At 43.6% G+C, this 44,558-nt stretch carries 58 protein-coding genes (1 of these 58 only partly in view); 8 read left to right on the top strand and 50 right to left on the bottom strand.

What is annotated here, in order from left to right:
• Positions 1-325: 325 nt before the first annotated feature.
• The 37 genes from NF859_RS04635 to NF859_RS04455 form a co-directional block, all read right to left on the bottom strand.
• On the bottom strand, positions 326-577 hold the full coding sequence (locus NF859_RS04635; RefSeq protein WP_042700002.1) for a 50S ribosomal protein L14e: 252 nt from the start codon (positions 575-577) through the stop codon (positions 326-328).
• Positions 578-597: 20 nt separating this feature from the next.
• Positions 598-1,155 (bottom strand): (d)CMP kinase, encoded by a 558-nt coding sequence (cmk, locus tag NF859_RS04630; RefSeq protein ID WP_004068287.1) that lies wholly within the window; start codon positions 1,153-1,155, stop codon positions 598-600.
• 22 nt (positions 1,156-1,177) lie between these two features.
• Positions 1,178-1,444, bottom strand: coding sequence for a 50S ribosomal protein L34e (locus NF859_RS04625; RefSeq protein WP_004068290.1), 267 nt, complete (start codon positions 1,442-1,444; stop codon positions 1,178-1,180).
• Positions 1,445-1,490: 46 nt separating this feature from the next.
• On the bottom strand, positions 1,491-2,018 hold the full coding sequence (locus NF859_RS04620) for a DUF106 domain-containing protein (protein ID WP_225806952.1): 528 nt from the start codon (positions 2,016-2,018) through the stop codon (positions 1,491-1,493).
• Entirely contained in the window at positions 2,011-2,601 is a 591-nt protein-coding gene (locus tag NF859_RS04615; protein WP_042700011.1) for an adenylate kinase, read from the bottom strand. Before NF859_RS04615 ends, NF859_RS04620 begins: the two co-directional genes overlap by 8 nt.
• Positions 2,602-2,695: 94 nt before the next feature.
• Complete coding sequence (secY, locus tag NF859_RS04610; protein ID WP_225806953.1) at positions 2,696-4,081, bottom strand: preprotein translocase subunit SecY; 1,386 nt, start codon at positions 4,079-4,081, stop codon at positions 2,696-2,698.
• A gap of 38 nt (positions 4,082-4,119) precedes the next feature.
• On the bottom strand, positions 4,120-4,563 hold the full coding sequence (locus tag NF859_RS04605; RefSeq protein ID WP_004068297.1) for an uL15m family ribosomal protein: 444 nt from the start codon (positions 4,561-4,563) through the stop codon (positions 4,120-4,122).
• Positions 4,564-4,573: 10 nt separating this feature from the next.
• A complete protein-coding gene (locus tag NF859_RS04600) occupies positions 4,574-5,038 on the bottom strand; it encodes a 50S ribosomal protein L30 (RefSeq protein ID WP_004068299.1) in 465 nt (154 codons plus the stop codon).
• 11 nt (positions 5,039-5,049) lie between these two features.
• Entirely contained in the window at positions 5,050-5,757 is a 708-nt protein-coding gene (gene rpsE / locus NF859_RS04595) for a 30S ribosomal protein S5 (RefSeq protein WP_252743213.1), read from the bottom strand.
• Positions 5,754-6,359 (bottom strand): 50S ribosomal protein L18, encoded by a 606-nt coding sequence (locus tag NF859_RS04590; protein WP_004068308.1) that lies wholly within the window; start codon positions 6,357-6,359, stop codon positions 5,754-5,756. Before NF859_RS04590 ends, rpsE begins: the two co-directional genes overlap by 4 nt.
• 5 nt (positions 6,360-6,364) lie before the next feature.
• The gene (locus NF859_RS04585) at positions 6,365-6,811 is read right to left on the bottom strand and encodes a 50S ribosomal protein L19e (protein WP_225806956.1); all 447 of its coding nucleotides are present in this window, start codon (positions 6,809-6,811) and stop codon (positions 6,365-6,367) included.
• Positions 6,812-6,816: 5 nt separating this feature from the next.
• Positions 6,817-7,197, bottom strand: coding sequence for a 50S ribosomal protein L32e (locus NF859_RS04580; protein WP_252743212.1), 381 nt, complete (start codon positions 7,195-7,197; stop codon positions 6,817-6,819).
• A gap of 10 nt (positions 7,198-7,207) precedes the next feature.
• Positions 7,208-7,762, bottom strand: coding sequence for a 50S ribosomal protein L6 (locus tag NF859_RS04575; RefSeq protein WP_004068314.1), 555 nt, complete (start codon positions 7,760-7,762; stop codon positions 7,208-7,210).
• A 10-nt stretch (positions 7,763-7,772) separates the two neighbouring features.
• Positions 7,773-8,165, bottom strand: coding sequence for a 30S ribosomal protein S8 (locus NF859_RS04570; protein ID WP_004068317.1), 393 nt, complete (start codon positions 8,163-8,165; stop codon positions 7,773-7,775).
• Positions 8,166-8,176: 11 nt separating this feature from the next.
• A complete protein-coding gene (locus tag NF859_RS04565) occupies positions 8,177-8,347 on the bottom strand; it encodes a 30S ribosomal protein S14 (RefSeq protein WP_004068318.1) in 171 nt (56 codons plus the stop codon).
• Between the two features lie 2 nt (positions 8,348-8,349).
• Positions 8,350-8,901, bottom strand: coding sequence for a 50S ribosomal protein L5 (locus NF859_RS04560; protein ID WP_252743211.1), 552 nt, complete (start codon positions 8,899-8,901; stop codon positions 8,350-8,352).
• 11 nt (positions 8,902-8,912) lie between these two features.
• Complete coding sequence (locus tag NF859_RS04555; RefSeq protein WP_252743210.1) at positions 8,913-9,659, bottom strand: 30S ribosomal protein S4e; 747 nt, start codon at positions 9,657-9,659, stop codon at positions 8,913-8,915.
• Positions 9,660-9,661: 2 nt separating this feature from the next.
• Positions 9,662-10,024 (bottom strand): 50S ribosomal protein L24, encoded by a 363-nt coding sequence (gene rplX, locus NF859_RS04550; RefSeq protein ID WP_004068324.1) that lies wholly within the window; start codon positions 10,022-10,024, stop codon positions 9,662-9,664.
• A 10-nt stretch (positions 10,025-10,034) separates the two neighbouring features.
• Positions 10,035-10,460, bottom strand: coding sequence for a 50S ribosomal protein L14 (locus NF859_RS04545; RefSeq protein WP_252743209.1), 426 nt, complete (start codon positions 10,458-10,460; stop codon positions 10,035-10,037).
• 5 nt (positions 10,461-10,465) lie between these two features.
• Positions 10,466-10,801 (bottom strand): 30S ribosomal protein S17, encoded by a 336-nt coding sequence (locus tag NF859_RS04540; protein WP_004068329.1) that lies wholly within the window; start codon positions 10,799-10,801, stop codon positions 10,466-10,468.
• 5 nt (positions 10,802-10,806) lie between these two features.
• On the bottom strand, positions 10,807-11,175 hold the full coding sequence (locus tag NF859_RS04535; RefSeq protein ID WP_252743208.1) for a ribonuclease P protein component 1: 369 nt from the start codon (positions 11,173-11,175) through the stop codon (positions 10,807-10,809).
• A complete protein-coding gene (gene yciH / locus NF859_RS04530; RefSeq protein WP_238565091.1) occupies positions 11,061-11,327 on the bottom strand; it encodes a stress response translation initiation inhibitor YciH in 267 nt (88 codons plus the stop codon). Before yciH ends, NF859_RS04535 begins: the two co-directional genes overlap by 115 nt.
• 36 nt (positions 11,328-11,363) lie before the next feature.
• Complete coding sequence (rpmC, locus tag NF859_RS04525; RefSeq protein WP_252743207.1) at positions 11,364-11,564, bottom strand: 50S ribosomal protein L29; 201 nt, start codon at positions 11,562-11,564, stop codon at positions 11,364-11,366.
• Positions 11,561-12,184 carry a 30S ribosomal protein S3 gene (locus NF859_RS04520; RefSeq protein ID WP_252743206.1) on the bottom strand — a complete coding sequence of 208 codons (624 nt, stop codon included), beginning with the start codon at positions 12,182-12,184 and terminating at the stop codon, positions 11,561-11,563. The genes rpmC and NF859_RS04520 overlap by 4 nt, the downstream gene beginning before the upstream one ends.
• A gap of 4 nt (positions 12,185-12,188) precedes the next feature.
• Complete coding sequence (gene rplV / locus NF859_RS04515; protein WP_004068339.1) at positions 12,189-12,653, bottom strand: 50S ribosomal protein L22; 465 nt, start codon at positions 12,651-12,653, stop codon at positions 12,189-12,191.
• A gap of 11 nt (positions 12,654-12,664) precedes the next feature.
• A complete protein-coding gene (gene rpsS / locus NF859_RS04510; protein WP_225806963.1) occupies positions 12,665-13,063 on the bottom strand; it encodes a 30S ribosomal protein S19 in 399 nt (132 codons plus the stop codon).
• A 10-nt stretch (positions 13,064-13,073) separates the two neighbouring features.
• Positions 13,074-13,793, bottom strand: coding sequence for a 50S ribosomal protein L2 (locus NF859_RS04505; RefSeq protein WP_252743205.1), 720 nt, complete (start codon positions 13,791-13,793; stop codon positions 13,074-13,076).
• Between the two features lie 11 nt (positions 13,794-13,804).
• Positions 13,805-14,065, bottom strand: coding sequence for a 50S ribosomal protein L23 (locus NF859_RS04500; protein WP_252743204.1), 261 nt, complete (start codon positions 14,063-14,065; stop codon positions 13,805-13,807).
• A 6-nt stretch (positions 14,066-14,071) separates the two neighbouring features.
• The gene (gene rpl4p / locus NF859_RS04495; protein ID WP_004068347.1) at positions 14,072-14,839 is read right to left on the bottom strand and encodes a 50S ribosomal protein L4; all 768 of its coding nucleotides are present in this window, start codon (positions 14,837-14,839) and stop codon (positions 14,072-14,074) included.
• An 11-nt stretch (positions 14,840-14,850) separates the two neighbouring features.
• The gene (locus tag NF859_RS04490) at positions 14,851-15,936 is read right to left on the bottom strand and encodes a 50S ribosomal protein L3 (RefSeq protein WP_252743203.1); all 1,086 of its coding nucleotides are present in this window, start codon (positions 15,934-15,936) and stop codon (positions 14,851-14,853) included.
• A gap of 1 nt (position 15,937) precedes the next feature.
• Positions 15,938-16,714 carry a putative RNA uridine N3 methyltransferase gene (locus NF859_RS04485; protein WP_252743202.1) on the bottom strand — a complete coding sequence of 259 codons (777 nt, stop codon included), beginning with the start codon at positions 16,712-16,714 and terminating at the stop codon, positions 15,938-15,940.
• Positions 16,715-16,837: 123 nt separating this feature from the next.
• A complete protein-coding gene (locus NF859_RS04480; RefSeq protein WP_252743201.1) occupies positions 16,838-17,284 on the bottom strand; it encodes a hydrogenase maturation protease in 447 nt (148 codons plus the stop codon).
• 39 nt (positions 17,285-17,323) lie between these two features.
• Positions 17,324-18,604 carry an NADPH-dependent hydrogenase/sulfhydrogenase 1 subunit alpha gene (hydA, locus tag NF859_RS04475; protein WP_252743223.1) on the bottom strand — a complete coding sequence of 427 codons (1,281 nt, stop codon included), beginning with the start codon at positions 18,602-18,604 and terminating at the stop codon, positions 17,324-17,326.
• Positions 18,604-19,392 (bottom strand): NADPH-dependent hydrogenase/sulfhydrogenase 1 subunit delta, encoded by a 789-nt coding sequence (gene hydD / locus NF859_RS04470; RefSeq protein ID WP_252743200.1) that lies wholly within the window; start codon positions 19,390-19,392, stop codon positions 18,604-18,606. Before hydD ends, hydA begins: the two co-directional genes overlap by 1 nt.
• 10 nt (positions 19,393-19,402) lie before the next feature.
• Positions 19,403-20,293 (bottom strand): NADPH-dependent hydrogenase/sulfhydrogenase 1 subunit gamma, encoded by an 891-nt coding sequence (hydG, locus tag NF859_RS04465; RefSeq protein ID WP_252743199.1) that lies wholly within the window; start codon positions 20,291-20,293, stop codon positions 19,403-19,405.
• Positions 20,290-21,393, bottom strand: a complete 1,104-nt coding sequence (gene hydB, locus NF859_RS04460; RefSeq protein ID WP_252743198.1) for an NADPH-dependent hydrogenase/sulfhydrogenase 1 subunit beta — start codon at positions 21,391-21,393, stop codon at positions 20,290-20,292. The genes hydG and hydB overlap by 4 nt, the downstream gene beginning before the upstream one ends.
• A 267-nt stretch (positions 21,394-21,660) precedes the next feature.
• Complete coding sequence (locus NF859_RS04455) at positions 21,661-22,767, bottom strand: MFS transporter (protein ID WP_252743197.1); 1,107 nt, start codon at positions 22,765-22,767, stop codon at positions 21,661-21,663.
• 84 nt (positions 22,768-22,851) lie between these two features.
• Between NF859_RS04455 and NF859_RS04450 the strand changes: the two genes are divergently transcribed.
• Both NF859_RS04450 and NF859_RS04445 read left to right on the top strand, forming a co-directional pair.
• Complete coding sequence (locus NF859_RS04450; protein ID WP_252743196.1) at positions 22,852-23,775, top strand: serine/threonine-protein kinase RIO2; 924 nt, start codon at positions 22,852-22,854, stop codon at positions 23,773-23,775.
• Positions 23,776-23,778: 3 nt separating this feature from the next.
• Positions 23,779-24,267, top strand: a complete 489-nt coding sequence (locus NF859_RS04445) for a hypothetical protein (RefSeq protein ID WP_252743195.1) — start codon at positions 23,779-23,781, stop codon at positions 24,265-24,267.
• On the opposite strand, the gene lipS2 is transcribed toward NF859_RS04445, so the two are convergent.
• From lipS2 to NF859_RS04380, 13 genes are all read right to left on the bottom strand, one after another.
• Positions 24,253-25,203 (bottom strand): LipS2 family lipoyl synthase, encoded by a 951-nt coding sequence (lipS2, locus tag NF859_RS04440; RefSeq protein ID WP_252743194.1) that lies wholly within the window; start codon positions 25,201-25,203, stop codon positions 24,253-24,255. The two genes, NF859_RS04445 and lipS2, sit on opposite strands and share 15 nt — an antisense overlap.
• Entirely contained in the window at positions 25,200-26,369 is a 1,170-nt protein-coding gene (locus tag NF859_RS04435) for an MFS transporter (RefSeq protein WP_252743193.1), read from the bottom strand. The genes lipS2 and NF859_RS04435 overlap by 4 nt, the downstream gene beginning before the upstream one ends.
• A gap of 10 nt (positions 26,370-26,379) precedes the next feature.
• Positions 26,380-27,297, bottom strand: a complete 918-nt coding sequence (locus tag NF859_RS04430) for an isoaspartyl peptidase/L-asparaginase family protein (RefSeq protein ID WP_252743222.1) — start codon at positions 27,295-27,297, stop codon at positions 26,380-26,382.
• Positions 27,298-27,366: 69 nt separating this feature from the next.
• Positions 27,367-28,281, bottom strand: coding sequence for a phosphate signaling complex PhoU family protein (locus NF859_RS04425; RefSeq protein WP_004068424.1), 915 nt, complete (start codon positions 28,279-28,281; stop codon positions 27,367-27,369).
• A 180-nt stretch (positions 28,282-28,461) separates the two neighbouring features.
• On the bottom strand, positions 28,462-28,650 hold the full coding sequence (locus NF859_RS04420; RefSeq protein ID WP_252743192.1) for a hypothetical protein: 189 nt from the start codon (positions 28,648-28,650) through the stop codon (positions 28,462-28,464).
• A 24-nt stretch (positions 28,651-28,674) separates the two neighbouring features.
• Positions 28,675-28,968, bottom strand: coding sequence for an ArsR/SmtB family transcription factor (locus tag NF859_RS04415; protein ID WP_252743191.1), 294 nt, complete (start codon positions 28,966-28,968; stop codon positions 28,675-28,677).
• Between the two features lie 170 nt (positions 28,969-29,138).
• Positions 29,139-29,507: a DUF4405 domain-containing protein gene (locus tag NF859_RS04410; protein WP_252743190.1), complete on the bottom strand. Its 369-nt coding sequence runs from the start codon at positions 29,505-29,507 to the stop codon at positions 29,139-29,141.
• Positions 29,504-29,644, bottom strand: coding sequence for a hypothetical protein (locus tag NF859_RS04405; protein ID WP_252743189.1), 141 nt, complete (start codon positions 29,642-29,644; stop codon positions 29,504-29,506). The genes NF859_RS04410 and NF859_RS04405 overlap by 4 nt, the downstream gene beginning before the upstream one ends.
• A 119-nt stretch (positions 29,645-29,763) precedes the next feature.
• Positions 29,764-30,645 carry a DUF2202 domain-containing protein gene (locus NF859_RS04400; RefSeq protein WP_252743188.1) on the bottom strand — a complete coding sequence of 294 codons (882 nt, stop codon included), beginning with the start codon at positions 30,643-30,645 and terminating at the stop codon, positions 29,764-29,766.
• 387 nt (positions 30,646-31,032) lie between these two features.
• The gene (locus NF859_RS04395; protein ID WP_252743187.1) at positions 31,033-32,400 is read right to left on the bottom strand and encodes an MATE family efflux transporter; all 1,368 of its coding nucleotides are present in this window, start codon (positions 32,398-32,400) and stop codon (positions 31,033-31,035) included.
• Between the two features lie 34 nt (positions 32,401-32,434).
• Positions 32,435-33,805 carry an MATE family efflux transporter gene (locus NF859_RS04390; RefSeq protein WP_252743186.1) on the bottom strand — a complete coding sequence of 457 codons (1,371 nt, stop codon included), beginning with the start codon at positions 33,803-33,805 and terminating at the stop codon, positions 32,435-32,437.
• 182 nt (positions 33,806-33,987) lie between these two features.
• Positions 33,988-36,369: a phosphoenolpyruvate synthase gene (gene ppsA, locus NF859_RS04385; RefSeq protein WP_252743185.1), complete on the bottom strand. Its 2,382-nt coding sequence runs from the start codon at positions 36,367-36,369 to the stop codon at positions 33,988-33,990.
• A gap of 114 nt (positions 36,370-36,483) precedes the next feature.
• Entirely contained in the window at positions 36,484-38,919 is a 2,436-nt protein-coding gene (locus tag NF859_RS04380) for a glycosyltransferase family 39 protein (protein ID WP_252743184.1), read from the bottom strand.
• Positions 38,920-38,976: 57 nt separating this feature from the next.
• Here NF859_RS04380 and NF859_RS04375 point away from each other — a divergent pair, with 57 nt between their 5' ends.
• The 6 genes from NF859_RS04375 to NF859_RS04350 form a co-directional block, all read left to right on the top strand.
• On the top strand, positions 38,977-40,011 hold the full coding sequence (locus NF859_RS04375; protein ID WP_252743183.1) for an oligosaccharide repeat unit polymerase family protein: 1,035 nt from the start codon (positions 38,977-38,979) through the stop codon (positions 40,009-40,011).
• Positions 40,012-40,048: 37 nt separating this feature from the next.
• A complete protein-coding gene (locus tag NF859_RS04370) occupies positions 40,049-41,191 on the top strand; it encodes a M20 metallopeptidase family protein (protein WP_252743182.1) in 1,143 nt (380 codons plus the stop codon).
• Between the two features lie 210 nt (positions 41,192-41,401).
• Positions 41,402-41,809, top strand: coding sequence for a hypothetical protein (locus NF859_RS04365; protein ID WP_252743181.1), 408 nt, complete (start codon positions 41,402-41,404; stop codon positions 41,807-41,809).
• 78 nt (positions 41,810-41,887) lie between these two features.
• Positions 41,888-42,187, top strand: coding sequence for a DUF424 domain-containing protein (locus NF859_RS04360; protein ID WP_004069885.1), 300 nt, complete (start codon positions 41,888-41,890; stop codon positions 42,185-42,187).
• Positions 42,188-42,305: 118 nt separating this feature from the next.
• Positions 42,306-43,469: a 60S ribosomal export protein NMD3 gene (locus tag NF859_RS04355; RefSeq protein WP_252743180.1), complete on the top strand. Its 1,164-nt coding sequence runs from the start codon at positions 42,306-42,308 to the stop codon at positions 43,467-43,469.
• Positions 43,470-43,510: 41 nt separating this feature from the next.
• Positions 43,511-44,558: the 5' portion of a DUF1464 family protein gene (locus NF859_RS04350; protein WP_252743179.1), read on the top strand. Its footprint extends 20 nt past the window's final position; the window shows 1,048 of its 1,068 coding nt (coding positions 1-1,048); the start codon lies at positions 43,511-43,513; its stop codon lies off the right edge, out of view.

Raw genomic sequence — 44,558 nt, 5'->3', positions numbered from 1 at the left:
GGTTTGGCAGTAGGATCCCCTGTTTTCTGAAAAAGACTACTGTAACCCGAATCCTGCTTGGGGTAATGTGTTATGGTCTGAAAATCCTCCTCAGAGTCAAATACTGTTTAAATAACAGGGGGTGAAACTAAACACGCCCCTTAAACTTTTAGTTCACATCTAATGGTTTTTTTTCTCTCAAAATAAAGTAATTCTCTAAAGACTTCTTTTTTCAAAATCAAGAAAGTATGAAAACTTTTAGAGTGTTAGTAGTAATTCCTAAGAACTCAACACATAAACAAAAAAATATTCAGAGCAATATATAATAAAAAGAAAAACAAAAATTTCACTCTAAACTTATTCCCGCTTTTTCCAAAGCTTGCTTAACAGCCTCGTCGTCGGCGCCTCTCTCAATGTTAACCTTCTCTGGGAGAGGCTCAAGGTGCTTGATGTTCATTCTTCTTCTCTTCACCTTGTTTAATCCAGCGCCGGTAACGAGGACGAAGTTCTTGTCGATTATGTCAACAACAACTACCTTTTGTCCAGCCCTTCTTCCGGCAATAACAACGGCTAGCCTTCCAACATCAATCGCTGGCATTCATCCCACCTCCATCTTTTTTATTTCCCCGTGTCGCCATCGGGGTACAGGTGGTCGATGGCGGCCTTCACAATGGCGAAGACCCCATCGGGACCCCAATTGGCAGTGTTAATAACCAAATCATAAACTGAGAGATCGTTAATGTCAATCCCGTATAGGTTTAAATACCTTTTCCTATTTTGCATTTCCCTCTCGGCAATCTGCATGAATGCCTCCTCAACACTTATGCCCTCTCTCTTTGCTACACGCTGAGCCCTTACTTGAATCGGTGCATCAAGCCATATCTTTAAATCGGCATTTTTTACCATCCATCCAGCCAAACGACCCTCAATAACTACGTTGCATTCTTTTGCCGCTTCTACTTGTCTTCTATCAACTTCCCTGTCTATTTCTGGGTGCATTTCAGCATATTTCTGGAATTCTTGGAGAGACATTCCCATCTCTTTTGCCATTTGTCGAAATATTAAACCGGCATAAACGTGCTTAAAGCCGTAGTGTTTAGCTAGATTCCTGCAGAGAGTTGTGGTGCCACTTCCTGCCAATCCGCTCACTGTGATCACTAGACATCCCTTAGGCATGGTACATCCCTTTCGTCCAAGGTTAGAGTGCAGCCCTTACCTGAGCCTTCATGACTCTGCGCATGCAGCTTGGGCAGAGGTGTGGCATAGGCCTCTCGGGTCTCTTCTTAGTCTTGGGGAGCTTTCTTAACTCACTTGATCTTCCCCTTGGGATTCCGTTTAGTGGTCTTCCGCACATTGCACAGTGTGCTATTTTTGGCTTCTTCTTTTCAAAGTGTATTACAGTCCTTCCACCCGGAGTTCTAACGTACTTTCTTCTCCATGATCTTGACCTGTACATTGGTTTCATATTTCTCACCCCGCTTAGCTTTTTTGTGCAGCATTTTTAAATTTAACTAATATGAGTCCAAGAGCTTTCTTAAAACCTGCCCGACAATCATTGATGTTAGGATGTACCATCCGATATAGCCCAGCTCGTTGGCTTGGAGGGAAGAGTGGTAAAACCTGTGGAACCAGTCAAAGAGGAAAAAGTTGAACGGTGACTTCACGATTGCCGTTTCAACATACCACCTTCTCATCCACCCGAAGAATATGAAGAATATCGGCATTGTAAAGAGCATTGGTTTAAACATTGAGTCTTTCATAACTTCATTTTGAAGCTTTAAAAGTTCCAGCTGCTTTTGTTGAAGCTTTCTTAATTTCTTCTCATCTTTTGCTTTTTGAGCCTCTTTCCACTCCTTCTGAAATTCTCTGCTCATTTTTTGTAGTTTTTTCATTTTTTCTTGGTCTATCAGTATGTGATTGACTAATGTGAAAAAGGCACCAAGTATAATTCCCGAAATTGTTACTACCCACATTGGGTGAGCATTGGTAACTAAAGGACCAAATACTTTGTCAAGTGCCAGGTATATTCCCTCAAGCATCTTCCTCCACCGCCAGATCAAGTATTTTTACCAATTCATTAACGGCCTCTTCCAGACCTTTATCCTCATGATTTTCAATTATCTTTATAAGTGCATTGGAATGCATTGCATAACTTATTGCGGCAGCCCTATTTAAATCCTGATGTCTCTGAATTTGTTCCTCAGTTTCAACATCCCTATCTCTTTTCAGATCTCTTAGTCTTCTCCCAAGTATTTCACTAGGCGTTGCCTCTATTATAACAACAAATCTCGGGTTTATAACCTCAATTACCTCCTTAGGAAAGCCGAGCATATACCCCAAGGGCGTTTTTATTGTAGCATGAGTATCGAGCAGTACGGGTTCTTCTCTAGATATCTCAAGGATTCTCTGAGCGGCTTTAAGCTGCAATTCCCTCTGCACCTTCAAGCTCAGTCTCCTCATTTCGTCTCTGTGAGTAACTAGCTTCGCCTTGACTGCTTCCTCGAACATTATATCCCCAAAGTTAACTACCCTAAATTTCGCTCGAGTCCTTTTCAAGGCCAGTTTTGTGATTGTGCTCTTTCCTACCCCCGGGATTCCCGTAATGACCACCACAAATGGCATATTCTATCACCCTGATCAAAACTCGCACTCCAGAGACTACAAAGAAAAATTGGTTTATAAGGTTTTTTAGAAAATGAATGACAAAAAAAAGAAACTAACTGAAAAACCTGCGCAGTGCTGGGAACATCTCGGTGGCTTGCTCTCTTGCTATTTCTTCATAAAATCTGTATAAGATACCTACTGTAAGCAGTATTCCAGTTCCAGTTCCTAGTGCCCCAAGGAAGTCTGCTAATACCGCAACAACAGCCAAAGTGAATGCTCCCCAGAATGTAACGTAGGGTATGTATCTCTGCAGGACCCTTTCCAAGATTCTTGGGTCCCTTCTAAAGCCAGGTATTTGCAATCCCGCTCTTTGCAGTTGCCTCGCAATGCTCTTTGCATCAAGTCCGGTGAGCTCAACCCATAGGAATCCAAAGAGTAGGGAGAACATTATGGTCAATATGGCATAAACCAAAGCCCTTAGCGGATCGGCTGTAACGCTGAATATGTCTCTAGGTGGTAGGACGTACCTTACAAACCCAGAGACTGCCGCTCCAGTTTCGTCAAAAGTTCCAAGAATTGGATGGCCGAGTCTTTGTAAAAGCCTAGCCCAGAGCTGGATGTTCGCGTAAAGGGCAAATGTGAGTATGATCGGAATGTTGCTGACATACATGAACCTTATTGGATATCTTCCTCTTACAGTTACCCTTCCATAGCTGAGAGGGATCTCCACTCTCATGCTTTCCAAGTAAACAACTATCAAGAAGATAACTATTGTTGCCAAAACACTTACCATGTCTGGAAGACCCCTTCTGTATAACGCTCCAGTAACATCACCTTTAATTATGTGCTGGATAAAGGCTGGAATAGCACCTATTATGGCGGGACCACCTGTTAAGGGGTCTATAGCTTGATTTGTTGTTAATGGGTTAAGAGCTCTAGTAACAATTGTCTGTGAGACTCCCGCAGCAATAAAGAGACTTATACCGCTACCAATTCCCCACTTGCTCACAAGCTCATCCATAATCATTACCATTATTCCACCAAAGGCGAGCTGAAGCATGAGGAGTACCTTGATTGTCAATGTGGGATTTCCAAACGCTCCCGCAAATACGTAAACAGCTGCCTCAAAGAAGCACATGAACACTGCAAATACCTTCTGCAGAGCCTGATAAAATCTCCTGTCTTCGGGGTTTGAAAGGTCTAGCTTTATTATTTCTGAACCGACTAAAAGCTGCATTATAATTCCAGCGGTAACTATGGGTCCTATTCCCAATGTTAATAGACTACCGTTTCTACCCGCTAGAACTACTCTTAAAGTCTGGAAGTAGTCCTGTATTTGGCCGGGAATTCCAAAAAGAGGTATCTGTGCCATAATAAAATACAATAACAATGCGACTCCTGTCCAGGCAAATTTTTCCTTTAAAGGCACATGTCTTTTTGGTCTTTCAATTTCTGGAAATGCATGCTCTATTTTGTAAATTATTTCCCTTGCTCCCATGGATTACACCTCAAATGCAATTATTCAAAAAGAAAAAATCAAGCAAGCAGAGCTTCTCCCCCAGCTTGGATTATTTTCTCCTCAGCCTTGGGGGAGAACGCTCTGGCTTTAATTACAAGTGGTTTTGTGAGTTTCCCGGTTCCAAGCACCTTATCGGCAAACTGAGTGGTATCGACAATAATTCTTCCTTCTTCCTCGTAGGCAATACCAAGCTGCATGAGCTCGTCAAGGTGCTCGTCAATGAATTTGAGGTTCACTGCAGTTATCTCTCTTTGAACTTCCACAGGCCTCTTGAAACCCCTTTTGCCTAAGTGATCAGGAGCATATTTGATGACCCATGTCCATTTTGTCTTCTTCCTCTTTCCTGTTCCAGCCATACCTCTACCGCCCTTGTGTCCTCCACCACGGTGCTTCTTTTTGCATCCCCATCCATGAGTGTGGGAACCGCGAAGCTTTCTCACTTTTTTCTTTCTCCTAATCATCTCGCGCACCTCACAGCATTCTCTCTATAAGCTCGTTAATAGCCTCTCCCCTATAGCCTAAAGCTCCACCCTCTTTGAAGGTTCTCTTCTTGCTCCTAATGCCACCTCTTGCTGGGTGAAGTCTAAATACTGGCTTTAGTCCTGGTAGATCGTTGAGCTTCATTTCTCCGTTGATCACTTTTTCAGCAAATTCTTTGATGCTCATGCCAAGCTTTTCTTGGACGTACTCCTCTGTAACTCTCTTGTTCCCAGGCAATCTTCCCCTCTTCTCTATGAGCTTTGCTAGGGTTTCAGCGTTTATTTCTCCCCAAGTGATGTAATCTTTTACCTTTTGTATCATTCCCTTGTAAGTTGGGGTGTCGTCAACGATCACAAGGTGGTTTACCTTGTGGAGTCTCAGCATTGCAAGGGTGTCTTTTACGGGTCTCTTAACATTCACTCTGCCCCTTATCCTAATCAAAGCAAGTTTTGCCATCCTCGCTCACCTCACAGCTCAAAGTTCTGTGGCATTTCTCTACCAACTACGATACCATAACGCTCGATCATCTCAGGCTTCACAGCGACACTGTTGGTGTTGTATAGTGCTTCAAACACTGCCTTTGCGAAGTTAACTGTGGTTCTCGTCTCACCCAAGGTTTGGGACCACACGTCCTTAACTCCCGCCAAGCTTAGTATCTTCTTACCGACATCACCGATAACTAGGCCAAGTCCTCTTGGTCCTGGCATGAGCTTGACCTTTACACTACCGCTCTTGCCTTCGACTGCGAATGGGATTGAGTGTGGTCTTCTGCACCTGCACTCCCAAGAACCACAGCCCCTCTTGATTTCAATTATGTTCATCTTAGCGTAGTTTATTGCCTTCCTTATGGCTATTCCAACTTCCTTTCCGTGGCCGATTCCAAGTCCCACGTAACCGTCTCTGTTTCCTACCGCTGCCAGTACCCTAAACCTAACTCTTCTACCACTGTCAGTCATTCTTACTGTTAGAGCTATGTCAAGAACCTCTTGGTTTTCTCTTGAGTTGACCTCAGGAAGGAGTACATCAACTATCTCGGGCTCTTTTATCTGGTAACCCTTTCTAAAGATCTCATGAATGTCAGTGATCTGACCTTCTTTAACGAGCATACCGAGCTTTGTCTTGGGTTGCCACTCTTCTAAAACCCTTTGAGCGTATTCTTTCCACTCCTGGCTCATGCTCTCACCTTCTCAAATTTCTCAATGATTCTCGCCTTAACCTCTTCAAAGTGCTCGGGAAGCTTTTCAGGTTCAAGTCCCTTAACGAGATACCCTCCAAACTGTCTCCTGTACTTCTCTTCATCCTCTTCCTTAAGCATCTTTGCATACTGAGCGATGTGTTCCCCTTTAATTCTGTACTCTTCCGGATAGATTTCCTCGCTGTGTGGAACCTCCAATCCCGCATCAACTGCTCCCTTAAGGACCGCAAAGATGCTTGATCCTCTGGTAGGCGGATGAAGTCCTATGTCAAGGATTGCCTCTTCAATTCCCTTCTCAAGTGCCTTGTAGCCTATGAGCAACCCAAGGAGGTAAGCGCTTGGAGTATTTCCACCGTGTCCCTTCCATCCAAAGTCCCTCATGAGCTCTCTTGTGTGAGCTGAAACAACTGTTTTGTCGCCCTTTGGATCATATAGCACTATCTGAGCTATGTGGTGGTTGAGGGTTTTTCTCACAACTAATCTGGGCTTGCCTGATTTAAGGAGTGCAAGCCTCTTGTGATAGTTAGTCTTACCTTCCCTTCTCCTTCTGAATGGAACCCTATATCTTGGTCCGTGTGCCATTTATATCACCTCTTCAATATCCCTTTCTCTTCCATGAACAGATAAAGCTGGTGTTTGCTCTTGAACTGTCCGCCCTTGGCCCTTATGTAAAGGTTGCGGTAGGTGTGTTCATCAATCTTCTTCTCTGCCTTGAGCTTTCTAAGTTCCTTTCTAAGGGCTCTAATCGTCATCATCCATCTCTCTTTCTTGCCCATCCTTGCGGTCTTCTTACCCTTTCTGCTTCCATGTCCCCTATGCCTTCCCTTCTTTCTCGCTTCTTGCCTAAGCTTTGCCCTGTACCTGCTCTGTCCCTTAATTGGCTTTTTCTTGATGACGCCTTCATTGATTAATCTTTTAATGTCCTCTCTTGTGATAGCGGACTTAACATCATCAATTCTTTCAGGGTCTATCCAAACCCTATTCTCGCCACATTTCAAAAGTTCAGCAGCAATTCTTCTCTGCATTTTGAGCATGACCTTCACCTCGCGTTGAGTACCTTAATACCCAATTCCTTGGCTCTCTCAATTATCATGAGTCTCTTCTTCTTTCCGACGGTTCTAGCTATTCTAGCGGCCTGTCTGGTTGGGTCTATCGTCTCAAGCTCCTTAACATTGTGTACCAGTACTTCCTCGTAACCGCTTGGGTGAAGTCCCCTAACTGCCCTCGGTGAGCTCCATCCAATGCTTGGTGATCTTGCCTTTCCTTTAAGCTTTAGCCTCATCTTGCTGTCTGTTCCTTTGGGTCTCCTCCACTTGGGATCATTCTTAAATTTGGGAAACCTCCACCATTCTTGCCTAAGAAACTTGGGCTTCTTCCTTTTGAGTTTGGCCCTTACCCTTAAGAGTCTCGCTTTTTCCATTAGTCTCACCTCAGAACTTTATAGGTTTACCAGCTTTTTCAACGATATAAATACCATCTTGGAAGACTCTCCTATCCCTACCGGTAATCCTTGTCGCTTGCTCGATGTTTGCCGCAGTTTGTCCGACTTTCTCTTTGTCGATTCCCTCTACTATTATTTCGCCACCCATGACCTTTACTGTAACTCCGGGGAGTATCTCAGCAACTCTTGGTGCCTTTTCACCAAGGAAGTTTTCTATGTAAACTTTGTCGCCTTGCACCTTGACTGTTATTGGGAAGTGGCTGTAAACGACCTTAAGCTTGTATGTGAATCCTTCCGTGACGCCCTTGATCATGTTTGCTATGTGGGCCTTGAATGTTCTTGCAATGGCTATATCCTTTCTCCTTGGGAAGTCCTTGTAAACAACAACTTTGCCGTCTTCAGTGAATATCTTAACCCCTGGATAGCTGAGTTCTCTCTCAACCTCTCCCTTTGGACCCTTTACCTTGACAAGGCTACCGTTTATCTCGACGGTGACTCCTTCTGGAATCTCAACTTCTTCCCTCACCCATGCATCAATTGGCATTTCTCTCACCTCAGTAGACGTAGGCTATTAACCTTCCACCAATGCCCTTCTCAAGGGCTTCCTTGTGTGTCATAACACCTTGGGATGTGGAAACTATTAGAATACCAAACTCGAATGCTGGAAGGAATCTCTTTTCCCACTTTTCGTACTCTTTAGCTTTCACTGAGAACCTTGGCTTTATTGCTCCTGCCTTGTTTATCTTTCCTAGGAGTTGAACTCTGTATATGCCTGCCCTTCCATCATCGATAAATTCAAACTCACCTATGTACCCGTTCTCTTGCATAACCCTAAGTACCTCTCCAATAAGCTTTGAGGCTGGCTTTATGTAAACCTCCTTCTTTCCAACTCTCTCGCTGTTTGTAATGTGAGATAAAGCATTTGCCAAAGGATCTAACAGAGTCATCTCATCTCACCTCAGTCGTATTTCTTAAATCCTAATTTTGGAGCTACCTCTCTAAAGCAGTGCCTGCAGAGCATTAGTCCGTGTATTCTAACTATCGGTCCAAATTGTCCACAGCGGATGCATCTTCTCGCGCCCTTACCAAACTTCCTCGGCTTTCTCTTGTTGTAATCAGCCTTCGCCATAATCATCCCTCCACAATCTGGACTCCAAACTCTTCCTGCATGAAAACCATACCCTCTTCTTTTGTAAGCTTGTGTCTTGTGGGGATGTGGTGCCTTCTTCTCTTCCTTCTTACAATTCTGTATCCCGGTCTTTCAAGTGTTACACAGACGTCCATACCAAATATACCAATTTCTGGGTCGTATTCTACTCCCGGAATGTTGATGTGTTCATCAATACCAAAGCAGACGTTTCCGTGCTCATCAAAACTGGATTCCTTAAGTCTATTGTCAACGGCAGCCAATAGCCTTTTGAGCATGTCGTAGGCTTTTTGACCCCTTAGGGTTACCTTAACCGCTATCGGCTCGCCTCTTCTAATTCCAAAGTCCCTGTTTGTTTTCTTTGCCTTCCTTCTTATTGGCTTCTGACCAACAAGTGATTCTAACATTGTCTCAGCCTTTGTAAGTCTCTCACCACTCTCACCAACACCAATGTTTATGGTGACTTTGGCTATCCTAGGCCTTCTCATAGGGTGAGCTTCCCAATCCGCTAAGATTGCCTCTCTGTTAGCTATCATTCTTTTTCACCTCACGGTAATGAGATCTTTGGTTCCTCTTTACCCAAAACAAATGCGTAATCTTTCAATGTATCAAAGAGCTCTCCTTCCTTGTCTTCAATTGTAACCACGTCTGGCCATCCACCTGGGAAGTGCCTGACCTCAACGATTTTTCCTACCCTTGCAACGTTCTTACCTTGAACAACGAACACATAGGCCCCAATCTCAAATGGAAGCACTTCAACTATCTCCCTCTCTGGAACTTTCATTAAGACGGTGTCTGAGGTCTTGAACTTATCTTTGGTTTCATCTGTGAGTGAACTGAGCTTGATTAAGTGGTTTGTTCCATCGTGGAAGTTGAGCTGCAAGTTTCCTCCCTTTACCATTCTCTTGTTGTTTATCCTCAGTGGCTTTATCTTCGCCTCTTCTTCGCTTATTGGATGGAGAATAAGCTTTCCAATTCTGTTTGGAAAAACTCTGTAGTGCTCCCCGGTTTCTGGTATTGAGACAACGTCCATGATACCAACTGGGAACTTGTAATCCTTCCTAACCCTGCCGTCTACAAGCACTTTTCCTTCGTTGAGGATTTTTCTTGCTTCCCTACCGGTCTTTGCGTATCCAAGGTAATCCCTAATTATGTAAATGAGGGGAATTGATGTTTTCATGTTGTGCGGACCAGGGGAAGGTCTTACAGCCCACTTGTATGTCTTTCTCTCAATGTACCATTGAGTTGGAGCAGCAAGCCTCTTTAAGTGTCTCTTAGCACCTTTCCTCGCCATCTTCAAGCCCTCCTCTCAATTATCTTCTTTCTTCTCTCATCTTCAAGGTTCAGTTCAACAATCATAACATTTGATGGGTGTATCGGGTAGAACACCTCGGTACCGTTAACCTTCTTAAGAGTTGCTCCCTCGACATGAATCCTGTACCTCTTAAGATCAACTTCCACAACTTTTCCTTCATGCCCTTTAAAGTCCCCTCTCATTATTTTTACTTTGTCTCCAGTCCTAATTGGAAGAGCTCTAATGCCGTACTTCTGTCTAAGCTCTTTTGAAAGGGTAGCACTGACTATCTTGTGTCTGAGATGAAGGGGAGCATTGTACAAAAACTTCCTTTGCTTTCTCGGTTGTTTGCTCTTTAATCTCATTTCTCTCACCTCACAATACTATACTCGCGATACTTCCTACTCTAACCCACTTCTCAGCGGCTTCTCTCGCAACAGGCCCTCTAACCTCAGTTCCTCTTGGAACACCTTCGGGTGTTGTAATAACGGCTGCATTGTCTTCAAATTTTACTCTCATCCCGTCAAGCCTCTTGTACTCTTTTCTCTGCCTTACGATAACTGCCCTAACAACTTGGTGCCTCATATCAGGCCTTCCCTTCTTTACCGTTGCAACTACCATGTCGCCAATGCCTGCTGAGGCAAGTCTCCTTCTAACACCTTTGTAGCCTACTACCCCGATTATCTGGATCACTTTTGCACCTGAGTTGTCTGCCACTTTAAGGTAGGCACCAATTGGCAACGCCCTTGTGGGCCTAACTGGAGAGATACCTCTTGTAGCACCAGCACCTTTCTTTGCCATTCTCTTCACCTCTCCTCAGCTTTTTGGGTAACCGCAATCACTACAAAGCTCTTTGTTTTGCTGAGGGGTCTAGTTTCAGCTATGATAACTTTGTCCCCTGGCTTTGCGTTGATGCATGGTGGGTTGTGGGCGTGTATTCTGCTTCTTCTAAGCTCGTAACGTTCGTATTTCTTCAAGTAGTGATAGTGCTGTCTTTCAACGGTAACTGTGTGCCTCGGCTTGTCACTAATGACAACTCCCTCAAACACTCTACCATGTACCTTAATGCGTCCGTGCCATGGGCACTTTGGATCATCACACTTCTCTGCGGGAGGTTGTATCCTCAATCCGATGTCTCTCATCTTTTTCACCTCTTTTTCAATCTCATCTCAGGCCTTCCAATCAGTTCTTCTCCCTTTATTCGTATTTTTTTATCGTCAATTTCAAACTCAAATTCGGCAACATTCTTGGGAACTATCCACACCTTTTCTCCAAGGATTGTGAGGGTGTTTCTCGTCTCGTCAATCACGTATCCCTCAATACCTATCAACCCCGGATGAGAGCTGTTAATGACTTTGACCTTCAGGCCTATGAGCTCGTGCATTGTTATTGTTTTTCTGGTCACTCGACCTCTATTAATTCCTCTGAAAATCCAAGTTCTGCCAATAAGCGCTTCACCTTTTCTCTGTGATCTCCTTGGAGCTCTATTCTCCCGTTTTTGGCTGTTCCTCCGCATGCCAGCTTCGCCTTAAGCTTTTTTGCAATCTCTTCAAGGTTAAACTCCTTCTCATCAATTCCCTCTATTATGGTCTTGAGCTTTCCATAACGGGCCTTTTCAATGTAGACCCTAATCCTTTGCTGTTCCTTTAACACCTCTTTAAATAACATCTCATCCAGGGGGTTCACAATCCTAGGCACTAACCATCACCCTTTGCTCCTCAACTTTTCCTTCTTTATCGTTAAAAGGCGGGCAATATCCCTCCTAAGGTTCCTAATAACCATCGGGTTTTCCAAAGATGTTCCCATTGTAAGCATTCCCCTTTCCTTTGCAAGCTCAAGTCTTAGCTCTCTAATCTTGGCCTCTATTTCTTCCACGCTCATCTCCCTAATCTCACTTGGCCTCATTGTTCGCTCACCTCTTCCTCAATTGGTTTTTCTATGATCTCGATTTCATCCGGAAGTCTTGCATCTGGTGGCATAATTGAAACTTTCACTCCAAGAACGCCAAGCTTTAGCAATGCCTGTGCATAGCCCCTTGAAACCAAAGTTTCAGCGGGATTTCCAACTTTTGCAATATATCCCTGATAGAATCTCACACTTTTAGCTCTTTCTCCTGTAAGCTTGCCGCTTATTCTGATTTCCACACCTCTTGCGCCATTGTTCATAATTGCCCTTATTGCAGCGTATGCAGCTCTTCTAAAGTGGACTCCCCTTTCCAATGCCTGGGCAAGCCTTGTCGCTTGAACCTTAGCGTTAAAGTAGGGGTTCTTGATTTCCTCAACCTCTATCTGGGGGTTTTCCAAACCAAATTGTCTCTCCAGTATCCTTGTAAGCTCCCTTATTTTTCTTCCGCCTCTTCCTATAACGAAACCTGGTCTCTCGGCAAATATAACAACCTTTGTCCCAAGGGGAGTCTTCTTGATGTCAAGTCCTCCATAACCAGCTCTTCTAAGCTCCTTCTCAAGATATTCATCGATGAGCATTTCCTTAATGCTTTCCTTTATGAAATATCTCTCGATTGCCATGAGCTCACCTCCTAATCTCCTCAACAACTATCTCAATGTGTGTTGTCTGCTCGTTGAATGGTGTGGCTCTTCCAAAAGCCCTTGGTATGTATCCCCTAAGCACTGGTCCTCTGTGAGCTGCAGCGTGGATGATCTTTAGCCTATCTGGATCAAGACCCTTCTGCTCTGCATTGTTTCTAACATTGAGGAGAATCTTTTTGATTTCCTTAGCGACTTTCACCGGATATCTACCAGGCCCAAAACCCTTTCCTTTCTTGTGGCCTTGGGAGTCGTTGAACCTTCTGAGGGGGATAGGTCTTCTCTTGGCTATTACATCATCAAGGAGCTTTATGGCATCGTTGAGCATCATTCCTTTGATTTCTCTGCAGACTTCTATTGAGAGTTTCGGGGATATTCTCAAATCTCTCCCGCTTGCCTTTGCCATTCTCTCTGGGTCAAAATTTTGGAAAGAGTAGGAAAACTTTGCCATTACCTACCACCTCACTTGATTGCAACGAACATTGATGATCTTGTAGCACCAACACCAGGTGAACCGTGTTGGACTCTCTTTCTTGTTAGAGCAAATTCTCCAAGGTAATGTCCAATCATCTCTTCCTTAATCTCTACTGGGACAAACTCCTTACCATTGTGGACGTAAATTGTGATTCCTACCATCTCTGGAAGGATAACCATGTCCCTGCTGTGAGTTCTTATTGGCTTCTTGTATTTGCCCCTCTTTGCCAACCTGATCTTTCTGAGAAGCTTCTTCTGTTCAGGTGTTAACCCTCTCTTAAGGCTTCTCCTCTGTCTTGAGGGGAAAAGTCTAGCCAAATCTTCAAGAGACATGTTCATTAGTTCTTCAAGAGTATAACCGCGATATTTAAATTCTTTCCTTGCCATTTATACCACCTCACTTTCTCCTTCCGGTTCTTCTCGCAGCTATATGACCGACTTTTCTTCCAGGTGGAGCTCTCCTTGAGACTGTACTTGGCTTACCGATGTGGTGCTCTTTACCACCGTGTGGGTGATTGACTGCGTTCATCTTTACACCTCTTGGTTTAGGCCAGAACCTGTTTCTTGCCTTCATTATGTAGTATGCCTTACCTGCCTTGACTATTGGCTTTTCAAGTCTACCTCCACCGGCAACTACACCAATTGTGGCCCTGCACATTGGATTGAATGCCTTAAGTTCACCACTTGGCAATTGAACAATTACTCTGTTCTTCTCTTTTGAAACAACTAGAGCATAACTTCCTCCGGCTCTCACATACTTTCCACCATCGCCCGGAGAACCTTCAATGTTGTAAACGTATGTACCCTCTGGAATCTTTGCAAGTGGAAGTGTGTTTCCAATTGCTATCGGAGCTTCAGGTCCGATGTAAACCTCTTGATCCACCAAAAGCCCCTCTGGGGCAAGGATGAGCTTCTCAAGACCGTTCTCAAACTTAACCTTGGCAACCGGTGCGGTTCTTCCGGGGTCGTGGAGTATCTCAACTACCCTACCAGCGAGGGTCTTTTCTTGGGTGAAATTCAAGGGGATGTACTTAACAGCACCCCTATATCTGTGAGACGGTGCTCTGAAGGTTGTTGTTCCTTTTCCTCTCCTCTGTTGAATCAAACTCTTACCCATTCTCACTCACCTCAGAACAATCCTATTCTAGCAGCAACCTCACTTGCGCTATATTCAGGCTTCAATTTCACGTAAGCCTTCTTTTCACCTTTCATTGTTATGAGTGTATTGACTTTCTCAACTTTGACGTTGTATATTTCCTCGACAGCCCTCTTTATATCTTGCTTTGTAGCCCTTCTATCGACTATAAAGGTGAGCTTGTTTTCCCTCTCAACCATGGAGATTGCCTTTTCTGTGACTACAGGTCGTATAATAACTTTATATGGATCCATCACTCATCACCCATAAATCTCCCTTAATCTCTCTATTGCTCCCTTCGTCCATATTGTGAGTCTTCCGGGATGTGCACCTGGGGCTAACAGCTCTACACCCAAATTGTCCACTAAAACTACGTCAACACCTGGGTGGTTTCTTGCTCCCTGGATTATTCCCTCGTTTTTGGCAACCACAATAAGTGGACCTTTTGCCTTTTTGTACCTTCTGCCTCTCATCTTGCCCTTTCCAGCCCTCACTTTGGTGTTTTTCTTTGCCCTCTCAATATCCTCCCAGACACCGAGCTTCTTGAAGATCTCCCTAGTTTTTGCTGTCTTGTAGACCTTTTCGAGCTCATCTTCCACCACAAGGGGAACTTGAGGCAGGTTATCAATTATGTGGCCTCTCGCTTTAACTAAATCGTAGTTTGCAGTGGCAGCTATGGCACTCATCAAGGCAAGTCTTCTTTCCTTCTTGTTGATGTCTTCCCATATTATCTTCTCTACTTTTGGTGGGTGAGTTCTTCTACCACCTCTGGCAAACGGAACAAACGCTGCAAACCTTGGGGAGGTCTTTATCCTCTCAACCCTTGCCATACCGTGACCTTTTCCGATGTTCTCAGTAACCCTCCTCTTACCCGCAAGGGGATCTCTCCCTTGTGGTTGTATGCGGTGGGTCCATGAAGCGATGACAGCTCTCCTAATGAGATCTGGTCTGAAAGGTGTTTGGAATACTTTTGGAAGTTCAATTTCTTCAATTGGCTCGCCATCGAGTGAAAATACCTTAACTTTCATAAACCCTCACCTCATTGCTTTGATTCCCTACTAACGTATGTTATTTGTGGAGCCTCAACAGGTGGCTTCTTTGCTGGAGGTCTTATTGCCGGTCTTACTCTGATTATTCTTTTAATTGCTCCAGGTATGGTTCCAGCTATCATAAGGAAGTCGTTTCTCACTATTCCATAGTGTGGGAACCCTCCCTTTGGAGTGATCTCGATTTCCTCTCCATTGAGCTTTAGTTTTCCGTTTTCCCCTATTCTCAAGAGCCTCTTGTTGAATTCAGTTCTGTGGTGGAAACCCATCTGTCCAGCTTGTGGAACCGTCCACATAACCCTAGCTGGGTGCCATGGACCAAGGTTACCAACGTGTCTTGCCTTTCCGGCTCTTTGAGCCTTGTGGAACTGTATCTTGATGCCCCATCTCTTAACTGGGCCCTGGGTACCCTTGCCCTTTGTGACGGCTACTATGTCAAGAAGCTCTCCCTCTTTGAGAACTTCACTTGCTCTGAGTTCGTTTCCAAGCTTCTCTTTGATGTAGGCAAACTTCTCTTCAACGCTTGTTCCACCAACAGCGTACTCCATAACCTCAGGCTTCTTCTTTATCCTCGCGAGCCATGGCTGAGTTGCCACAAGAGCCCTAACTTCAACTATTTCCCCGGACTTAACAAGGTCCTCAAGCTCTCCAAGTTTTTGCTGGAAGGTCTCTTCGTTGTAGTTCTTTGGAAGAGTCTTAATCCTTCTCTCAAGAAGCTTGTAGAATGTTACGTTCTTTGCTTTCTTTGATGGGTAATTCTCGAGCTTGAAATCCGGAACTATGACCTCAGTTGCAGTTTCAAGTCCAAGGTAACCCTGCTTGTAAGCTCTAACCCCATAGACGATTAAGGGCGGAGCTTCAACTATCGTTACTGGCACGAAGATCTCCTTACCCTTCGTAAGCCCTGGAGCATCGTCTATCATAAGCACATGGGTCATTCCAGCTTTGTATCCTGCAAATCCGAGCATTCTAACCTCTTGCTCCTGTGGCCAGTTTCTAATTCTTGGGACTATGCTCTTGGCTCTTTTTCTTGGGGAATATGCCAATGAACCTCTTCTTGGTCTGCTAATTTTTCCCATTTCAATCCCTCCTTATGAAATTAAATATCGCCAATGTCGCCAACACGGCTTCCTCCGTTCTAACGGTTTTTGTCTTTTGATTTGGAATCGTATTGAGGATTAGATCAAAGGGATAATCCTCATTGAAGTCTCTCAGGATCTCCATTATTCCCTTCCGGGGAGATCCAAACACGAATCCCACTTCCCCTTCCAACGGGGGAAGGTTCACTTTTCTCACATCCTCACCCTTTCGTGAGGTCGCGATTGCAAGGTTGAGTTTTGCCTTTTTAAGTGTTTTTGCCAAAGACTTTCTGGTGAGATGCACTCGATATCCCCAATACTCCTCGGGTTTTGAGGGCACTACCTTGAGCGGCTTCAGAGACACGATTTTGAACGTCATTCTTCCTTCTCCACTTCCCTCAACGAGGGCAAGCTCATCAAGGCCAATATCCGCGTAAAGCCTCTTGCCTTTTCTGATTACAATGCCCTCCCTGATTTCACCGAGCTTGGGTCTTCCTTTGAGCTTATGGTGGGGAGTTCTCAGAGGTGGCAAAACACCCACGTACCTGAGCTCCTTTGTAAGTGGTATTAAGCTCTTCCGCAAATACTGGGGTGTTTCCATGTATTCGAGGATTAGCTTAATGAATTTCCCGTCTTTTCCTCCTGCTTTGTAAATCCATATGTGCTCAACGCCAAAGATCGCTGCCGCCCTGCCGATCTGTCCAACTTTATAAGTCCTTATCTTTGGGTCAGAGGTCTCTTCGAGGAGTGAATCTGGAATGAAGATATGCCATGCCATTTCAGTCAGCCTTTACATTTCTATACCCTAAAGCTGTAGTGGGGTAAAAAGAAAGTATTTAAAAGGCTTTCGAACCATTCCACCCTTCTGAACCTTCAAAAGTGTGAAAAATTTTTGCAAAGATTATTTCGCAATATTCTCTATAGCATTTATAATATTATGAATATTGCTTTTAACCTCTTCACTGAGTTCAGTCCCCAATTCAATCTCTTTAGCCACAACCCCAACGAAATGAATCTCTGCTTTAGCTAGCCGTTCATCAAGAGCCATCAAAAGCTTGAGTCCATCGATAGCCCCCATAAAATGTGCACTCCTTATTTCAGCCTTAAGCTTTTCAAAAACTTCTTCTCCCTTTAGATGGATCATTTCTCCGGGTTTGTATTTATCGGTGAGTATAGCATCGATGATTATTATTCTTTCTTCGCCATTATAATAGCGTTGAAGCTTGAATATATCTGTTCCTATCTCAAGAACGTTGTAGCCCCTCTCTGCCAGAATTCTACCAACCTTCAACCCCACACCATCATCTTTCATAAGCTCGTTTCCAAGGGCAAGGATCAACGTGCTCATATTCTCACCAACAAAAATTAGAAGGGAAGTTAAAAAAAACTAAAGCCTAACTACGTGAACAGAACACGAGATACATGGATCATATGCCCTAACCGTCATCTCTGCAAGAAGCTTGAGCCTCTCTGGGTCATCTTGCCAGTGATTCTCAGCCATCATTCTAACATGGCGTTCCATAATTGCAAGGTTCATTGCGGTTGGTGTTATGATGTCCGCATAGTTAACTCTTCCATCCTTGACTTCAAGAGCGTAGACGAGTAAACCTCTTGGAGCCTCGGTTATGCTCACTCCAAAGCCGTCTTTTAGCTCTACCTCATCCCTCTCTTTTACCGGCCACTTTGCAAGGGTGTCATCAATTATGTCTATTGCCCTCTCTATGAAGTATACTAGCTCAATTGCTTGGGCGAAATTGTTTGCAAAACAGTTGTTGTATCTTAGTAGGTCTTTGTATTGAGTATAGAGCTCCTTTGCCTTGCCATATAGAAGGTCAGCGTTGTTAACTATTCTCGAGATTGCACCGACCATAAAGGGCCTCCCTTTGTAAAAGCTGTGCTTTGCAAAGCTGTGTTCAACTACTTTTTCAACTATGTGTTTTTTGTAGTCCTCAACCGGAAACTCAAACCCATCACTTACTTTGATGTAGTCTCCGTATATACCATAGACGTCGTTTCTCGGCTTCACTGCCATGTGAACCATCTCATCATCGGTTACCTCTTCGTATTGCTCAAGCTTTGAGAAGAGCTCCACTGTATACTCGGCTAAAGGCAGGGCCTCTTTCAGTTCTCTCTTGAGCTCTTCAAACTGGGTTTTTGTTGGAAGCTTCCCAAAACCCCCAAGCACAGCGTTTTCTTGATGAATTGCTCTTGAGCCGAGATAATCCATTATCTTTGAACCAATGTTTTTTAGTGCCATTGCATATTCGATTTCTCTCTTATATTTGTCAACCATTGCCAGTGGATTGGAATAGCCGAGATAATCTGGGAGAACTAGTAGGTAAAGGTGTAGAGCATGGCTTTCTATGGTATCTCCCATGTAGAGCAGCTCTCTCAAGTCTTGAATCTCAGGTCTTGGGGTAAAACCTATGGCCTTTTCTGCAGACTCTAAAGCCGTGAGCTTATGAGATGCTGAACAGAAAGAACAAACCCTCGGATAGATCGCCAATGCCTCTTCAAGCTTCTTGCCAATTGTAATGGCTTCAAAGAACCTCGGACCTTCTATTATGTTAAGCTTGACTTCTTTAACCCCCTCATCACTTGTAACTATCTCTATTCCTCCCTTACCCTCAACACGGGCTATATGATCAACCGTAATCGGGATATACATCATTCTCCCTCCTCAAATATCTTGTTAACCATCTCTTCAAGCTTCGGATTGTGGGCGTTGAAGATCTTCATTCTCTCAAGAATCTCCTCTTTTGTAAGACCTTTCTTCTTGAACTCTAAGGCTAGAGAGTCAAACCATGCAACGTCATAGCCTACAGCTCCTCTGCACCCAATGCAAGCAACGTTAAAGCCGGGACACCTTGCATCACACCCAGCAACTGTCACTGGCCCTAAGCACGGCTCTCCCTTTTCTATAAGAATACAGGGGTTTCCTCTAAGCCTGCACTCAACACATACTGGATAATCAATGTCCTCAGGCCATGAGCCCACTAAGAATGTGCCCAATGCATAGAGAAAGTCCTTCTTCTCTGGTGGGCAACCGTAAAGCTTGTAGTCAACCTTGATGTATTTTTCAACAGGCTCTGCCATCTTGGGCTCAAATTTAACATGAGCATCTCCGTAAACAGTCTTCCAAAGCTCACTAAGTTCTTTGTCCTTACCCCAGCTCTGCACTCCACCTTGTGTTGCACAAGCTCCAACTGCAACGACTATCTTAGCCTTTTCCCTAATCTTCTTTACAAGCTCTACTTCCTCTTGAGTAGAGACACTTCCCTCTATGAAGGCTATATCGACTTCCCTATCCTCATCACTGTCCCTTTCCACCATGAACCAGCATTCTATCTCCGCCTTGTCCAAGAGATGGAGTATCTCATCCATCATGGCCATTTGAAGCTGACAGCCATAGCATGAAGTTAAGGCGTAAAATCCAATTCTAACCTTCTCGCTCATTTCTCCCACCTCAGTCCAGCAGTCCGGGGGTTGATATTATGTCAAAGTAGCCAAATACAGGTCCGTCTTTACATATGTACTTCCATGATGTGCTTGTTCCCACGTTGCAGTGCCCACATTTTCCAATTCCGCACTTCATTTTTCTTTCAAGGGTTACGTAGATGTTCTCTGGCCTGTATCCATAGTTTATGAGAGACTCAAAGACAGCCTTATACATCCTTGGAGGACCACAAACCGCAACCGCTGTATTCTTAGGATTTGTGTTCGCCTCAACTATGAATTGCTGAGGTCTGCCCTTTAATCCAGGCCAATCAGGATCTCTTGTAACGCTTTGGATTATCTTGACGTTTTCAGCCTCTGCCAAGTCTTTCATTGCCTCAAGTTCTTTGTAAAAGAGTAAATCCTTTCCGTATCTGGCTGTGTTTATGAACGTGATGTTTCCATACTTCCACCTGTTGTCCATTGCATAAAGGAAGACGCTCCTAAGGGGAGCAGTTCCAAGACCTGCTGCTATAAGGAGTAAATCCATCCCTTCCCACTCATCTACAGGGAAGCCGTTTCCATAGGGACCTCTAACTAAAACCGTATCTCCCGGCTTAAGCTTGTGAACTACAGTTGTTACTCTACCTGCTTTTCTTATACAAAGTTCAAAGAAACCTCTTCTCATAGCGGAGGAACATATGCTGATTGGTACTTCACCAACACCTGGGATAGTAAGCTGAACAAACTGTCCCGGCTTGAACGTCCACTTTTCAGCTAACTCTGGATCTTCAAAACGGAATAGGAAAAGCTTTTCTGTGTCCGTAAGCTTGTAAACTTTGAGTACCTTTGCTTTATGGAGAGCATATGGGTTCTCATCTGGCATCATAATATCTTTTGGTACAGTGCTAGGAGTGCTCATAGCTCCTCACCTCCGGCAGAAGTGCCATATGCAAATCCTCTCTTCGGAATCTCCTCAGCAACTTCAGGAGGACATGACTTATCCTCAAGTCCCATAATAGTTCTCAAATTCCTCACGAAGCTTATTTCTGCTGGACAGAAGTATGTACACCTTCCACATCCGACACAGTAGCTTATGCCAAGCTTCTCATTGTAGGAGTTCTTACATAGGTAACGGTTCATAAAACGACTCTTTTTGGTTGGTCTAAAGTTGTGGTTTCCAGCCACAAGGCCATGACTTCTCAACTGGCATGAATCCCATCTTCTAATCCTAACGCCCGTGTCTCCATCAAGATTTGGTATATCTTGGACTTCATAACATCTACACGTTGGACATGTTAAGTTACAGTTCCCGCATGCTAAACAGAGTTCACTCTGCTCATCCCACATTGGATGCTCCATTTCCATCTCAAGCAAATATCTGAGGTTCCCCCAATCCTCATGGTATTTGAACATCTGGTGCTTTTTGTTTTCAAACTCTCTAAAGTTGCATACATCCTGGCTCGTTACCTCTTCAAAGAGCTTTATGTTTTTATCAACTATCCTGTGCCCGGTTGGAGTGCCAACCCTCACGAGCCATCCGTCGGGAAGCTCATGGAGGAATAAGTCGAAACCATCGTCTGCAAAATCTGTCTCCCTCAAATTACAGAAACAGTACTCATCTGGAACACAGCTAATTCCTATTATTATGCCCTTTTCCCTTCTAACTTTGTAGTATTTGTCAGGGAGCTCATCCAAGTAAATTGTGTCCATTATCTTAAGACCAAAGATGTCACACGCGTGAACCCCGAAAACTACAAAGGGTTCAACGTTTTCAATAACCTCCTTGTATTCTGCCTTCGAAATGCTGAATTCAAACATTTTTTCCCTCGGAAGGAAGAAGAACTTCTTCGGAGGCATTATTGTCCTGTTATATTTGAATTCTATTTGCCTCACGTCTTCAACTTCTCTGAAGTCGTAGAACTTCTCCGAGATTTTTACTGGAGCATAAAGTGTTCCCCAGTCTTTTAATCGCTCTAGGAACTCGTAAGTATTCTCCTTCGGCAACTTAACATACCTCAACTCCATCACCCCACTGATGTACACAAATAGTCCCAGTGAACATTTTTATTCATCCTCATTGAAAGCTTGTTTTGTGTATAAAAAAGCATTTCTAAACCCTTAGATTTTCAACCAAAGGTTTAACACAGCAAATTCGCCCAAAATACTTTGTTCATATATTCTTTAAACAACAGAAACCAACATCAAGGTTCAGATAAGTCGCACTAACGACTGGTTTTAAGCTTAGATGTACAGAAAAGTGTAACCAAAAGAAACAAGTCATAGGTACTAACGAATATCTCTCCTTGAAAGCATCAAAATTAGGAAACTTAGCAGGTACATTGCTGAGATTGAATAAAACGCTGTTTCATAACCTGCAGTATCGATCAAAAGCCCTATAAAATACGGGCCAGCGGTTGCTCCAAAAAACCCCATCATGTTCACAAAACCCATCACTGTGCCAAGGTTTTCCTCACTTGCATGTTCACTTGTATAAGCGGTAACTATCGGACCAACGGAGTAGAAAAACAAGCCCAACAACAAAACCAGCATGGGATATGCTGTTTTCACCAACAGAAAAGACAGGAAAGCATTTAGAGCGAGAACAGAGAAAAGACTAGTTTCTCTAATCCTATCATACACACCTCCTCCAGCAATAGAGCCAAAGATCCCCACTATCGAGAGGAGAGAGAAGTAAAAGGAAGCTTCTTCTACACTTCTGCCTTTGTTTACAAAGAAATCTGGAAGGAAAGTCAGCATTCCAAAGAAGGCTGCTAATACTATGAAGTTCATAACACTTAAGCTGAACACCTCCTTAGGCACCGTGAACTTTGGCCGTTCAACTTGCTTTACTTCCCCCTTGATTATCAGCATAAGCGCTAGTCCAACTGTTAAGCTCATAAGCGAGAGAACTAAAAACGAATACCTCCACTCTAAGGCCAAGGCTATTGGAATAACAATTGCTGGAGCAATGGCACTTCCTATTGGAGGTCCAACCATAAAAACACCCAATGCGGAACCTTTTTTCTCCCTGTAAATCTCGCTTATAAGAGCAGTTGCTGGAGCGTAGTAGAGACCAGCAAAAATCCCATAGAGAGCCCTAATGGCAATAAGATGCCAGTATTGCCGGGCGAAAATAATCAAGGAGCTTGCTAACGAATAACCAACAATGCTGATAACTACAAGCTTTTTTCTTCCGAGTTTGTCCCCAAAATAACCGGCTGGAACTTGAATCAAGGCATAGGGAAGGAGAAGGGAAGTCATGAGAAGCCCGGCCTGAGCGTTTGTTATGGTTAACTCTTCTTTGATTAGTGGGATAAGGGGAGGAATAGCCATTCTGTGGGCATAGTTGAATATCCACCCAAGAGAGAGCAGTAAGAGGAGTTTTCTCTGCATATTTTGAGGTGAGAGGCTGAACGTTTAAAAAATTATCGAAGAGTTAAATATAAAAAGGAGATGATGTAGGGCTGAGTGAGAGCCATGGTAAGTAAACTTCTTGCACTCGAAGTATATCCAAATCTTAAGTATCTCGATTTTAGGATACTTAGAGGAGTAGAGCTTAATATGCGCCATTATGAGTGGGTGCCCCTCGAGGTAATAGCCAAATTTTCCCGAGTGGATATTGAAACTGCCTCTTATCGCCTAGGGAAACTCGACAATTGGGGACTCGTGAGGAGAAGAAGTGATATAGGCTACATAGGCTACCAGCTCACAATACATGGATACGATGCCTTGGCAATAAGGGCATTTGCTCAAAAAGGGATAATTAAGGCAATAAGCCAAACACAAATTGGGGTAGGGAAAGAGGCGGATGTTTATGTCGGGATAACTCCAAATGAAGAGAAAGTAGCTGTTAAATTTAATCGGATAGGAAGAACAAGCTTCACAAGGATAAAGCTCTATAGACCCGATTTTATTGACAAAAGACATATATCATGGCTCTACATTTCAAGACTAGTTGCTCAAAGAGAGTATGAGGCTCTTCAACTCTTGAGCCCAATAGCCAAAGTTCCAAAACCCCTTGCATGGAACAGGCATGCGATTGTTATGGAATTTATAGAAGGGGTTGAGCTTGTAGAGCTTGCAGACACCGATTTGACAAAAGAGGAGGCTTCAGAAATATTAGACAAAGTTCTGGAAGAGTACAAAAAGATAGTCGAGTTTGGAATAATTCATTCTGATATGAGCCTTTACAACATAGTTCTTAAAAAGGATGGGGATATACTAATAATAGACTGGCCCCAATACTTAACAACGGCTTTCCCAGATGCCAAGTATTATCTGGAAAGGGATTTAAGGGTGCTCCTAAACTCCTTTAAACGAAAATGGAGAGTAGAAAAAGACTGGAATGAAGTCTGGAAAGAATTTGAGGATGCCTTTAAAAAGAGCTTAAAAGAGGCGTAAACAATGGAAAAGAAAGAAGAAGTCATTGTATCTATCTTGAGGGAAGCTCAAAGAGCATTAAACGAACGAAAAATTGATGCTGCCAAGAGGAAATTCGACGAGGTCATGCACCTCTCAAAGGACTCTTATCCATGGATTTATTTTGAAGCCTGTTTTGGATTGGTCGAGGCTTTTATCGAAGAGGGCAACTACAGCGGTGCTGTAAAATGCTCAATTAGAGCACTTCTGAATGCTTCAGATGGAGAGATGTTTTCACTTGGAGTTGAGAGACTAAAAAACGTTCTTGCAATAATCAAGAAGAATAATAAATTCGATCTACTCAAGGGTAGACTGGAGATTTTGCTCCCTCAAACATCCACTAACAGAGACCTTCACACCTTTGTACTGGCATTAGATGCACTTACAAAGGGAAATTATAAAGAAGCACAGCTTTTGGCCAAAGATATAAGCTCAGAAAAACTCAAGGAAATTATAGAATCACTCATTGAATAGTCTACCCAATAATCTTTCAAACTGTTTCTTTTCAGGCCTTACCGGAAAGTTATAGGGCTCTTTGCTGGGCTTCTCGTTGTAATAGGGTCGATTACATCCGGGACAGCCGTGAGTCATGAATGCACTCTCGTCGAGAATCTTAAAAAGCTCCTCTTTGGAAAGACCGAAATCTACAAGCCTCCCACTCTCAAACTTAAACTCTTCGACCCTTGCGATCTTGTTTTCAATTAAATAAACCCCAATCTGCATCAATCTGTACCTATTTGGGTCTGGAGGGGTCTTGTTTTCTAGTATAGTCCCCTTAATTGGGGTAAATGCAAAAATTGAAACCTTAGCCTTTGAATCATACGCCTTCTGAACTGCTTGTAAAAACTCTTCTTCGCTCTCGCCCAATCCAAAGATTAAATGGACAAATGCCTTCCCCTTGCCAAAAACATCAATAACCTCATCAACAAACCGCCACATATCCTCCCAGGAGTACATGGAATCTTTCACCTTGTTATACACCCTCTCACTTGCCGCATCTATACCAACGCCAATATAATCTACCCCAAGCCTTTGAAACTCTCTAAGAGACTTTTTGTCAACAGGAGTTATCGAGAGAGAAACTGGAAGACCCAATGGGTAAAAAGCTTTTAGAATCTTTGAGACGTCTTCCCCTAAATTCGGATAATCTATAGTTTGCAGGCATATTCTCGCAAATTTTGAACTTTTTAATTTTTCCACAACTTCATCCAACTCAAATGCGGGCCAAGTTATTCTCGAAAGCTTTTCTACATCTGCCCTGCTCTCTCTAGCCTGAACACAAAAGGCACAATTGTTCAGGCATCTCCCCTCATAATAGGTCATAAAATACGCCGTCGTGGGCTTTGCAAACATTTTTCCCTTCTTAAGTCCCAAGACAACTGCAGTTCCGTATGAAGCCCTTATTTTCATGGTCTTTTCCTCCCTAACACCTTGAGCAATATGAGGTTAGACAGAGATAAAAATGTTAGCATAGGGAGGAAAAGGAATACCTTCTCATAACCCTCAATTTCCGCCAGATAACCAAGGGCCAAAGGTCCAGAAAGGTAGCCCAAATCAAAAAACATTGTATAGACACTCGAACCTATTCCCCTTATATTCTTTGGAAGATTAGCTAAAGCCAGCATTTGAAGAGAAGGAACAGCCAATCCGAATCCCATTCCCAGAATAACAGCGCTTATATAGGCTTCAGGAGGCAGAAGGTGGAAGAACAAGATAACATAGGCAGATGTTATTAAGAGCAATCCAGAAGAAGCTACTGGAATTGGCCCCCTTTTATCCGCTTCCCTCCCACCAAAAACCCTTGTGAGAAGGCTAAAACCACCCATGATACTCGCATATATTCCAAAGATACTAGTGCCCAATCCAAGGATCTTATAGTATGCTGGAAGAAACGTGTACATACCACTATAGGCGAAGACCATAAAGAACAGCGAAATCGAAGCACCAACAAAAGATAGATTAATCAGATCCTTGTAAGAACCCTTCTTTTCCTCGCTTTCTTTGACCGGTATCTTGGCCCTAACTTCCCTATATGCATTTGAGACAAATAGGAAGCCCACTAAAGAAAACAAGATTGCGAGAACAAAGGCTGAATGAAATCCGAAGTAATCTGCCACTAGTCCTCCTACAGCTGGACCAATGAGCTGGCTCAGAGAAAACATAGTTCCTCTCCACCCCAAGGTCTCCCCGACTCTTCCTTTAGGGGCTAGGTTTATGGCGGTTGAGAGAGAGGATGGAAAGAAAAACGCCGATGCAGCACCATGAACCGCCCTCCCTATGGCAAAAATAGTCAAACTTCGCATGAAGAATGAGAGGAGATAGAATCCTCCCGCAACAGCACCAAGAACCGTCCCTATCATCATTACCTCAAAACTTTTCCCCTTGTCTCCCAAGATACCTCCCACGGGCTTTAGTACAAAGGCGAATATTGAAGACACTGAAGCTACGAAGCCAACTAAGAATGGGCTGGCACCAAACGTTATGGCAAGGGGGGAAATTAGAGGTGCCACTAGGATATATCCCAAGAAGAAGAAAAGTGTCGAAAAATGAAGAAGCCATAAGTCTTTTCTTTTCATTCTTTACCCCCTAAATCTTCACTCCTGGACTTTCCATGCCCTCTTTCATATATGCAACACTCATGTGCTTGGTATTTTTAGCAAAGCCTATGTTCCCCTCTCTATCAACCATGATTATTCCCATGTTGTCTCTCCCAAAATACTTCGTTGCAAGTTCTATTGCAGCTTCACTAGCTTTTTGTGCATTCAATCCGAACCTAACAAAGTCTGTAGCGGTTTTTGCAAGAGAAAGCTTTATGGCGACTTCCCCAAGTCCAGTGCACGAAGCTCCGGCAAATTCATTAGCATAGGTTCCGGCTCCTATTATCGGGGTATCACCAACTCTTCCAAACATTTTCAAGAAAACTCCCCCTGTAGAAGTGCCAGCCACTATTTCTTGCCCATCAAAGGCAACCGCCCCAACAGTACTCCTTAAAACTTCGGGGTATTCCCGTATCAGTTCACTGATCTTTCTCCAGTGTGGGATGTTTCCATCTTCCAGGAGCTTTTGTCTAAGCTTCTTCCACTGTTCAATTCTCTCCTCGGTTATGGGATTATACTCTTCAAATCCCATCAAACGGGCAAACTTAACTGCTCCTTCTCCAGCAAGGAGAACGTGATCAGTTTTTTCCATAACCTTTCTTGCCACGCTTATAGGATTTTTAACTCCCCATATGCTCGCAACTGCACCAGCTTCAAGATTGGAACGCATAATAGCGGCATCCATCTCCACTTTCCCATCCAAGGTTAAAACACTACCCGTCCCAGCGTTGAATACTGGGTTGTCCTCTAATACTTTGATAGCTTCTTCAACGGCATCAAGAGCAGAACCTCGTTTTAATTCTTTCCAACCTGCTAAAACAGCCTCCCTGACTCCTTCAAGGACTTTGGGAATCCTATCCTCGTTTTTTATTGTGCCGGCGCCACCATGAACAATAATCGCAACCATCAGAATCACCATTACGTAATGTCTTCGAAAGGTTAAAAGCATTATGGAAACGAAAAGAGAGAAGTTTCATTAACTCAGGCTCATGTTTATTATTGTCTCTCCTATGTTCTCAAGGTATTCCAGTATCCTCCGATAACTGTCCATAGCGACGGATTTTCTGTAATCTATCGACTTTATGTGGGCTTTTAGCTCAAGCATTATCTCATCAATCTTTTTTAGATCTTTTTGGGCTATCTGAGCCATGACTTTTTGGAGTATCCCCTTTAAGTACGCAATATCCAAATCCGGATCGAAGTTTTCAGCTATTCTAACCATGTGATCGCCTATTCTTTCAATATTGCGTACTATAAAGAGAACCCCTAAAAGGTCAAAATTCCTCTTTATTAGTCCTCCATCCTTTACTATGCTGCCCCCTGAGAGTATTTTGTTTACCGCTCTCAGCGTTAGGAAATAAAAGCGATCCAGTTCGTTTTCCAGCCCGTTGATATCTCTGAGAACTTCTTTCTTTTCGAATTCACTTATAAGCATTAAGTCCTCTATCATCGAAATTAAGATAGAAGTCAGTCTCTCTATTATTTCCCTCAGGTTTACCTCCTCATCCGCCAATAGGCTTTTGCTCGTAATCCTAAGGGGTTCCTCCAAGATTATTTCCAATCCCGGAAGGTTCTGGATTGTCCCTCGTATCTTTACCTTATATAGAGGCATGTCCTCTGTAAACTTTACATCAATAACGTCATACCCTTGTATGTAGGCAGAAATCAGAAGCCTAACCGCCATGTCTGGTGAAATATCCTTAGAAATTACAAGCTCCTTGCTTTCGCTAACTTCTTTGGGTTCCTTGGGAAGTATTAACAAAGACCCATCGGGATTGATCACTATCGGAACGACATCCCCCTGCTTCAAGTTATTTTCCTTAACCCACTTTTTTGGAAGTGAGATTATGTATGAGCTCCGTCCAGTAAACTGTATCTTCCTGAACTCCATATCAAACACCCAATCTATATAGAATTCTCACCATATAAATATTTTGATGTTTCGGCTTTCATCCAGAATTATCTTGTCCGGCTTTCTCTCAAGGATTAAGAAATTTTCGAAAATAAACAAAAGATATAGCATACAAATAGAAGCCTATAACAGCCTCAGAGATACATGACTTGGGAATTCTCAGACCTCTTCGAGCTTCTTCTTAACTTCCTCGGTGTTCTTCCTAGTCTCCTCAAGGGTGTTCCTGAGCTTCTCCAGCTCAAACTTCATTTCGTTTAACGTTTTGTTCATCTGATAGAACGCGAATATGAAAACCACCAAGAGTATAAGACCAAGGGTTATGCTTATCCACCCACTTGGGGTTGCCATCTGCCCACCTCCCCACGGCATGTTTCATTCCTCCAGGCTCTTTATCGTTTCGTTGTCTATAACCACTCTAAACTGCTTTGCGCGGTAGTACTTCTTGGCCCTCGGGTCGTCGGGCTCAAGGCGTAGCTCGCTCTCGACGAGGTCGGCCTTTTCGAGCTTCTTGAGGTGGAGATAGAGGAGCTGCCTTGAGATGCCCAGCTCCTTGGCCAGCTCATAGACGTACCACTCCTTCTGGCAGAGGAGTTTAAGTATTCTAACCCTCACGGGATTGCCGAGGGCCTCTCCGAGGGCCACAAGTTCGTCAACGCTCCGCACCATGACCATCACTTTTAGACTGCATATGCAATCAATGTCTTACAGAAGGAAAAGGGGAAGAAAGGATAAAAGCCTTTCGTTAGTTGGAGCCGACTATCTCAGAATACTCCTCCTCGCAACGACGAGGATAATCAAAAGGCTGAGCAACCCAAAGATTGCTTTCCTTTTCATCTTCATCCCCTCATTAGGGCGTAGATTATTCCCCCACCAACGAAGAGCACCGAAAGAGCTATTAGGGCAGATATGTTCCTCCAGTTTACCTTCCGCTCCTTTCTGTTGGTGACGATGTTTCTCAGCATGCACACCATCGGGCTGAAGTTGACGAAGAGGTGGAGCGCCACCAGCGCGACCATGGCGAAGCCGAAGTATATGTGGAGCCCTTCCCATGCCTCTTTGCCGAGGCCGAGGAAAGTCCAGAGCTCCTCCCTCGCAATTCTCCCGCTTGGCGCGAGGTAGAGGGCTATCCCCGAAAGGGCTTCGATGATAAAATCAAAGAGCAGGAGCAGGTCGAGGGTTGGTTTAAACCATCTCGGGACTCTCATTCTTCATCACACTCCTCTATTTCCTCCTCCCGGAAAGAGCCTCTCGCGATAAGGTATCCAACCACCATCACCGCGGCGATCACTATAAGGCCAACCACGAGGCCAATCTCGTTTCTTCCTGCATCAATCGGCCCCATCCCTTTTATCCTCCTCTCTGTGGATAGCCGGTGAGGGCTGGGGGCGCTGAGCCCCCTTGATGAGCTTTAATACGAAGTTCAGGATTGTCGTTATGGACTCACTCATTTTCTTACCTCCTTCAGGCTCCCTCAGCCTGTATTAGGCAGTCCCCGCTGCCGTAGCCCCTCATGGACTTGTTCCCTTCACCGTTGCCGCTTTTTCCATGTTCGTGGGTGCCTTTCTCGTCTCCGTTGCCCTTTATCCTTCCGCCCATTTTCCCTCTCTGTTCCTTTGCCATCCTGTCACCTTCCTTACCCTTCATGTGGCTGTGATTTTCTCCCGCCATCATCTTACCGTGTCCGCTGTGGCCAGTTTCTCCAGCCATTATTTCGTCAACCTGCTCCTGGGGAAGCACCTGAGCGGTGTACTCAACCCCCTCTGCCTCCAGGTTCCTCACGAAAGCCCTTAGGTGGTTCTCGCTTCCGGCCATGAGGTTGCTGTAAACCCTTGCTATGTCCTCGTTGTCGGTCTTGGCGATCCACTCCTCAAGGTCCTTGATGTCGGTTTCCTCTATGAGCGCCCCGACTTTGAGTGCATCAACGGTGCTCTGGCTTCCCTGCTCTATCAGCTGGTCGTAGAGAGCCTGGAGCTCTGGGTTCTCAAAGACGCCGACCTGGTCAAGCGTGCCCGGTGCGGTTAGGTTGTACTTATCGATCAGCGACAGCACGGCGTCCATGTGGCTCTGCTCGCTCTCGGCTATCATCTCAAAGACCGTCAATCCCGTCTCGTTGTGGAGCGTTAGGTAGACGTCCCTCGCGAGCTTCTCCTCCTCGACCATATAGATTAACCCGCTGGCCTCTTCGTCGCTCAGTGGTGCGTAGTAGCTCGTGTAATCCTCCTGGTATACCTGCGGTGCCTCCGGGTTGGTCCCTGGCACCCCTCTATATGCAGCCACACCTCCAAGCACCAGTCCGAACAGGGCTAGCACAAGGAACCCAAATCCCAATATCTTCTTCCACATGTTGGTTCACCTCTTCATATGTAACTTCAATATTACATATGTATGTTTGATTTATAAAGTTTTTGGTTGAACCTAAAAGTGAGAGAATTAAGGCAATTAACATCTAGGAACAAATAATACAACAAAAATTAGTGCTTCCAGGCATTGCATTCATTAATCTTCTAGAAGATTACATGAAATAGTAATTGCACCAAACGAATTGCTTAGAGTTCTATTCAAAGTATTCTACTCTTGCATACATAACTTGACCATAAAAAGTCATTTGCTCTACAGGCAGACAATTTTCTCAACACTCTATTGAGCATCTACTCCCTTATCCTTTGGACTTCTCTTCGCAATGATTATAGGTAACTAATATAATTCCCAATAGTCTTCGTTTCAAAGAAGTCAGTCTATAATCCTCTTCATCCAGCTTCCTTTAAGGAACCAGACAAAAGCGAATAATCCAGCAATAACGTTACTAAGACCCATGCCCAGAAAAACACCTATGGAAGATCCCAACAGGGTATAACCCAAAACATAGCTAAGCGGAATCCTCAACCCCCAAAGCCGTAGAATTCCCAACGCCATGCTTTTCTTAGTATGCCCAGATGCCCTAAACACATTGTTTACCACAACAAAAATGCCGTTGAAGAAGGGAACAGAAGTGAGGAAATACTTCCAAACTACGGTACTTTCCTTTATTACCTCCTCATCATTGAGAAAAACCCTAAATATTGGAACTCTTAGAATCCCTATAATCACAACAGCACTTGTAGCTATTAGGATGTTGATGATCATGGTTCTCTCTGCTATTTTCTTTGCCCTCTCATATTTCTCAGCACCAACATTCTGGGCTATCATCGTTCCCATCGCCATACTTATCCCCCTGGAAATGCTGGTAAGAAAGTTCACTAAGCGTGTCGTTATAGTATAAGCAGCGTAAGTAACATCCCCAAACCCAAATATTATTCTCGTAAGCATGACAAAGCCAAAACTGTTCGCAGATTGACCTATTCCAGAGGGCAACCCTACCTTGAAAATGCGCTTGTAGAATTCAAAATCTGGCTTAAGCTCCCTTGACTTTAGATGGATGGGAGCTTTTCCACTAAAGAGAAGGTATGCTCCAATTATAGAACCGAGGGTATTTGAGAAAACAGTCGCCACAGCAGCTCCGGCAACACCAAGTCTAGGAAGCCCAAAAAGACCAAATATCAAGATAGGATCAAGAATTACATTCAGGAATACCGTAAACATGTTGATTTTTACTGGAGTTCTTGTATCTCCAGTGGCTCTCATCAGGGCACTAAACGCAAAGCCCATAAAAGAAAAAGGAAGTCCCAAGAAAACTATTCTAACGTATGTAAGGGCATAGGGATAAACATTTGGAGTAACCTTCATAAATTCCAAGGCTTTGGGGGTTATAAAAAACCCTATAAACGCTGTTAAAGATGCAAAAAATAGAACCAAAGAATATAATGCCCCAGCAGCCCTATTGGCCTTATCATACAACTTTGCCCCTATGTACTGACCAACAAAAGCAAAACCAGCAACGGCAAATCCCTGGCCGAGGTTCATGAGAGTTCCAATTAACGGCCAAGAAACACCTGGAGCAGAAAGAGCTTCTCTTCCAATTTTTCCAAGCCAGAAAGTATCGGTTATATTGTAGAGGACATGAACAAGGTTATTAAGGATTAAAGGCCAAGATAACTTGAAGAGAGTTTTCTCGATATTCCCTTCCAGAATTTCCGTTCTCATCTCTTCTATCCTAGCCATGGTAAAATACCTGTCGAAGCGTTAATATATAATATTAATGGTCTATTATCCTCTTCATCCAGCTACCCTTAAGGAACCAAGCAAAGCCAATTAATGCCGCCAGAAAGTTACTTAAACCCATTCCAAGCCATACTCCAGTTGTATCTGCCATAAACTTTCCGAGGCTGTATGCAAGGGGGATTCTAAGTACCCACAACCTTACCATGCCAAGTATCATGCTCTTTTTGGTATGTCCAGAGCTCTGAAATACGTTGCTTACAGCGGAAAAAATACCAAAAAACGGCAAGGAAAATGCAAAATACCTAACAAACTTAGCACTTTCCGCTAAAACTCTTTCATCCTTCACGAAAAATCCAAATATTTGGGCTCTGAACGCTACCACTATAGCAGTTCCAACAGTTAAGACAATTAAATTGGTCAGCATGGCTCTCTCTGCTATTTTCTTTGCCCTCTCATATTTCTCGGCACCAACGTTCTGGCCCACCATGGTTCCCATTGCTTGGCTTATTCCGTTAGCTATAGCGAACATAAAATTTGTAAGACGGTTTCCTATGGTATAGGTAGCGAAGGCGACGGTTCCATAGATGTAGATTATCCTCGTAAGCACAACAAAGCCAAAGGCATCCGTAGAAAAGCCCACACTTGAAGGCAGTCCCACTCTGAAAATCCTGGCATAGAAATCCCACTCTGGCTTGAGGTTCTCCAAGGTAAGATGAATTCCCACTCTCCCCTTAAACAGTAGATATCCTCCAATCAAAGAACCAACACTATTTGAAAACATTGTTGCCACTGCAGCCCCTATAACTCCAAGCCTCGGAAACCCCAACCAACCAAAAATCAAGAGGGGATCTAAAATAATGTTAAGGAAAACAGTGAACATGTTGATTTTCACAGGAGTTTTTGTATCCCCAACTGCCCTGAGAAGGAAGTTAAATGCAAACAAAGTAAAGGAGAAAGGTATACCTATGAAAATCACTCTAATATAGTTCAAAGCAAAAGGATAAACCTCAGGCGTGACCTTCATGAACTTAAGGGCGAAAGGTGCGATCAAAAGTCCAAAAATGGCCACAAATATAGCAAAGAACATCATCAAGGAATACAGCGCCCCAGCAGCTCTATTAGCCTTCTCGTAATCCTTAGCCCCAATATATTGGCTCACAAAGGCAAAGCCTGCAGTCGCAAAGCCCATTCCAATGCTCATAAAAAACCACACGAGAGGCCAAGCCGTCCCTGGGGCGGAGAGTTCTTCCGTACCTAATCTTCCCAGCCAGAAAGTATCTGTGAGGTTATAAAGAACTTGAACCATGTTGTTGATTATTAAAGGATAAGCTAGCTTCAGCATTGTTTTCTCTATGTTGCCCTCCACTATCTCCTGCCTCATCGCTTGAATCTTCTCTCCGTCCATATAGGCCACCTTAGTGAGATATCATTGATCATTGCATATCTTAATTCTGTTCAAAAGTGATCGCCTTGTGCTTAAATGAAAATCGAAACGTTACTATAAAAAGCTTATTATGGATAAATTATCCGTAGAATGGGTCTTTCAGAAATAAAAGATTAATTTAAGAAGAAAAGAGGGTAAAGAGCTCAGAACTCGAGCTCGTCCTCTTCTCCAAAGAGCTTCTTTCTGGCTGCCTCGAAGATAATCTTCTGCTCTTCTTGAGCAACAACCTTTCTGATGAGCTCTACTGCATCTGGGTTGGCTGAGATGCTGTCAATGCCAAGCCTTACGAGTATCTTAGCCATCTTTGGATCGCTTCCAGCTTGTCCACAGATGCTGGTCTCAACTCCGTGCTTCTTACAGACCTTAATGACATGCTTGATGAGTTTGAGTACTGCTGGGTGGGTCTCATCGTAGAGGTAAGCTATTCTGTCGTTGTCTCTATCTATAGCAAGGGTGTACTGGGTAAGGTCGTTTGTACCGAAGCTTATGAAGTCGATGCCCTCCTTAACGAGCTCTTCTATGATGAGAGCTGCTGCTGGAACCTCTATCATAACACCCCATTCGACGTCCTTGTGTGGAACGAGACCGACTTCGAGAGCAATTTCCTTAGCCTTCCTGATCTGCTCTGGGTGGCCCACAAGTGGAAGCATCACGCCGATGTTGTTGTAACCTTCCTCGACGACCTTCTTAATAGCCTTAAACTCGGCCTTGAGTAATTCTGGCTGGTCAAGGCTTCTCCTAATTCCTCTCCATCCAAGCATTGGGTTTCTCTCATCAGGCTCGTCTTCTCCACCTGGCATTTCCTTGAACTCGTTGGTTGGAGCGTCAAGTGTTCTGTACCACACTGGCCTTGGATAGAAGGCAGCTGCGACAGTTCTAATACCTTCGGCAAGCTTTTCGACAAGTTCCTCTTCCTTTCCTTCTTTGATGAACTTAACTGGGTGCTGACCAATGCTGAGGATCATGTGCTCTGCTCTAAGCAAACCAACACCATCAGCTCCAGTTGCTGCAGCCCTCTCAGCTACCTCTGGCATTGAAACGTTGACCTTGACCTTGGTTGCAGTGATAAGTGGAGCGCCTGCAACTACTACTTGACCACCAGCGGCTCCAACAGCTGCTTCTTCCTTCTTCTCGACGAGACTCTTGACTATGCCCTTATAGACGACACCTCTAGTACCATCAACTGTGACGTAGTCGCCAGTCTTAAGCTTCTTGGTAGCCTCTTTGGTACCAACAACAGCTGGGATACCAAGTTCTCTTGAAACGATAGCAGCGTGGCTGGTTCTTCCACCTTCGTCAGTGACAATAGCAGAGGCTCTCTTCATTGCAGGAACCATGTCTGGGTTTGTCATTGTTGTTACAAGGACGTCTCCTTCCTTAACCTTGTCGATCTCGCTAGCATCAAAGATAACAACCACTCTACCAGCACCGATACCTGGTGAGGCACCAAGCCCCTTGAGAATGACCTCAGCTTCTTCAGTCTCAGCGGCTTCGGTAGCGGCACTCTCGGCCTCTTTGAGTGTGGTAATAGGCCTGCTCTGGACGATGTAGAGCTTGCCGTCGTCCTTATCGTAAGCCCACTCAATGTCCTGTGGCCATCCGTAGTGCTCCTCAATCTTGGCACCCATCTTTGCAACTTCAATTATCTGCTCATCGGTGAGGACTTGCTTTTCAACGTATTCTGGGCCAAGATACTCAGCAACTGGGACCTTAACGGTTCCCTTACCGGTCTCTGGGTTTCTAACAATCATTATCTCTTTCTTGGCAATGAACTTCTCCTTAATCTTCCAGGTGCCCTTTTCGACAATGTACTCATCTGGAGTTACGGCACCGCTAACAACAGCCTCACCAAGTCCCCAGCTTGCGTTGATCATTATCTCATTTCTATCGTTTGTGACGGGGTTTGCGGTAAACATAACACCGCTTGTCTCGCTGTTAACCATCTTTTGAACAACAGCGCTCAAGTAAACCTTTGAGTGGTCAAATCCTTGCTTTGCCCTGTAGAATGTAGCTCTTGCGGTCCAAAGTGAAGCCCAGCATCTCTTTACCTTATCCTTAACGTCATCTGCACCAAGAACATCCAAGAAAGTCTCCTGTTGTCCAGCGAATGAAGCCTCCGGGAGATCTTCTGCTGTAGCAGAGCTCCTAACAGCGACATAAACCTCATCTTTGCCAAACCTTTGGCTGAGCTCCTTATAGGCTTGCTCAATCTCCTTGGCAATCTCTTCAGGCATTTCAAGTGAGATTATCTTTTCCCTAATCTTAGCGGTATTCTCCTGGAGCTGCTTGCTGTCATCAACATTAGTTTTGCTTATAATGTCCATAATCCACTCTTGAAGAGTTCTTCCATCTTCAACCCTAACGTTTTCAACAAAGTATTTGTACGCTTCAGCTGTAACACAGAACCCTGGTGGGACTGGAATTCCAGCGTTTGTCATTTCTCCAAGGTTTGCACCTTTTCCACCCACAAGGGGGACGTCTTCTTTCCTCAATTCCTCAAACCATTTTATGAATCTGTACGCCATCTCGATCCCTCCTTCTTAGAATAACCGTGGGTGATATAGAGAGAGCCTATTTAAAATTAACTGTCCAAAGATGGCTTTTGAACTCATAAAATAAAACATCATAAGGTTAAAAAATTAAAAGTTCTGCGAGGCTAGAATCTCATTGAGAGTTTCAACAGCGTTCTCAATCCCATACGCATATTTCAAAGCCCTAAAAATATCCAATGTAGCTTGGAGAGGCCGTGGTTCCTTGTTGAGATCATAGGTGTTTTTGATAATGTTTAGCATCTGTTCCTCTTCTTTCGTCATTCCGACAATATGATACACGAACAAAACATTGGCATAGGTTGCTCTAGAATAACCATAACCTTTTTCCCCTTTGAAACGTCCGTTTTCTTCTTGCTGCTCCTTGATCCATTCTGCTGCTTTTTTGATTGCAGGTAAGACCCTTTCATCCCCACTTATCTGGTAATATCTAGCCAAACCAAAGGCCGTGACTATAGTACCTCCCAAACTCTTCTTCCAGCTCCCATCTTTCCTCTGTTCCTCAAGGATTTTCGTTACCATGTTGTTCAGCACGGTCTCATTAAGCAGGCCATACTCATAGAGTATTGGAAGCATTTGAGCCTCGGCAAATAGGTCTCCTTTTTTGTCTTTCGGAGTGGTCATGATGTAATTTTCTTTGATCCTCTCCTGGAGATACTTTTTCCCCTTAGCATTTCCTTCAAAAGGCATTTCCCTTAGAGGTTCCAATGTAAAGGCTGTATACAAAGTAAAGTCATTTGGAGGAACACCTTCGGGAAAGCCCCCATTATCAAGCTGTTTATATGCAAGCCACTTTAATAGCCATTCATAGCGTTCCTTGAATTTTTCATTCCCTGTCTTTTGATAGAGGTAAGCGTATATCTCCGCAATCCTGGCATTCAAAAAGTAATCTCCCTTATATCCCTCGTCAAAGTCTGCATAGTTGTAGCCAGTCCAGAAGTTTTCTAAAAAGTTCACCAATGCTCCATAGCGGCCGGAATACTCTATCTTATCCTGATCCGGCGGGATGAGGGAAGGGTTTGGTATGAATTGGTAGAGCTCAGAGTTCCCATTTACGAAGAGCGTTTTGAAATGAGTATCATAAGGGGCGTATTCCATAAGACCGTACTTTATGAGACCATAAGCCCTGCGGTACTTATCTACATAAATATAGCTGACATTGTAGAGTTTCATTAGATGGTAAACCCTATCCTTTTGGGTTGAACTAAACATGACCACGTGATCTGCATATGCCCTAATTGCCTCTTGAGGATCCGGAGCTTCCTCAAAAAATCCTTGGTAAACTTTTTTCCACATTACAACGTCTTTTCTATGGGTGTTGCCTATTAATAGATATCCCAAATCCCACCACACCAAAAATACGGCATCTTCTGGAGTGTTCTCTTTTATCCATTCAAACGCCTCCTTGTCCTTTACCGTTGGAGGGGTTATGTAGGCATATGAAGAGTAAGCCCCCTGCACAATGGGAGTAACAATAAACAATGCTATCAAAATGGAAACGGCTTTTTTATTAAGCAAAGCCTTCCTAAATACGTTCGCACCTATTCCACTCATATCTGCAGTGATTTTTTCGAGAATTAAGCGAAGCTTTGGAAATACCTCATCCACCAAGTACTCTGCCGCCATTATTGAAAGGGGTAGGGATGCATAGGGATCCCTAAACCTAAACGCTATGCTGCCCAAGATCATGAACGTCCAAGCCCACAATGCCAAACCCTGCCTAATTGGGTCTCCCTCTAAATACTTCTTAGTTGCCAGAACCCCAAAAATCAGCTGAACAACTCCAATCCACTTCAAATAGCCCAAAGCTGTAACCTCTTCCCTTGGCATTCTAGAAATAAGGCCCCTTATGAACTCCCCAGTTACGGGGGCATAATAAAGGGCCAGACCTGCAAGGGCTAAAACCGCCAAGTAGTGGAGATGCCTCTTCACCCAGGGAATGAAGTACACAAAGAACATTAATAGCCCAACTCCAACAAAAAACACCCACCCTCTGTGTGTGACCATATAAATAGGGAGCAGGATTCCTAGGTATATTAAGTAGTTTGTTTTTCTGGTTTTAAGAAACCTTACTATAAGCAAAAGACCCAAGATAAATAGAAAAATGCCAAGATTTTCGGGGATATACAGGCTAGTTCTATAAAGAAAATTCGGTGCAAAGCCTACCAAAAGGGTTGCCAAGAATGCTTTATTCTCTTCTCCTAGAATTTCCTTGGAGAGATAGTAAAAGACTATCAATGAAAGTGTGCCATAGATCGCAGGCAGGATAAAGAACACATAATCACTCTTGAAAATCTCATAAAAGAGGGCTCCTATTACATGAAAGAGGGGAGGATAGCTGTAGGCTTTAAGACCCAAAAGCGACCCTAAATCTCTAGAAAGAACCCCTATCCCACTGTTAACAATTCTTAACGTCAAATCTCTATGGAGATACTCGTCATAAACTGCCAGCAACAAAGTCCTGTGAGGTATAAGCCTAATAAGGAATGAAACCGTAATGAACAATGCAAACTTAGCTCTTTTCATCTTTTACACCCCTAAGCCTTTTAATGTTCTTTTGACTTTATTAAAGTTGGTGGTTCAATGAAAGCCCTAAAGCTCTTTACCCTTGCATTTTTTACATACTTATTTTTAATGGTTTATGCAAATATCTTCCTCAAGGATAAGCTGTATGCCACGGTTCTCCCCTCTAGTAGAATCACAATTGCTCTCGCTATTGCTCTGCTATGTTGGGGGGTTTTAGTTATCGGTTATTTAAAACCAATAAGATTCCCGGAATGGGTTTACTGGTTTCTCATATTCATTCTCTCCTTTGCACTCCCAATTTACGGCCAGTTGGCTGTTTTAGTTGTGTTCTTAATATCAAAAAAATATGAATCCTTTGAGAAATATGCAAAATTTGTTCTTGTGAGCTCTATCTTTTTCATACTTATTCTCTATTTATTTGAAGGTGTCCCGTTTTTCCAGTGGGAGCTTAGGTTTAGGCTTGTTAAACCCCTAGTACTTTTTGCGTTTTTGTCTGGAATCTCTCTTACGTATTGCGAACTAAACTGGAAGCTCAAAACTGCCCTTTTCTTAGCATTGGAGGTTCTTTTCTTTTTAGGCACTTTTAGATCTCTGATGCTTTTGATATTCCTATTTTACTCGCTTCCATATTATTACGAAAACAAATTGACGTTCAGACAAGCCTTAATCGGAGTGCCAGTTTTCTTATTTGTTGCCTTCTTAAGTGGAAATCTTGAAGCTCTTTTGGTCAGAATGGGATTTACATTTTTGATTTTCCATAACATAGTTTCAGTCTCTCTCCCATTTGGCTTTTTCCACGGCAAATTGTTACTCCACAGCGACCCAAGGTGGAGAATTGCATTTATGTTTACCCTTAACGGTAGGTACACTTACTTCCTCTTCGGCCAGCCAATAGCGGATTTTGGAATCCTTGGGGTAGTTGAGGCGTATCTATTTGGAAGTTTGCTTAGATTATCAGAAACTGACAAAAAAACCGCAAGTGTTGTTTTGGCGACGTTAATATATGCCCTTGAGAGCGGAGTGGATGCCTTTATTCTTTCCGTGTTGTTGCTTTTTGGTGGGGTCTATTCAAAGTACACATCGAAAGGCTAAAATACAAATTTGAACTTAGTTACATGGGTGACCTCCCATGAATCCTCTTAAAGAAGCCCTCAAAATTAAAGACCAGATAATTGCCTGGCGCAGGGATTTTCACATGCATCCTGAGCTCGGCTACGAGGAAGAGAGAACATCAAAAATTGTTGAGGAACACCTGAGAGAGTGGGGGTACAAAATTAAGCGCATTGGAACAGGGATAATAGCGGATATTGGCAAAGGAGAAAAGACTATAGCTTTAAGGGCCGATATGGATGCTTTGCCTGTTCAGGAGGAGAACGATGTCCCTTACAAGTCCAGAATCCCGGGAAAAATGCACGCTTGTGGACATGACGCTCACACTGCAATGCTCCTCGGAGCAGCGAGAATAATAGCTGAGCATGAAAACGAGCTCCCTAACAAAGTGAGGTTACTCTTCCAGCCAGCAGAGGAGGGAGGAAACGGAGCATTGAAGATGATAGAAGGTGGGGCTCTTGAAGGAGTTAATGCCATCTTTGGCCTCCATGTATGGATGGAACTGCCGAGCGGTGTTGTTGGTATAAGAGAAGGCCCCTTTATGGCAGGGGCTGGAAGGTTCGATGTAGAGATAGAAGGAAAAGGAGGCCACGGGGCTTCGCCTCACGAAACGATCGACCCGGTTCCCATAGCAGCCCAAGCTATTTTAGCTTTCCAAACAATCATAAGCAGAAACCTTAATCCTCTAGAGAGTGGGGTTGTAAGTGTGGGCTCAATAAAAGCCGGAGAGGCCTTTAACGTGATTCCAGAGAAGGTTTATATGAATGGCACCTATAGGTTCTTCACGCCAGAAACAAAAGCTCTTATTGAAAAAAGAATTGAAGAGATTTTAAAGGGCATAACATTAGCTAACAATGCTTCGTGTGAGCTCAAAATAGAGGAAATAAGCCCTCCAGCCATAAACGATCCAAAAATGGCATCTCTTGCTAGAAAGGTTGCTCAAAATCTCGGACTAAAAGTAGAAGAAGTTCCAAAGACTATGGGGGCCGAAGACTTTGCATTCTACCTCCAAAAGGTACCGGGAGCATTTATAGCTCTGGGCATTAAAAATGGAGAGAAAGGGATAATCTATCCTCACCACCATCCAAGATTCAACGTTGATGAGGATGTTTTGCCATTAGGTACTGCATTGGAAGTTGGGTTGGCTTTTGAAAGAATTTGATTTATTTATCTCTTATTTCTCTCTCGTTCATTAGACATATTGGAAGTTGTTCATAAGTTTTGAGTTCTTGCTATTGATACACCATTAGCAGCTTTACACCATTGTGAAACAACTAAAACAGCTTGAGGTCATCTTTATACAGCAATGCCGAAATGCTTATATTCAACAACACCTAAATACTAACACGAGCAACTTACAGGAGGGATAAAAATGAGAAAATACCTTGCCATAGTTATGGCTTTGTTTTTGGTCTCTATGGCAGTCCCATTAACAACCGCTATTGGAGAAAATGGTAGCTCCCCGATACCATCAATGGGTTCACTCGGAAGGCCCATTACAGCACTCCAGTACTTCTATTATTTAAGATACAAGGAAGGAATAGAGAAATTTGACGAACTCTACAACAAAAGCGTAGAGCTTGGAGTAAGTGAAGAGACACTAGAAATGGCTCTCGAATACAAAGAGATGGCTGAAAAGGAATATGAGCTTGCATGGAAATTTGGGCATCCACTTAAGGGACACATCCAGACCTTTGTTCATATGAGGAGAGCTTATCTGTACTTGATGGAAGCAATAGAAATCCTCGAAAAAGCTATTGAGGAACTTGAATCTTCTTGAGATTTTTAATTTTCTTCATTTAATGCTTCTTGAATTAACTTTTTAAACCCCCTCTTCTCTTTTTATCCTGTGATAGCTATGAAAATTTACGTTAAGGTTTATCGTGTTCAGGGAGAAGTTCTCGTTGCTGCATGTGATGAAGAGCTTTTGGGTAAAACGTTTAGAGAAGGCGAGCTCAAATTAGAGGTAAAAGAGAGATTCTACAAAGGTGAACTCAGAGAAGTTGAAGAGCTTGAGTCCCTGCTGGAAGAGGCCACAATAGCAAACCTCACCGGAGAGAGGTGCGTAAAAAAGGCCATTGAGCTGGGCTATGTAGATGAAAAGAGAGTCCTTTACATCCAAGGCGTCCCTCATGCCCAGATGGCAAAGCTGTTATAATTTCGTTCTTCTCCCAAGAAGAAATCTGCTGGCCTTGAGAGTGCCTTCCCTCTTCCACTAATTCCTAATGGAAGTTAAGTTTTTAATCATGAAACCTCAGCTTGTAGTGGTGAGAAAAATGAGCGAGAGATTTTGCTACAGATGTGGAATTAGCGAGAACGAAGGGGGGCCGTTGATAGACGGCCTCTGTCAGGTATGCTTTAGAAAGGAAAACCCCGTACTCCTAATAGAAGATGAAATAAATACCGAGCTATGCCAAAACTGTGGGAGCTATAAGGTTAGAGGGACATGGGTAGATCCAAAAACTTACAACCTTGAAGAGCTTATCTTTGAAGTTGCCGATAATGCTCTCATTGAAAACCTCCTCCTTGATGAGAGAGTTAAAGAGGTAAAAATTGTTCCGAAAGAGGAATTGGAGGAAATTGAAGAAGTGCCCGTAGGAACTGCATATGTGAGCTTTGAGCCAATTGAGTGGCACATAGAGTACTTTCCGGCAATAATCAACTATGAAGTGGAAGTTAAAGCGAGAATTCATGAAATGCAAAAGGAGCTTCACCATGAGAAGAAGATGGTAACAGTCTATGTAAGGCAAACAGTATGTCCAAGGTGCCAGAAATTCTTAGGAGGTTATTTCGAGGCAATTTTGCAGGTTAGAGCTGAAGATAGAGTCTTAACAAAAGAAGAGAAAGATGAAATCTCAAAACTAGTTGAGGAAAAAGTTGACGAAATAATGAAGCGCGACAGGATGGGCTTCATCCAAGATACTGTAGAAAAAGAAGAAGGAATAGACTTCTACATGGGATCAACAAGTGCTGCAAGAAAGCTTGCCCAAGCGATAAGGGATAAATATGGCGGGAGTATAAGTGAGGCTTATCAGCTAATTGGGCAGGACAGAATGACGAGCAAGGAAGTTTATAGGACAAGTGTTAGCGTTAGAATCCCAAAGTTTAGAAAAGGAGACATAGTGGGGGACAAAAAAGGCAACATATACAGAGTTGAAGATGTGAACGGAAAAGGGTTGTTCTTAAAGAACCTCTCCACTCACGAAAATGAACACAAAGACTGGAAAAGTGCAAAGCGAGATGAAATAGACACAGTAGAGCACGAGAGACTGGAAGCTATGGCAACGAGTTCAACTCCAAGAGAAGTCCAGTTTATGGACATGAACAGCTATGAGACCTTTGAGCTCGAAAAACCAGAATTTGAAGTAAAGGAAGGAGAAATTTACAGGCTCGTTAGGGTTAAGGGGAAATATTATATCGAGGAGAAAAAGCAGGAATAAACTTTTTTAATTCCTCTCTTCTTCTTTGTTCCGGTGATAAAATGAGGGTTATAGGTGTCGATCCAGGCACGAAGAGCTTTGACATTATTGGCCTTGAAGACGGAAAGATAAAACTCGATCTCAGCTTTCCAAGTGAAGTAGTTGCGGAAGAGCCAAGCAAAATCGTTAGGACAATAGAAGAATTCAGTGCAGACTTAATAATCGGCCCCTCAGGGTACGGAGTTCCGCTTAAGCACATAAGTGAATTAACTGAAAAAGACCGCTTTGAGATGACGCTAGTTAGAGAAGAAGAAATGAAAGAAATACCAGTTCTCATTGGATTGCAAAAGATGGTAAGCGAGATGGCTGAAAAGAATATGAACGTGTGGTTTATTCCCGGCGTTATACACCTTCCAACTGTGCCAGAATGGAGGAAATACAACAAAATAGACATGGGAACAGCGGATAAAATGGCGATAACCGTTCTTGGAATCTACGACCAAGCCAAGAGGCTTAACATTGAGTATTCCGACGTTTCATTCGTGCTCCTTGAGGTTGGCTTTGGCTACAATTACGCTGGAGCAGTCAAGGGTGGAAAGATAGTTGATGGCATTGGGGGTACGATATTCCCTGGCCCGGCATACGTGAACAGCGGTGCCCTCGACGGTGAGGTGGCATATCTCATGGGAAAAATCAAGAAGTGGCACCTCTTCTGGGGAGGAGCAAGCATAATTGCCGCAGAAAAGATACTCCCACCAGAGGAATTTGCCAAAAGGCTTGACGAGGAGCCTTTTGCAAAAGCCTGGGAAGCCATGAAAGACGGCTTTATAAAGGCAGTTGCTAGTGAACTCGCCGTTGTGAGAGATGCCAAGGAAATAATCCTCTCTGGTAGACTTATGCGCATAGATGAGCTTAGAAAAGATGTTAAAGACCTCTTCGAGGAGCGCTTTGGCCTTCCAGTGGTTAAGCAGAGGGGTCTTGAGGGGAAAGCAAAGGAGGCCGCCCAGGGAAGCGCTATAATCGGGGACGGACTTGCTGGAGGAGAATTCAAAGGGCTTGTTGAACACGTTGAGATAAAGAAGAGTTACGGAAGCGTCCTCGACTATGTGA

Source organism: Thermococcus alcaliphilus (assembly GCF_024054535.1).
GTDB lineage: Archaea > Methanobacteriota_B > Thermococci > Thermococcales > Thermococcaceae > Thermococcus_A > Thermococcus_A alcaliphilus.
This window is presented reverse-complemented; position numbering and strand designations above follow the sequence as displayed.

Excerpts from the sequence above, each read along its gene's own strand:
- NF859_RS04635 (WP_042700002.1), bottom strand. The coding sequence starts at position 577 with ATGCCAGCGATTGATGTTGGAAGGCTAGCCGTTGTTATTGCCGGAAGA.
- cmk (WP_004068287.1), bottom strand. The coding sequence starts at position 1,155 with ATGCCTAAGGGATGTCTAGTGATCACAGTGAGCGGATTGGCAGGAAGT.
- NF859_RS04625 (WP_004068290.1), bottom strand. The coding sequence starts at position 1,444 with ATGAAACCAATGTACAGGTCAAGATCATGGAGAAGAAAGTACGTTAGA.
- NF859_RS04620 (WP_225806952.1), bottom strand. The coding sequence starts at position 2,018 with ATGCTTGAGGGAATATACCTGGCACTTGACAAAGTATTTGGTCCTTTA.
- NF859_RS04615 (WP_042700011.1), bottom strand. The coding sequence starts at position 2,601 with ATGCCATTTGTGGTGGTCATTACGGGAATCCCGGGGGTAGGAAAGAGC.
- secY (WP_225806953.1), bottom strand. The coding sequence starts at position 4,081 with ATGGGAGCAAGGGAAATAATTTACAAAATAGAGCATGCATTTCCAGAA.
- NF859_RS04605 (WP_004068297.1), bottom strand. The coding sequence starts at position 4,563 with ATGATTAGGAGAAAGAAAAAAGTGAGAAAGCTTCGCGGTTCCCACACT.
- NF859_RS04600 (WP_004068299.1), bottom strand. The coding sequence starts at position 5,038 with ATGGCAAAACTTGCTTTGATTAGGATAAGGGGCAGAGTGAATGTTAAG.
- rpsE (WP_252743213.1), bottom strand. The coding sequence starts at position 5,757 with ATGAGCCAGGAGTGGAAAGAATACGCTCAAAGGGTTTTAGAAGAGTGG.
- NF859_RS04590 (WP_004068308.1), bottom strand. The coding sequence starts at position 6,359 with ATGGCACACGGACCAAGATATAGGGTTCCATTCAGAAGGAGAAGGGAA.
- NF859_RS04585 (WP_225806956.1), bottom strand. The coding sequence starts at position 6,811 with ATGCTCAAAATGCAGAGAAGAATTGCTGCTGAACTTTTGAAATGTGGC.
- NF859_RS04580 (WP_252743212.1), bottom strand. The coding sequence starts at position 7,197 with ATGGAAAAAGCGAGACTCTTAAGGGTAAGGGCCAAACTCAAAAGGAAG.
- NF859_RS04575 (WP_004068314.1), bottom strand. The coding sequence starts at position 7,762 with ATGCCAATTGATGCATGGGTGAGGGAAGAAGTTGAGATTCCAGAAGGA.
- NF859_RS04570 (WP_004068317.1), bottom strand. The coding sequence starts at position 8,165 with ATGACTCTGTTAGATCCTTTGGCAAATGCTTTATCTCACATTACAAAC.
- NF859_RS04565 (WP_004068318.1), bottom strand. The coding sequence starts at position 8,347 with ATGGCGAAGGCTGATTACAACAAGAGAAAGCCGAGGAAGTTTGGTAAG.
- NF859_RS04560 (WP_252743211.1), bottom strand. The coding sequence starts at position 8,901 with ATGATAGCTAACAGAGAGGCAATCTTAGCGGATTGGGAAGCTCACCCT.
- NF859_RS04555 (WP_252743210.1), bottom strand. The coding sequence starts at position 9,659 with ATGGCGAGGAAAGGTGCTAAGAGACACTTAAAGAGGCTTGCTGCTCCA.
- rplX (WP_004068324.1), bottom strand. The coding sequence starts at position 10,024 with ATGAGATTAAAGAGCAAACAACCGAGAAAGCAAAGGAAGTTTTTGTAC.
- NF859_RS04545 (WP_252743209.1), bottom strand. The coding sequence starts at position 10,460 with ATGGCAAAGAAAGGTGCTGGTGCTACAAGAGGTATCTCTCCAGTTAGG.
- NF859_RS04540 (WP_004068329.1), bottom strand. The coding sequence starts at position 10,801 with ATGAGAGACATCGGATTGAGGATACAACCTCCCGCAGAGAAGTGTGAT.
- NF859_RS04535 (WP_252743208.1), bottom strand. The coding sequence starts at position 11,175 with ATGCGGAGGAACAGCCAAAAACGGGAGAATAGAGCTCCAAGGAGATCA.
- yciH (WP_238565091.1), bottom strand. The coding sequence starts at position 11,327 with ATGTTATTTAAAGAGGTGTTAAAGGAACAGCAAAGGATTAGGGTCTAC.
- rpmC (WP_252743207.1), bottom strand. The coding sequence starts at position 11,564 with ATGAGGCCAAGTGAGATTAGGGAGATGAGCGTGGAAGAAATAGAGGCC.
- NF859_RS04520 (WP_252743206.1), bottom strand. The coding sequence starts at position 12,184 with ATGGCAATCGAGAGATATTTCATAAAGGAAAGCATTAAGGAAATGCTC.
- rplV (WP_004068339.1), bottom strand. The coding sequence starts at position 12,653 with ATGGCAAAGTTTTCCTACTCTTTCCAAAATTTTGACCCAGAGAGAATG.
- rpsS (WP_225806963.1), bottom strand. The coding sequence starts at position 13,063 with ATGGCAAGGAAAGAATTTAAATATCGCGGTTATACTCTTGAAGAACTA.
- NF859_RS04505 (WP_252743205.1), bottom strand. The coding sequence starts at position 13,793 with ATGGGTAAGAGTTTGATTCAACAGAGGAGAGGAAAAGGAACAACAACC.
- NF859_RS04500 (WP_252743204.1), bottom strand. The coding sequence starts at position 14,065 with ATGGATCCATATAAAGTTATTATACGACCTGTAGTCACAGAAAAGGCA.
- rpl4p (WP_004068347.1), bottom strand. The coding sequence starts at position 14,839 with ATGAAAGTTAAGGTATTTTCACTCGATGGCGAGCCAATTGAAGAAATT.
- NF859_RS04490 (WP_252743203.1), bottom strand. The coding sequence starts at position 15,936 with ATGGGAAAAATTAGCAGACCAAGAAGAGGTTCATTGGCATATTCCCCA.
- NF859_RS04485 (WP_252743202.1), bottom strand. The coding sequence starts at position 16,714 with ATGGCATGGCATATCTTCATTCCAGATTCACTCCTCGAAGAGACCTCT.
- NF859_RS04480 (WP_252743201.1), bottom strand. The coding sequence starts at position 17,284 with ATGAGCACGTTGATCCTTGCCCTTGGAAACGAGCTTATGAAAGATGAT.
- hydA (WP_252743223.1), bottom strand. The coding sequence starts at position 18,604 with ATGTATATCCCGATTACGGTTGATCATATAGCCCGTGTTGAGGGTAAG.
- hydD (WP_252743200.1), bottom strand. The coding sequence starts at position 19,392 with ATGAGCGAGAAGGTTAGAATTGGATTTTACGCCTTAACTTCATGCTAT.
- hydG (WP_252743199.1), bottom strand. The coding sequence starts at position 20,293 with ATGAGCACTCCTAGCACTGTACCAAAAGATATTATGATGCCAGATGAG.
- NF859_RS04455 (WP_252743197.1), bottom strand. The coding sequence starts at position 22,767 with ATGCAGAGAAAACTCCTCTTACTGCTCTCTCTTGGGTGGATATTCAAC.
- NF859_RS04450 (WP_252743196.1), top strand. The coding sequence starts at position 22,852 with ATGGTAAGTAAACTTCTTGCACTCGAAGTATATCCAAATCTTAAGTAT.
- NF859_RS04445 (WP_252743195.1), top strand. The coding sequence starts at position 23,779 with ATGGAAAAGAAAGAAGAAGTCATTGTATCTATCTTGAGGGAAGCTCAA.
- lipS2 (WP_252743194.1), bottom strand. The coding sequence starts at position 25,203 with ATGAAAATAAGGGCTTCATACGGAACTGCAGTTGTCTTGGGACTTAAG.
- NF859_RS04435 (WP_252743193.1), bottom strand. The coding sequence starts at position 26,369 with ATGAAAAGAAAAGACTTATGGCTTCTTCATTTTTCGACACTTTTCTTC.
- NF859_RS04430 (WP_252743222.1), bottom strand. The coding sequence starts at position 27,297 with ATGGTTGCGATTATTGTTCATGGTGGCGCCGGCACAATAAAAAACGAG.
- NF859_RS04425 (WP_004068424.1), bottom strand. The coding sequence starts at position 28,281 with ATGGAGTTCAGGAAGATACAGTTTACTGGACGGAGCTCATACATAATC.
- NF859_RS04420 (WP_252743192.1), bottom strand. The coding sequence starts at position 28,650 with ATGGCAACCCCAAGTGGGTGGATAAGCATAACCCTTGGTCTTATACTC.
- NF859_RS04415 (WP_252743191.1), bottom strand. The coding sequence starts at position 28,968 with ATGGTGCGGAGCGTTGACGAACTTGTGGCCCTCGGAGAGGCCCTCGGC.
- NF859_RS04410 (WP_252743190.1), bottom strand. The coding sequence starts at position 29,507 with ATGAGAGTCCCGAGATGGTTTAAACCAACCCTCGACCTGCTCCTGCTC.
- NF859_RS04405 (WP_252743189.1), bottom strand. The coding sequence starts at position 29,644 with ATGGGGCCGATTGATGCAGGAAGAAACGAGATTGGCCTCGTGGTTGGC.
- NF859_RS04400 (WP_252743188.1), bottom strand. The coding sequence starts at position 30,645 with ATGTGGAAGAAGATATTGGGATTTGGGTTCCTTGTGCTAGCCCTGTTC.
- NF859_RS04395 (WP_252743187.1), bottom strand. The coding sequence starts at position 32,400 with ATGGCTAGGATAGAAGAGATGAGAACGGAAATTCTGGAAGGGAATATC.
- NF859_RS04390 (WP_252743186.1), bottom strand. The coding sequence starts at position 33,805 with ATGGACGGAGAGAAGATTCAAGCGATGAGGCAGGAGATAGTGGAGGGC.
- ppsA (WP_252743185.1), bottom strand. The coding sequence starts at position 36,369 with ATGGCGTACAGATTCATAAAATGGTTTGAGGAATTGAGGAAAGAAGAC.
- NF859_RS04380 (WP_252743184.1), bottom strand. The coding sequence starts at position 38,919 with ATGAAAAGAGCTAAGTTTGCATTGTTCATTACGGTTTCATTCCTTATT.
- NF859_RS04375 (WP_252743183.1), top strand. The coding sequence starts at position 38,977 with ATGAAAGCCCTAAAGCTCTTTACCCTTGCATTTTTTACATACTTATTT.
- NF859_RS04370 (WP_252743182.1), top strand. The coding sequence starts at position 40,049 with ATGAATCCTCTTAAAGAAGCCCTCAAAATTAAAGACCAGATAATTGCC.
- NF859_RS04365 (WP_252743181.1), top strand. The coding sequence starts at position 41,402 with ATGAGAAAATACCTTGCCATAGTTATGGCTTTGTTTTTGGTCTCTATG.
- NF859_RS04360 (WP_004069885.1), top strand. The coding sequence starts at position 41,888 with ATGAAAATTTACGTTAAGGTTTATCGTGTTCAGGGAGAAGTTCTCGTT.
- NF859_RS04355 (WP_252743180.1), top strand. The coding sequence starts at position 42,306 with ATGAGCGAGAGATTTTGCTACAGATGTGGAATTAGCGAGAACGAAGGG.